Annotated in this window: 52 protein-coding genes, 3 tRNA genes and 2 pseudogenes (2 of these 57 only partly in view); 26 read left to right on the plus strand and 31 right to left on the minus strand. The window is 64.8% G+C overall.

Annotation, left to right across the window (positions count from 1 at the left end):
- Nucleotides 1–689 carry the 5' portion of a LysR substrate-binding domain-containing protein gene (locus ACVWWJ_RS16155; protein ID WP_456968693.1) on the minus strand. Its footprint begins 223 nt before the window's first position, so the window shows 689 of its 912 coding nt (coding positions 1–689); it begins with the start codon at nucleotides 687–689; its stop codon lies beyond the left edge, outside the window.
- Between the two features lie 116 nt (nucleotides 690–805).
- Between ACVWWJ_RS16155 and ACVWWJ_RS16160 the strand changes: the two genes are divergently transcribed.
- The 5 genes from ACVWWJ_RS16160 (at nucleotide 806) to mfd (ending at nucleotide 7,537) form a co-directional block, all read left to right on the plus strand.
- A complete protein-coding gene (locus ACVWWJ_RS16160; RefSeq protein ID WP_456968694.1) occupies nucleotides 806–1,441 on the plus strand; it encodes an NAD(P)-dependent oxidoreductase in 636 nt (211 codons plus the stop codon).
- Nucleotides 1,442–1,638: 197 nt separating this feature from the next.
- Nucleotides 1,639–2,541 carry a 23S rRNA (adenine(2030)-N(6))-methyltransferase RlmJ gene (locus ACVWWJ_RS16165; RefSeq protein WP_159895507.1) on the plus strand — a complete coding sequence of 301 codons (903 nt, stop codon included), beginning with the start codon at nucleotides 1,639–1,641 and terminating at the stop codon, nucleotides 2,539–2,541.
- Between the two features lie 28 nt (nucleotides 2,542–2,569).
- Nucleotides 2,570–3,076 carry a Slp family lipoprotein gene (locus tag ACVWWJ_RS16170; protein ID WP_456968695.1) on the plus strand — a complete coding sequence of 169 codons (507 nt, stop codon included), beginning with the start codon at nucleotides 2,570–2,572 and terminating at the stop codon, nucleotides 3,074–3,076.
- Nucleotides 3,077–3,110: 34 nt separating this feature from the next.
- Complete coding sequence (locus ACVWWJ_RS16175) at nucleotides 3,111–4,019, plus strand: cation diffusion facilitator family transporter (RefSeq protein WP_159895513.1); 909 nt, start codon at nucleotides 3,111–3,113, stop codon at nucleotides 4,017–4,019.
- Nucleotides 4,020–4,087: 68 nt separating this feature from the next.
- Complete coding sequence (gene mfd, locus ACVWWJ_RS16180; protein WP_456968696.1) at nucleotides 4,088–7,537, plus strand: transcription-repair coupling factor; 3,450 nt, start codon at nucleotides 4,088–4,090, stop codon at nucleotides 7,535–7,537.
- 128 nt (nucleotides 7,538–7,665) lie between these two features.
- Here the strand turns inward: mfd and egtD are convergent, their stop codons facing one another.
- Together egtD and egtB are read right to left on the minus strand one after the other, a co-directional pair.
- The gene (egtD, locus tag ACVWWJ_RS16185; protein WP_456968697.1) at nucleotides 7,666–8,649 is read right to left on the minus strand and encodes an L-histidine N(alpha)-methyltransferase; all 984 of its coding nucleotides are present in this window, start codon (nucleotides 8,647–8,649) and stop codon (nucleotides 7,666–7,668) included.
- Complete coding sequence (gene egtB / locus ACVWWJ_RS16190; RefSeq protein WP_456968699.1) at nucleotides 8,646–9,914, minus strand: ergothioneine biosynthesis protein EgtB; 1,269 nt, start codon at nucleotides 9,912–9,914, stop codon at nucleotides 8,646–8,648. Before egtB ends, egtD begins: the two co-directional genes overlap by 4 nt.
- 185 nt (nucleotides 9,915–10,099) lie before the next feature.
- Between egtB and ACVWWJ_RS16195 the strand changes: the two genes are divergently transcribed.
- Nucleotides 10,100–10,552: a DUF6491 family protein gene (locus ACVWWJ_RS16195; protein WP_456968700.1), complete on the plus strand. Its 453-nt coding sequence runs from the start codon at nucleotides 10,100–10,102 to the stop codon at nucleotides 10,550–10,552.
- Between the two features lie 106 nt (nucleotides 10,553–10,658).
- Here ACVWWJ_RS16195 and ACVWWJ_RS16200 read toward each other — a convergent pair whose 3' ends face one another.
- From ACVWWJ_RS16200 to ACVWWJ_RS16220, 5 genes and pseudogenes are all read right to left on the minus strand, one after another.
- On the minus strand, nucleotides 10,659–11,312 hold the full coding sequence (locus tag ACVWWJ_RS16200) for a TetR/AcrR family transcriptional regulator (protein WP_456968701.1): 654 nt from the start codon (nucleotides 11,310–11,312) through the stop codon (nucleotides 10,659–10,661).
- On the minus strand, nucleotides 11,272–12,777 hold the full coding sequence (locus ACVWWJ_RS16205) for an MFS transporter (protein ID WP_456968702.1): 1,506 nt from the start codon (nucleotides 12,775–12,777) through the stop codon (nucleotides 11,272–11,274). The genes ACVWWJ_RS16200 and ACVWWJ_RS16205 overlap by 41 nt, the downstream gene beginning before the upstream one ends.
- Nucleotides 12,778–13,440: 663 nt before the next feature.
- The gene (locus tag ACVWWJ_RS16210; RefSeq protein WP_456968703.1) at nucleotides 13,441–13,851 is read right to left on the minus strand and encodes a hypothetical protein; all 411 of its coding nucleotides are present in this window, start codon (nucleotides 13,849–13,851) and stop codon (nucleotides 13,441–13,443) included.
- A gap of 77 nt (nucleotides 13,852–13,928) precedes the next feature.
- Nucleotides 13,929–16,074 (minus strand): annotated as a pseudogene (gene rlmKL / locus ACVWWJ_RS16215) (bifunctional 23S rRNA (guanine(2069)-N(7))-methyltransferase RlmK/23S rRNA (guanine(2445)-N(2))-methyltransferase RlmL).
- A complete protein-coding gene (locus tag ACVWWJ_RS16220; RefSeq protein ID WP_456968704.1) occupies nucleotides 16,071–16,589 on the minus strand; it encodes an alpha/beta hydrolase in 519 nt (172 codons plus the stop codon). Before ACVWWJ_RS16220 ends, rlmKL begins: the two are co-directional and overlap by 4 nt.
- Nucleotides 16,590–16,634: 45 nt before the next feature.
- On the opposite strand from ACVWWJ_RS16220, the gene ACVWWJ_RS16225 reads away from it, so the two are divergent.
- From ACVWWJ_RS16225 to ACVWWJ_RS16235, 3 genes are read left to right on the plus strand one after another with little or no spacing between them, the layout of a single operon-like run.
- Nucleotides 16,635–17,189: an N-acetylmuramoyl-L-alanine amidase gene (locus ACVWWJ_RS16225; protein WP_159896811.1), complete on the plus strand. Its 555-nt coding sequence runs from the start codon at nucleotides 16,635–16,637 to the stop codon at nucleotides 17,187–17,189.
- Between the two features lie 49 nt (nucleotides 17,190–17,238).
- Nucleotides 17,239–18,105, plus strand: coding sequence for an acyl-CoA thioesterase II (gene tesB / locus ACVWWJ_RS16230; protein ID WP_159896813.1), 867 nt, complete (start codon nucleotides 17,239–17,241; stop codon nucleotides 18,103–18,105).
- A gap of 4 nt (nucleotides 18,106–18,109) precedes the next feature.
- Nucleotides 18,110–19,000, plus strand: coding sequence for a LysR substrate-binding domain-containing protein (locus ACVWWJ_RS16235; RefSeq protein ID WP_456968705.1), 891 nt, complete (start codon nucleotides 18,110–18,112; stop codon nucleotides 18,998–19,000).
- Here the strand turns inward: ACVWWJ_RS16235 and ACVWWJ_RS16240 are convergent.
- The 8 genes from ACVWWJ_RS16240 to abc-f form a co-directional block, all read right to left on the minus strand.
- Nucleotides 18,975–20,234 (minus strand): MFS transporter, encoded by a 1,260-nt coding sequence (locus ACVWWJ_RS16240; protein WP_456968706.1) that lies wholly within the window; start codon nucleotides 20,232–20,234, stop codon nucleotides 18,975–18,977. The two genes, ACVWWJ_RS16235 and ACVWWJ_RS16240, sit on opposite strands and share 26 nt — an antisense overlap.
- A 171-nt stretch (nucleotides 20,235–20,405) precedes the next feature.
- The gene (locus ACVWWJ_RS16245; RefSeq protein ID WP_456968707.1) at nucleotides 20,406–20,861 is read right to left on the minus strand and encodes a hypothetical protein; all 456 of its coding nucleotides are present in this window, start codon (nucleotides 20,859–20,861) and stop codon (nucleotides 20,406–20,408) included.
- A gap of 54 nt (nucleotides 20,862–20,915) precedes the next feature.
- The gene (locus ACVWWJ_RS16250) at nucleotides 20,916–21,893 is read right to left on the minus strand and encodes a multidrug resistance efflux transporter family protein (RefSeq protein WP_456968708.1); all 978 of its coding nucleotides are present in this window, start codon (nucleotides 21,891–21,893) and stop codon (nucleotides 20,916–20,918) included.
- A gap of 52 nt (nucleotides 21,894–21,945) precedes the next feature.
- Nucleotides 21,946–22,287 (minus strand): hypothetical protein, encoded by a 342-nt coding sequence (locus ACVWWJ_RS16255; RefSeq protein ID WP_159895875.1) that lies wholly within the window; start codon nucleotides 22,285–22,287, stop codon nucleotides 21,946–21,948.
- A gap of 93 nt (nucleotides 22,288–22,380) precedes the next feature.
- On the minus strand, nucleotides 22,381–22,728 hold the full coding sequence (locus ACVWWJ_RS16260) for a hypothetical protein (protein WP_159895876.1): 348 nt from the start codon (nucleotides 22,726–22,728) through the stop codon (nucleotides 22,381–22,383).
- A gap of 92 nt (nucleotides 22,729–22,820) precedes the next feature.
- Entirely contained in the window at nucleotides 22,821–24,533 is a 1,713-nt protein-coding gene (recJ, locus tag ACVWWJ_RS16265) for a single-stranded-DNA-specific exonuclease RecJ (RefSeq protein ID WP_456968709.1), read from the minus strand.
- Nucleotides 24,530–25,537 (minus strand): phosphoglycerate mutase, encoded by a 1,008-nt coding sequence (locus tag ACVWWJ_RS16270; protein ID WP_456968710.1) that lies wholly within the window; start codon nucleotides 25,535–25,537, stop codon nucleotides 24,530–24,532. Before ACVWWJ_RS16270 ends, recJ begins: the two co-directional genes overlap by 4 nt.
- A 3-nt stretch (nucleotides 25,538–25,540) precedes the next feature.
- A complete protein-coding gene (gene abc-f, locus ACVWWJ_RS16275; RefSeq protein WP_456968711.1) occupies nucleotides 25,541–27,430 on the minus strand; it encodes a ribosomal protection-like ABC-F family protein in 1,890 nt (629 codons plus the stop codon).
- Nucleotides 27,431–27,604: 174 nt separating this feature from the next.
- On the opposite strand from abc-f, the gene ACVWWJ_RS16280 reads away from it, so the two are divergent.
- The 6 genes from ACVWWJ_RS16280 (at nucleotide 27,605) to ACVWWJ_RS16305 (ending at nucleotide 32,176) form a co-directional block, all read left to right on the plus strand.
- Nucleotides 27,605–27,943: a hypothetical protein gene (locus tag ACVWWJ_RS16280; protein WP_159895888.1), complete on the plus strand. Its 339-nt coding sequence runs from the start codon at nucleotides 27,605–27,607 to the stop codon at nucleotides 27,941–27,943.
- 236 nt (nucleotides 27,944–28,179) lie between these two features.
- Complete coding sequence (locus tag ACVWWJ_RS16285; protein ID WP_159895890.1) at nucleotides 28,180–29,217, plus strand: agmatine deiminase family protein; 1,038 nt, start codon at nucleotides 28,180–28,182, stop codon at nucleotides 29,215–29,217.
- Between the two features lie 18 nt (nucleotides 29,218–29,235).
- Complete coding sequence (locus ACVWWJ_RS16290) at nucleotides 29,236–30,126, plus strand: carbon-nitrogen hydrolase (protein ID WP_456968712.1); 891 nt, start codon at nucleotides 29,236–29,238, stop codon at nucleotides 30,124–30,126.
- Nucleotides 30,127–30,152: 26 nt separating this feature from the next.
- A complete protein-coding gene (locus ACVWWJ_RS16295; protein WP_456968713.1) occupies nucleotides 30,153–31,388 on the plus strand; it encodes a TraB/GumN family protein in 1,236 nt (411 codons plus the stop codon).
- 96 nt (nucleotides 31,389–31,484) lie between these two features.
- Entirely contained in the window at nucleotides 31,485–31,805 is a 321-nt protein-coding gene (locus ACVWWJ_RS16300) for a c-type cytochrome (protein ID WP_159895896.1), read from the plus strand.
- Between the two features lie 14 nt (nucleotides 31,806–31,819).
- The gene (locus ACVWWJ_RS16305; RefSeq protein WP_200851929.1) at nucleotides 31,820–32,176 is read left to right on the plus strand and encodes a c-type cytochrome; all 357 of its coding nucleotides are present in this window, start codon (nucleotides 31,820–31,822) and stop codon (nucleotides 32,174–32,176) included.
- Nucleotides 32,177–32,472: 296 nt separating this feature from the next.
- Here ACVWWJ_RS16305 and ACVWWJ_RS16310 read toward each other — a convergent pair whose 3' ends face one another.
- Nucleotides 32,473–33,066, minus strand: a complete 594-nt coding sequence (locus tag ACVWWJ_RS16310; RefSeq protein WP_159895898.1) for an NfuA family Fe-S biogenesis protein — start codon at nucleotides 33,064–33,066, stop codon at nucleotides 32,473–32,475.
- Nucleotides 33,067–33,205: 139 nt separating this feature from the next.
- Between ACVWWJ_RS16310 and ACVWWJ_RS16315 the strand changes: the two genes are divergently transcribed.
- Both ACVWWJ_RS16315 and ACVWWJ_RS16320 read left to right on the plus strand, forming a co-directional pair.
- Entirely contained in the window at nucleotides 33,206–33,547 is a 342-nt protein-coding gene (locus tag ACVWWJ_RS16315) for a 4a-hydroxytetrahydrobiopterin dehydratase (RefSeq protein ID WP_159895908.1), read from the plus strand.
- A gap of 1 nt (nucleotide 33,548) precedes the next feature.
- Nucleotides 33,549–34,976: a CPBP family glutamic-type intramembrane protease gene (locus ACVWWJ_RS16320; RefSeq protein ID WP_456968714.1), complete on the plus strand. Its 1,428-nt coding sequence runs from the start codon at nucleotides 33,549–33,551 to the stop codon at nucleotides 34,974–34,976.
- A 23-nt stretch (nucleotides 34,977–34,999) separates the two neighbouring features.
- On the opposite strand, the gene ACVWWJ_RS16325 is transcribed toward ACVWWJ_RS16320, so the two are convergent.
- Nucleotides 35,000–35,947: an RluA family pseudouridine synthase gene (locus tag ACVWWJ_RS16325; RefSeq protein ID WP_159895902.1), complete on the minus strand. Its 948-nt coding sequence runs from the start codon at nucleotides 35,945–35,947 to the stop codon at nucleotides 35,000–35,002.
- Nucleotides 35,948–36,296: 349 nt separating this feature from the next.
- Here ACVWWJ_RS16325 and ACVWWJ_RS16330 point away from each other — a divergent pair, with 349 nt between their 5' ends.
- Nucleotides 36,297–39,785: an Rne/Rng family ribonuclease gene (locus ACVWWJ_RS16330; protein ID WP_456968715.1), complete on the plus strand. Its 3,489-nt coding sequence runs from the start codon at nucleotides 36,297–36,299 to the stop codon at nucleotides 39,783–39,785.
- 95 nt (nucleotides 39,786–39,880) lie between these two features.
- Here the strand turns inward: ACVWWJ_RS16330 and ACVWWJ_RS16335 are convergent, their stop codons facing one another.
- On the minus strand, nucleotides 39,881–40,534 hold the full coding sequence (locus ACVWWJ_RS16335; protein WP_159896939.1) for a response regulator: 654 nt from the start codon (nucleotides 40,532–40,534) through the stop codon (nucleotides 39,881–39,883).
- Between the two features lie 237 nt (nucleotides 40,535–40,771).
- Between ACVWWJ_RS16335 and ACVWWJ_RS16340 the strand changes: the two genes are divergently transcribed.
- Nucleotides 40,772–41,065 carry a hypothetical protein gene (locus ACVWWJ_RS16340; RefSeq protein ID WP_159896920.1) on the plus strand — a complete coding sequence of 98 codons (294 nt, stop codon included), beginning with the start codon at nucleotides 40,772–40,774 and terminating at the stop codon, nucleotides 41,063–41,065.
- 92 nt (nucleotides 41,066–41,157) lie between these two features.
- The gene (locus ACVWWJ_RS16345; protein WP_159896922.1) at nucleotides 41,158–41,304 is read left to right on the plus strand and encodes a hypothetical protein; all 147 of its coding nucleotides are present in this window, start codon (nucleotides 41,158–41,160) and stop codon (nucleotides 41,302–41,304) included.
- Nucleotides 41,305–41,347: 43 nt separating this feature from the next.
- Here the strand turns inward: ACVWWJ_RS16345 and ACVWWJ_RS16350 are convergent, their stop codons facing one another.
- Entirely contained in the window at nucleotides 41,348–41,539 is a 192-nt protein-coding gene (locus ACVWWJ_RS16350) for a hypothetical protein (protein WP_159896924.1), read from the minus strand.
- A 159-nt stretch (nucleotides 41,540–41,698) separates the two neighbouring features.
- Here ACVWWJ_RS16350 and ACVWWJ_RS16355 point away from each other — a divergent pair, with 159 nt between their 5' ends.
- The 4 genes from ACVWWJ_RS16355 (at nucleotide 41,699) to ACVWWJ_RS16370 (ending at nucleotide 44,303) form a co-directional block, all read left to right on the plus strand.
- Entirely contained in the window at nucleotides 41,699–41,926 is a 228-nt protein-coding gene (locus ACVWWJ_RS16355) for a hypothetical protein (RefSeq protein ID WP_456968716.1), read from the plus strand.
- 47 nt (nucleotides 41,927–41,973) lie between these two features.
- Nucleotides 41,974–43,335: a cation:proton antiporter gene (locus tag ACVWWJ_RS16360; RefSeq protein WP_456968717.1), complete on the plus strand. Its 1,362-nt coding sequence runs from the start codon at nucleotides 41,974–41,976 to the stop codon at nucleotides 43,333–43,335.
- 89 nt (nucleotides 43,336–43,424) lie between these two features.
- Entirely contained in the window at nucleotides 43,425–43,763 is a 339-nt protein-coding gene (locus ACVWWJ_RS16365; RefSeq protein ID WP_456968718.1) for a hypothetical protein, read from the plus strand.
- A 129-nt stretch (nucleotides 43,764–43,892) separates the two neighbouring features.
- Nucleotides 43,893–44,303, plus strand: coding sequence for a low affinity iron permease family protein (locus ACVWWJ_RS16370; RefSeq protein WP_456968719.1), 411 nt, complete (start codon nucleotides 43,893–43,895; stop codon nucleotides 44,301–44,303).
- Nucleotides 44,304–44,523: 220 nt separating this feature from the next.
- On the opposite strand, the gene ACVWWJ_RS16375 is transcribed toward ACVWWJ_RS16370, so the two are convergent.
- Nucleotides 44,524–45,168, minus strand: coding sequence for an outer membrane beta-barrel protein (locus tag ACVWWJ_RS16375; RefSeq protein WP_456968720.1), 645 nt, complete (start codon nucleotides 45,166–45,168; stop codon nucleotides 44,524–44,526).
- Between the two features lie 187 nt (nucleotides 45,169–45,355).
- On the opposite strand from ACVWWJ_RS16375, the gene ACVWWJ_RS16380 reads away from it, so the two are divergent.
- Together ACVWWJ_RS16380 and ACVWWJ_RS16385 are read left to right on the plus strand one after the other, a co-directional pair.
- Nucleotides 45,356–45,985, plus strand: a complete 630-nt coding sequence (locus ACVWWJ_RS16380; protein WP_456968721.1) for a class I SAM-dependent methyltransferase — start codon at nucleotides 45,356–45,358, stop codon at nucleotides 45,983–45,985.
- 7 nt (nucleotides 45,986–45,992) lie between these two features.
- A complete protein-coding gene (locus tag ACVWWJ_RS16385; protein WP_456968722.1) occupies nucleotides 45,993–46,916 on the plus strand; it encodes a flavin reductase in 924 nt (307 codons plus the stop codon).
- A 106-nt stretch (nucleotides 46,917–47,022) separates the two neighbouring features.
- On the opposite strand, the gene ACVWWJ_RS16390 is transcribed toward ACVWWJ_RS16385, so the two are convergent.
- From ACVWWJ_RS16390 to pheA, 10 genes and pseudogenes are all read right to left on the minus strand, one after another.
- Nucleotides 47,023–47,940 (minus strand): hypothetical protein, encoded by a 918-nt coding sequence (locus tag ACVWWJ_RS16390; RefSeq protein WP_456968723.1) that lies wholly within the window; start codon nucleotides 47,938–47,940, stop codon nucleotides 47,023–47,025.
- Between the two features lie 410 nt (nucleotides 47,941–48,350).
- A tRNA-Leu gene (locus ACVWWJ_RS16395) sits at nucleotides 48,351–48,437 on the minus strand.
- A gap of 51 nt (nucleotides 48,438–48,488) precedes the next feature.
- Nucleotides 48,489–48,562, minus strand: a tRNA-Cys gene (locus ACVWWJ_RS16400).
- 79 nt (nucleotides 48,563–48,641) lie between these two features.
- Nucleotides 48,642–48,717: transfer RNA gene (locus tag ACVWWJ_RS16405), tRNA-Gly, on the minus strand.
- A 47-nt stretch (nucleotides 48,718–48,764) separates the two neighbouring features.
- Nucleotides 48,765–49,371, minus strand: a pseudogene (gene pgsA / locus ACVWWJ_RS16410) (CDP-diacylglycerol--glycerol-3-phosphate 3-phosphatidyltransferase).
- A gap of 17 nt (nucleotides 49,372–49,388) precedes the next feature.
- Complete coding sequence (uvrC, locus tag ACVWWJ_RS16415; RefSeq protein ID WP_159893978.1) at nucleotides 49,389–51,212, minus strand: excinuclease ABC subunit UvrC; 1,824 nt, start codon at nucleotides 51,210–51,212, stop codon at nucleotides 49,389–49,391.
- A 221-nt stretch (nucleotides 51,213–51,433) separates the two neighbouring features.
- Nucleotides 51,434–52,216, minus strand: a complete 783-nt coding sequence (gene kdsB, locus ACVWWJ_RS16420; RefSeq protein WP_456968724.1) for a 3-deoxy-manno-octulosonate cytidylyltransferase — start codon at nucleotides 52,214–52,216, stop codon at nucleotides 51,434–51,436.
- A gap of 58 nt (nucleotides 52,217–52,274) precedes the next feature.
- On the minus strand, nucleotides 52,275–53,585 hold the full coding sequence (aroA, locus tag ACVWWJ_RS16425) for a 3-phosphoshikimate 1-carboxyvinyltransferase (RefSeq protein ID WP_456968725.1): 1,311 nt from the start codon (nucleotides 53,583–53,585) through the stop codon (nucleotides 52,275–52,277).
- A complete protein-coding gene (gene hisC, locus ACVWWJ_RS16430) occupies nucleotides 53,582–54,694 on the minus strand; it encodes a histidinol-phosphate transaminase (protein WP_456968726.1) in 1,113 nt (370 codons plus the stop codon). The genes aroA and hisC overlap by 4 nt, the downstream gene beginning before the upstream one ends.
- Nucleotides 54,691–54,957: the 3' portion of a prephenate dehydratase gene (pheA, locus tag ACVWWJ_RS16435; protein ID WP_456968727.1), read on the minus strand. Its footprint extends 861 nt past the window's final position; only the last 267 of its 1,128 coding nucleotides appear in the window; its start codon lies off the right edge, out of view — the gene reads right to left on this strand; the stop codon is at nucleotides 54,691–54,693. The genes hisC and pheA overlap by 4 nt, the downstream gene beginning before the upstream one ends.

Consider the following 54,957-nt stretch of genomic DNA (forward strand, 5'->3'; position numbering starts at 1 on the left):
GCGGCCAGGGTGGTGTTCGCCGTGGCCGCGCTTCGCGTCTGCACGGCGTGCTCGTTGCCTCTGACGTCCGTGAACGTCCAGCGCGTGGGTGCGGAGAGAATGGTCAGGGTGATCCAACGGTGCGCGGCCAGGTCGGCCGGCGTTGCCGGCGTGCCGTGTTTCGCAACGTAAGCCGGCGAAGCCACAAGGCACTGCCGGAAGCTCGCCAGCTTCGCGGCACGCAGGCTCGAATCGCGGAGCCATCCCAGGCGGATCGAGAGGTCGAACCTTTCGGCGATGAGGTCGACGATACCGTCGCCGACCACGAGTTCGACGCTCACCTGCGGATAGCGCTCGGCGAAGGCGGCCAGTGCCGGCGCGACGATGGTCGGGCCGTGGTCGCCCGCAGCCGCCACGCGCAGCACGCCCATCGGCGTGTCACGACATTCGCCGAGCCGGGCGATAGCGGATTCGGCGTCGGCCATGACGCGGGCGCAATCTTCATGAAAGCGCTCCCCGGCGTCGGTGAGCGACATCTTCCGCGTGCTGCGCACGAGCAGGGTCACGCCGAGTTCCTCCTCAAGTTTTGCCAGGTGCTGGCTGACCATGGCCTTGGTGGTGCCCACCTGCTGGGCCGCCGCGGTGAACGAGCCCGCGCGGACCAGAGCAACGAAGACGCTGAGGCGGTTGAGGTTGACGTCGGAGGCCATGGGCTGGGCTCGATAGTAAAGTTTTACTTTACGATGAATTGCTCCGGAAGGCGTATTTCAGGAACGACCCGGGGCGCATCCTAGCCCCCATCCTTTCCAGCAACGGGCTAGTCACCATGAAGATCGTCCTGTTCGGCGCCACCGGCAACATCGGCAACGTGATCCTTGAAGAGGCGCTCAACCGTGGCCACACGGTCACAGCCATCGTTCGCGACCCGGCGAAGCTCACCACGAAGCACGCTGGCCTGACGGTCGTTCAGGGCGATGTGGCCCAGCCGTCGTCCTACGCGGCTGCCCTCCCGGGTGCCGAGGCCGCTATCGCCAGCCTCAACGACCATGCGGACCCGTCCAACGTGCCGCGCCAGGCCACCTCCCTGCTCGACGCCCTGTCCGCTGCAGGCGTGCACCGATTCGCCTGGGTCGGCGGCGCCGGCAGCCTGGAAACCGCCCCTGGCGTGCGCGTTATCGACGATCCGGGCTTTCCGGAGGCCTGGAAAGCGTCGGCGAACTCACAGATCGCCGCGCTCGAGGTATTCCGCGCCAGCAAGGCGCCAATCGACTGGACCTACATCAGCCCTGCCGCGGAAATCGCCCCGGGCGAGCGCAAGGGCAGCTTCCGTGTTGGCGGGGAGCAGCTGCTGGTGAACGCCGAGGGCCACAGCCGGATTTCCACCGCCGATTTCGCCATCGGCGTGCTGGACCGGATCGAAAAGGGCGACGCCGCCAAAAAGCGCGTCACCTTCGCCTACTAAGCGCTTCTCCTGTGGGAGCCGCTTCAGCGGCGATCTGTGGGAGCCGCTTCAGCGGCGATCTGTGGGAGCCGCTTCAGCGGCGATGGGTGCTCGCGGCAGAGCATCGCCGATGAATCGGCTCCCACAAGAGCCACCACAACAGCCCCACGGAGCTCCCACAGGACCTGCCGGCCGCCCCGCCCCGCTATACTCCCGCGATGAATTATCGCCACGCGTACCATGCCGGCAACTTTGCCGATGTCCTCAAGCACATGGTGCTCGTGGCCCTGCTCGACTCGCTGAAGCAGAAGGCCTCGCCCTTCTGCTATATCGACACCCATGCCGGCAGCGGCCGTTACGACCTGCGCGGCAACGAAGCCCGCAAGACCGGCGAAGCCGACGAAGGCTTCAACGTCCTCAAGACGGCTACGGGCCTGCCACCGCTGCTGTGGAAGTGGCTGGAAATCGTCCGCGCCTGCAATCCGGGTGACGACACGCTGCGCTACTACCCGGGCTCGCCGTGGTTCGCCGCGCACCTCATGCGCGAGAACGACAGCGCGCAGATGGTCGATACGCGCAACGACGAATCCAGTGCCCTGCGCCAGCTGTTCCATCACGACAAGCGCATCCACGTGCACGAACGCGATGGTTACGAAGCACTCAAGGCCTTCGTTCCGCCGAAGGAAAAGCGCGGCCTCGTCCTGATCGACCCGCCCTTCGAAGCCCAGGAAGCCGAGTTCCGCATCATTGAGAAAACCCTCAAGGCTGCGCTCGAGAAGTGGCCGACCGGAATGTACGCCGTCTGGTATCCGATCAAGGTCCGCAGCCATGTCCAGCCGTTCCATCGCTGGCTGACCAAATGCGGTGCCAAGCGCGTGCTCGTCGCCGAGCTGCTGCTGCGCCCGGACAACTCGCCGCTCACGCTTAACGGCACCGGCATCGCGATCGTGAATGCCCCGTGGAAGCTCGATGAAACGATCCGCGACTCGCTGCGCCTGCTGCCAAAGCTGCTCGGCAAGCCGGGCGAATCCGAATACCGGCTGACCTGGCTGGTCGAAGACTCCAAGGATGAAGAAGCTCCCCACGGTCCGCACTCACCCCGTTCAGTCCGCCGGCGCTAAAGTTCAGCTACCTGCCAGGAGCTGACCCATGCGCCCGACCGTCGTTCGTCTAGCCGTCCCTGCCGCCCTGCTCACGCTGGCTCTTGCCGCCTGTGCACCTGCGCCGATCTACAAGCCCACGGCGAACAACGTCGCCGTGCCACCCGCCCAGGTGGCACGCGAACCGGAACGCTACGGCACGTCCGATGTGATCTGGGGCGGACGCATCGTGAAGGTGAATAACTTCGCCGACCACAGCGAAATCGAGATCCTGGCCTATCCGCTCGACGGCTCGCAGCGTCCGCAATCCAACGACACCGGTAACGGTCGTTTCATCGCAGCCATGCCGGGTTATGTCGAAAGCCTCGACTACCCGGCCGGTGGCCTTGTGACCGTGGCGGGCCGTATCAATGGAACGCGGGCGAGCAATGTGGGCCAGGCCAACTACACCTTCCCGCTGGTCACGGTGAACCAGTCGCACGTATGGACGGCCAAGGAAATGTCCGGTGGCCATCCGAACGTGAGCTTTGGCGTGGGTGTCGGCGTCATACGGTAAGATCTTTCGATCGATCACCGGGACAGGGAATCACATGTCGGGACACGCCGATTCGAAGCGCGCCATTTTCCTCGCGCTCGGAGCCAACTTCGCCATTTTCGTCGCCAAGCTGGTGGCCGCGCTGTTCACCGGCTCGGGCGCCATGCTTGCCGAAGCCGTCCACTCGGCGGCCGACTGCGGCAACCAGGGCTTGCTCCTGCTCGGCATGAAGCAGGCCAAGCGTCCGCCCTCACCGGATTACCCGCTAGGCTGGGGACGCGCGCTGTACTTCTGGTCGTTCCTCGTCGCCATCCTGCTTTTCAGCGTCGGCGGCATGTTCTCGCTTTACGAGGGCGTGCATAAGCTGACCAACCCGGAGCCGCTGAAGTGGCCCTGGCTCGCCGTTGGCGTCCTCGCCTTCTCCATCGTCACCGAGGGCATTTCCATGCATGGCTGCATGCAGGAAGTGAACAAGGCGCGCGACGGCCGCAGCCTCTGGCAGTGGTTCCGCGAGACCCGCGCCAGTGAGTTGCTGGTGATCTTCGGTGAAGACCTCGCTGCCCTGATCGGCCTGTGCCTGGCCATGCTCGCCGTGGTCGCCACCATCCTCACAGGCAACCTGGTGTACGACGCGATTGGCACCATTGCCATCGGCGTGCTGCTCATCGTGGTGGCCATCGCCGTGGCCCGCGAGGTCAAGGCGCTGCTGATCGGCCAGGGCGTGGAGCCCAGGCGCCGCGCCGAGATGGTCGCCTTCCTCAACGCACGCCCCGAAATCGACTCGGTCTACAACCTGCTGACCCTGCAGATGGGCACGGACGTCATGGTGGCGACCAAGGCCAAAATGGCGCCCGCGCCGACCGCAAGGGCCATGATCGAGGCGATCAACATCGTCGAGGCCGACTTCAAGGCGGAATTCAAGGACGTGCGCTGGAGCTTCTTCGAGCCGGACATCACCGACTAGGCCCACACAACCCCTTCGCCCCCGGGTAGTACAATCATCGGCTTGCCCGCAGCTGACAAGCCGACTTCATGCCTGTAGCGCTTCCCCGCCCGCCGCTCCCCGCCAACGCCAAGACCCGCCGCTACTGGGCCGTGCCCCATGGTTCCTCGTGGGCGCTGGAGGTGGCCGAGGCGGCCCGGGCCCACGACGGCCTGCTGGTGGTCGTCGCCCGCGACACGCGCAGTGCGGACAACCTCGAGAGCGAACTGGCCGTGTTCGCCGGCGAATTGCCGGTGCTGCACTTCCCCGACTGGGAAACCCTGCCCTACGACGTCTTCAGCCCCCACCCGGAGGTTGTCTCCCAGCGCATCGCTACGCTCTACCGCCTGCCGAGCATCAAGCGCGGTGTACTGGTGGTGCCGGTGGCGACGCTCATGCAGCGCATCGCGCCGCGTACCCACATCACCGGGTCGGGCCTGGTGTTGCGCAAGGGTCAGAAGCTCGATATCGGCGCCGAGCAACGCCGCCTGGAAGCCGCGGGTTACCGCAACGTGCCCCAGGTGGGCGAGCCCGGTGATTTCGCCGTGCGCGGCGCGCTGATCGACATCTTCGCCATGGGTGCGAACGAGCCCTACCGCGTCGAGCTGTTCGACGACGAAGTCGAATCGATCCGCACCTTCGACACCGAAACGCAGCGCTCGCAACAGCAGGTCGATAGCGTCGACCTGCTCCCGGCACGCGAATTCCCGGTGACCGAAGAGGCCGCGAAGAATTTTCGCGCGAACCTGCGCGAGCGCTTCCCGATCGACATCCGCCGGTGCAACCTCTACCAGGACATGAAGGAAGGCGTGACGCCCGGTGGCATCGAGTACTACCTGCCGCTGTTCTTCCCGGTTACCGAGACCCTGTTCGACTACATCGCCGGCGATGCCCTCTTCGTCCTCGGTGACGGTGTACTCGACGCCGCCGAGCAGTTCTGGACCCAGACCTCGGAGCGATACGACCAGCGCGCGCACGACATCGAGCGTCCCGTGCTGCCGCCGGCCGAAATCTACCTGCCGCCGGAACACCTTCGCGAGCGCCTCAACAAGCAGGTTCGCATCGATGTCGTGCCGAAGGGCCAGGAACATGCGGTCGATCTGGGCACGATGCCTGCCCCCGAAGTGCCGCTCAACCGCAAGGGCGAGGAGCCGGGCACGTCGTTGCGCCACTTCCTTGCCAGCTACAAGGGCAGCGTGCTGATCGCCGCCGACTCGGCCGGCCGCCGCGAAGCGCTGATCGAGCAGCTCGCCGGCGGTGGCATGAAGCCGGTCAACGTCGACGACTGGAAAGATTTCCTCGCAAAGGACGAGCGCTTCGCGATTACGGTCGCCTCGCTCGAGCAGGGTTTTGCGCTGACCAAGCCGGCGCTCACGGTCCTGACCGAGCGCGAACTGTTCGGCGAGCGCGTGCGCACCGATCGCAAGAAGCGCGTCGGCGCCGCTCGCGACCCCGAAAGCATCATCAAGGACCTCACCGAGCTTTCCATCGGCTCGCCCATCGTGCATATCGACCACGGTGTCGGCCGCTACCAGGGCCTGGTGTCGCTGGACGTCGGCGACATGCCCGGCGAGTTCCTCACTATCGAATACACCAAGGGCGACAAGCTCTATGTACCGGTGGCGCAGCTCGGCCTGGTCAGCCGCTACACCGGCACGGCGCCTGAGCTGGCACCGCTGCATTCACTGGGCGGAGACGCCTGGGAACGTGCGCGCAAGAAGGCGGCCGAGAAGGTCCGCGATGTCGCCGCCGAGCTGCTCGCGATCTACGCACAGCGCGAAGCCCGCCAGGGCGAAGCGCTGTCGATCGACCGGCAGATGCTCGAAGAATTCGGTGCCACCTTTCCGTTCGAAGAGACCGCCGACCAGCAGGCGGCGATCGACGCCGTCATCACCGATCTCGCCGCGCCGCGTGCGATGGATCGCGTGGTGTGCGGCGACGTGGGCTTCGGCAAGACGGAAGTCGCCCTGCGCGCCGCCTTCGCAGCAGCGACCGCCGGCAAGCAGGTCGCCGTGCTCGTCCCGACCACCCTCCTCGCCCAGCAGCACTACCGCAACTTCGCGGACCGTTTCGCGGACTGGCCGGTGCGCGTCGATGTCGTTTCTCGCTTCAAATCGAAGAAGGAAACGGATGCGGCGCTGGAACGCCTTGCCGACGGTCAGATCGACGTCATGGTCGGTACGCACAAACTTTTGCAGGCCGACATTCGCTTCAAGAACCTCGGCCTGGTCATCGTCGACGAAGAACAGCGTTTCGGTGTGCGCCAGAAGGAACAGCTGAAAAAGCTGCGTGCCGAAGTCGACCTCCTCACGCTGACGGCAACGCCCATCCCGCGCACGCTGAACATGGCGATGAGCGGCCTGCGCGATCTGTCCATCATCGCCACGCCGCCCGCGCACCGTACCGCCGTACGTACGCTGATCTCGACCTACCAGCCCGCCCTTATCCGCGAAGCGATCCAACGCGAGTTGGCACGTGGTGGCCAGGTCTACTTCCTGCACAACGAAGTGGAGTCGATCGAGCGCATCGCGCGTGAACTCGGCGAGTTGGTGCCCGAAGCGCGCATCCGCGTCGCCCACGGCCAGATGCCCGAGCGCGAGCTGGAACAGGTCATGGCGGACTTCCACCGCCAGCGTTTCAACGTGCTCGTTTCGACGACGATCATCGAATCGGGCATCGACATCCCGACGGCGAATACCATCGTGGTCAACCGTGCGGATCGCTTCGGCCTGGCGCAGCTGCATCAGTTGCGCGGCCGAGTGGGTCGTTCGCATCACCGCGCCTATGCCTACCTGATCGTGCCGGACCGCAAGGCGATGACGGCGGATGCCGAGAAGCGCCTCGAGGCGCTGGCGTCGCTGGAAGAGCTTGGTGCCGGCTTCACCCTCGCCACGCACGATCTGGAGATCCGCGGTGCCGGCGAAATGCTCGGCGACGAGCAGTCCGGGCAGATCCAGGAGATCGGTTTCGGGCTATATACCGAGTTGCTCGATCGGGCGGTGCGTGCGCTGAAGTCCGGCAAGGTGCCCGACTTCGATCTCACCTCCGAGCACGAGACCGAGGTGGAGCTGCACCTGCCCGCCCTGATCCCGAACGACTACCTGCCGGACGTGCATGCGCGTCTTACGCTGTACAAGCGCATCGCGAGCGCACGCAACGACGACGGCCTGCGCGAACTGCAGGTGGAAATGATCGATCGTTTCGGCCTGCTGCCCGACCAGACCAAGTGCCTGTTCGCCGTGGCCCAGCTGAAACTCATGGCCACGCCTCTGGGCATTCGCAAAGTGGACTTCGGCGCCAGTGGCGGCCGGATCACCTTCCGCGACAAGCCGGACATCGACCCGGTCGCACTGATCCGCCTGATCCAGACCCAGCCGCGCATCTTCAAGATGGACGGCCAGGACAAACTGCGCGTGATCATGGAGCTACCCGGCGCCAGCGAACGCATCCGCACAGCACAGGACACCCTGGTTTCCCTAGGCGCCCGCCGCCCGAGCTGATCAAGCGGGGCGGGTCGCATCGTGTGGCAGCCCGTGTGGTGCTCTGTGTGGGAGCCGCTTCAGCGGCGATGCTCTTGGCAGAAAAGCAAAAGCATCGCCGCTGAAGCGGCTCCCACACAGAGCGCCAGTCAGGCCGTCGGCGTGGACCGGACCAGGTACTGAACGCTGAAGCGCTGCTCGGGATCCATCCAGACCTTGGCGACGCTCAGCCCGGCCTTTGCCGCCAGCTGCGCGAAATCGTCCAGCGAATACTTGCAGCTGTATTCGACCTGCATCGCCTCGTCTTCGCGGAAGCCGAAGGTATCGTGGCCGACATGCACATCCTGCCGCTTCGTACTCACCAGTGCGGTTTCGATCCGCCCGGCCAGCGCGTTATAGCGCGCCCGATGCCGGAACGCATCCACATCGAAATCGGTGCCGATCTCGCGATTGAGGCGAACCAGCATGTTGAGCGTAAAGTCGCGCGTCACACCTGCTGCATCGTTGTATGCCGCCTCGATCTCAGCCGGATCCTTCTTCAGGTCCACGCCAATGATGATGCCGCCCCCATCGCTCATCTCCGTGCGCATGAGGCGAAGAATGCGAACCGCCTCTTTCGCCTCGAAGTTACCGATGGTCGAACCCGGAAAGTAGATCGCCGTGCGACGCGGCGAACGCGACGCCACGGGAAGCCGCAGCGGCTGCGTAAAGTCGGCGCACACCGGCTGCATCGGCACGTCCGGGAATCGGGTGGCGAGTTCAGCAACGCTTTCCATCAAGGCCGATCGTGAGATTTCGACGGGCACATAAGCAACAGGCGTCACCAGGTGCTCGAGCAGCATGCGCGTCTTGATGCCGCTGCCACTGCCGTACTCGACCAGGCGCACATCCGGACCCAACGTGTCGGCTATGTCGCTTGCGTGATCGCGCATGATCGCGATCTCGGTACGCGTGAGGTAGTACTCGGGCTGCTCGCAGATCGCTTCGAAAAGCGCCGAGCCGCGCTCGTCGTAAAACAGTCGCGAAGGCAGTTTCTTCGTCTTCGCGCCTAAGCCACGGCGAACGGTATGCAGCGTGTCCTCGACATCCGGATGGCGGTCGTCTACGCGGATGTCTTTCGGTTGAGCGCTCATCGATCGTTTCCCAGTCGTATCCCCGAAAACTGCCAACGGGCATGGGGAGGAAAGAAGTTTCGGTAAGTCGCACGAACATGATCCGCAGGCGTCGCGCAGGATCCTCCGCGGAGGATCCACTGCCCGTTCATGAACTTTCCGTTGTATTCGCCAAGGGCTCCGTCCAAAGTCCGGAAGCCCGGGTAACTGACATATGGGCTCATTGTCCATTCCCAAACGTCGCCGTACATTTGCCCCAACGAGGTTTCGAACGACGACGCACGGGGTTGGAACGCCCCGGTGTCCTGAAGGTTCCCCCGCACGGGCAGCGCTGCTGCCATCGTCTCCCACTCCACCTCGGTGGGAAGTCGCGCGCCAGCCCAACGCGCGAACGCCTCGGCTTCGAAGTAGCTGATGTGACACACGGGCGCGTGCGGGTCGATGGCGCGCCGCCCTTGCAAGGTAAATTCGGTCTCCAGCGCCTCGTCCCAATACAAGGGGCGCTGCCACTGCTCGGCCTGCACGACGGCCCAGCCATCGGACAGCCAGAGCGTCGGCTGGCGATAACCGCCGTCGCGCACGAAGGCCATGAACTCCGCATTCGTCGCGGGACGATTCGCCAGCGAGCCGGCCTGCCGATACGTGCGGTGCCGCGGCCCCTCGTTGTCGAACGAGAAACCGTCCCCGTCATACCCTACCTCGACAATCCCTTCATCGAACGGCACGAAGGCAAGGGCCGGCGCTGCAACCGACAGCGAACGTGGCGCATCGGGCGCGAACGCAGGCTCGAGCGGATTCTGGGCGAAGGCATGCTTGATATCCGTAAGCAGGAGTTCCTGGTGCTGCTGCTCGTGCTGCACACCAAGCTCGATGAGTGCCGGCAGCGTCGCGTCATCGCCGCGCGCGATCAGCGCGGCGATCGCGTCGTCCACGCGACATCGGTAGTCCCTGACCTCGTCCAGCGCCGGCCGGGTCAGCAGGCCGCGCTTCGGACGCGCATGCATTGGCCCGACCGACTGGTAGTACGAGTTGAACAGGAAGTGCCACTCTGGATTCGGCGAGACGTAGGCAGGGTCGCGGGCCAGGATGAACTGCTCGAAGAACCACGTCGTATGCGCAAGGTGCCACTTGGTCGGGCTGGCGTCCGGCATGGACTGCACCACGGTGTCCTCGGGCCTCAGGCGCGCCGCCAGCTCCGCCGTACGGTGGCGAATGGTGAGGAAGCGTTGAGCGAGGTCCGCGCTGGCTGGCGGGCGGGGGTCTATGCCAAGCGGACGGACGGTCATAAGGGGTTTCCTGCACTGCCGACGGACTCGTCAGTCATTACCGAAACCTTGCCAGCGCAAACGTTCAACGAACGTGAGCGGACCCGACCGCCGCCTTAACGGCAGGTGCACCGACACGGCCTTATCTCTCGTTCGGAGGCACAAACGAGCTTAACGTGCATATTCCTACGAAGGAGAGTCCGGTCATGAAAGTCCGTCACCTGTTTGTCGCTTCCCTGCTCCTTACCGTGGCCGCCCACGCCGCCGAGCAGGCGCCGGCCACCGGCCCCGCACCGGACGCCAAGCCTCTCGAATTCAACGACTGCATGCGTACCGACCGCATCACCGACTGGAAAGTAGTCGACGACCGTACCCTGCTCGTCGCGACTGGCCCGGATCGCTTCGTCGTAAAGACCAACGTCGACTGTCCCCGCATGGGCCTGGGTGGCGGCGTCCGGTTCAAGACCGCCGAGAGCAACAAGGCCGTCGGCGCCTTCCGCATCTGCGGCACGCCTACGGAGAAGGTGGAGCGCATCCACGACGACCCGCCGTGCAACATCGCCTCGGTAAGCAAGATCGACAAGGCCACCTACACCACCATGTCGAAGAAGGCGAAGCTCAGCGGCTCGGGCGCTGGTATTAATGGGTCGAAGCCCTAACCCGCAGCGCCCTCCTCCATCCTTAGCCTATCCCTGCGCTGCCCGTGCCGCCGTAGGAGCCGATTCATCGGCGATAAGCAGATCGCCTGATCATTTGGGCTCCGACTCAAGACCCGTCGCTTTTCTTCCCATCCCGGGTCGAAAAGCGAGCGTCTGCGACACCCGACGGCGGATCAAGCATCGCGGCAAGCTGCTCGGCGACCTTTTGACGAACCTTAGGTGACAAACGCTTGCTCGAAAGTGATTCGTAAACCCAAAGGCCATCGGCAGCCAGGCGCGCGACAAACCGGGCAATTGCCAACGGGTCGTCAGCCCCCGCAGGGGCGGGAGGCGCCCAGCGTTCGAGGACCCCGTCCCATGGGGCGGTGAACTCGGGGCTGACCGAGGACTCGATCAAGAAAAGCAATTCGGCTCGGGTAGCGCTCCTTGCCGAGATTCGCGCGTAGGCTCCAGCACGTTCGTCGGGCGTCGTTTCATGAATCGGCTTGCCCGCAAGGGATTCGAGGCCTGACTCCCACTGGTCTGCCAGATGCTGATGAATCGCCTGTAGAAGGGCGTCACGCGACGGGAAGTGGTACATCATCCCGCCGCGGGTCACGCCGGCTTCGGACGAGACGGAATCGAAGGTGACGCCGGTCGCACCTTCGCGATCGATCACCCGTACGGCGGCCTCGAGGATCTTGCTGCGATTGCTTGTACGCATGATGCGCCTTCTGCCTTTACCTTGACTCCAGATTGTATGTGACGGAACTCGGGCCATGACGCCTCAGAAGAAACGATGTGACGGTGGCGCCGAAGAGCAGGACACCCGCGATGACACGCATGACGATAACGTAGCTCCAATCAAACGCCGCCGAGGCGGCCACGATGAGTGATGCTCCCCCTGCTCGTTCCCGCTTAGCTATTGCCAATGCTTCCGACATGCCTTCACGCGCGGTGGCCGGGATGCCTTGCGGAAGCTCGATGCCTAAAGAAAACAGCATGGATAAGAGGCTTCCTACAACGGCGACAGCAAGCAGACTTCCGAATTCGAACGACACCCCTTCCACAGACGAAGCCATCCCGAGCATTTGCGGCTCCACGCTGCCGATGATGGCGCTCGACGCGACCGCCATGACGGCTCCGAGACCGATTCCGGTCACGATGAGACACGTGACAAGCCATGGCAAATGTGACACTTCCGCAGACGCCGTTAACACCCCGACTGCGGATATCAGCAGGCCACCGCCGATCAGGGGAAGGAGCCCGGTTCTGTGCAAGAACCCTCCGCAGATGACAGCGCTAGGCAAACAGCCAAGCGCCACGGCAGAGACGAGGCAACCGGCTTGCAGAGGGCTAAATCCAGCAACGAGTTGAAAGCGCTGCGTCGTTATCAGCTGCACACCTGCCAGCGCGAAGATGGCGAACGCTGCTCCGAGCACTCCGGACATGAAGGCGGGATTGCGAAAGATCTTGAAGTCCAGCAGCGGATAAGGCAGACGCGTCTGCCTGCGCACGAATTGCGCGCCGACGATCAAGGCGACGCTGACGGCCGCGACTATCGTCGGTACGGACGGCGCTGGATGGGATAACGCCTGAATGGCTGTCACCAAGGCAAAAAGAAAGATCATGACCTGGACCGACGAATGCTTGTCCCACGGCCTCGACCGGTCCGTCGGCGTGAAAGGCGTGACCAGTACTCCACCAATGAAAGCCGCGATGACGACCGGCACGTTGATAAGGAATACGGAACCCCACCAGAAGTCCTCGAGCAACAACCCTGCAACGATGGGACCTAACGCGTTGCCGACAACGGATAAGCATCCCCACAGCGCAATCGCAAGGTTGCGTTCGCGTTCGTCTTCGAAAGTGATACGGATGAGCGCGAGCGTCGCTGGCATCATCGTGGCTGCTCCGATTGCCAGGACGGCGCGAGCCGCAATCAAGGCCTCTGGTGTTCGCGCAAACGCGGCGGCGAGGGACGCAACGCCGAACAGCGCGAGGCCGCCCAGAAACATCTGTCGGTGGCCGACCCTGTCCCCCATTGTCCCCGTGCTGAGGAGCAATCCGGTCATTACCAATGGGTAAGCATTGATTATCCAGAGCGATTGAGAACTGGTGGCTCCTAGCTCGCGGACGAGCGTAGGGAGCGCCGTGTACAGCACCGCATTGTCGAGCGTGATCAGGAGCAGTGACGCACCTACCGTCAGGAGCACGAGCCAGCGCCGATCATTCAACGTTGTCATTCGACAGTCCAAAGGAAAAGATGTCGTAACTATACATTCTAGATTGTATAGTTCCGACATCTTTTTCCACCTCGACGGTGGTCGAGACCTGCCCCTGCGGCACCCCAACGAAAAAAAGGTTCTTCGCGGAATTCCGGGGACGCGCGGCGCAGAGCCTTCGGTGCCCACCCTCGCTGCTCAGACACCCCTTCGCGTTTCGTACCGGAAAGGCCGCTGCGCGGCCCATATATCCATCTGGCCTACGGCCGCTCCACTTGGCGGGAACTCGCCTCGAGGGTGGGCACCGAAGACTCTTCCCAGCCCCGAGGTTCGTGAGGTCGAGCTGACGAAGCAACGCCACTTCGGCTGCTGGCTCTCCCTCCAGCTGACCGTATCGTCGTGCGAGACCTTGGTGTCCACCCTCGATGCGAGTTCCGGACAAGTGGAGCGGCCGTAGGCCAAATAAGTACATGAGCCGCGGTAGCGGCCTTCCGGTACGAAACGCGGAGGACTGTCTGAGCAGCGAGGGTGGACACCAAGGTCTCCTTGCGAAACGCCCAAGTGTAGAAAGCGATGGCGAAGCCGAGCCCGCGAGGCCGACGGCGAGCCGCCCGGGTAATCCGCGAAGAACCAAAAAAAAGCCCGGCTATAAGCCGGGCTCCTCGTTTACCTGCTCAACGCAGATCAATAACCGTCGTCACGCACATAACGCGTGGTGCTGTAGCCATCGTCCACGTAAGTGGTCGTGGTTACGCGACGGGTCACGACCGGGGCGTCCTGATAGACGACCGTGGACGGGCGGCTGTAGTAGCCCGGGCCGTTGTCGTAGACGACCGTGCGCGGCTGGCTGGCATTGGCGACGAGGCCGACGACGGCACCGGCAACGATGGCACCAGCGATCCAGCGACCAGCGTTGTCGTAGTGACCGCGGCCGTAGTAACCGCCGTGGCCGCCGTAGTAACCACCGCCGTGGTAGCCGTAACCGCCATGGTAGCCACCGCCGTAGCCATACCCACGAGCGAACGCGCCAGGTGCGAACGCGATCAGGCTCGCAGCGGCGAGCAGGAGGGCGGACTTTGCGAACTTAGCTTTCATGACAATTACCTCCGGGTGTTGAGCGCAGATTCGCGCTCGGCCACTGAATCCGGACTGAAGTTTTTTCCACCGCCCGTTCACGTTTTCCACGGGTTCACGTACGGCTTCCGAAGCAACCAGCAGCCATGGATGTTATGGCGCCGGGAGAAGTCGAACGGGATGCTCGGTGCACTCCAGTCTTCAATCTGAAAATGGGGTTCCAGGGCCGCCCTATCAAGCTGGAAACGACGAAAATTGTTGGAAAAAACAATCACGCCATTCCGGCAGCAGGCGCTCGTTGCAGGCCAGCAGCAGCTTCACGTGGTCGCGCTGGACGTCGAAGTCGTCCGCCTTCTTGGAGTTGGAGAACGTCGGCGGATCCACATAGATCAGGCCGTACATCATGGAGCGCTTTTCGAGGAACGTCAGCGCGTCTTCCTGGACCAGGCGATGGCGCGCGCCGTTATAGCCGTTCAGGTCCAGATTGCGCGACGCCCAGTCGAGGTAGGTACCCGAGAGGTCGACCGTGGTGGTGTCGCGGGCGTCGCCGGCTGCCGCGTACACGCTGGCCGTACCCGTGTAGGCGAACAGGTTCAGGAAATGCTTGCCGGCGGCAAGTTCCCGGATCTTGGCCCGCACCAGGCGGTGATCGATGAAAAGTCCCGTATCCAGGTAGTCGGTTGGGTTGATCAGGAACTTCAGCCCACCTTCGTGGACCTCGATGAACTCGCCCTTCTGGTCGAACTGGCCGTACTTGGAGCCGCCCTTGCCACGCTCACGTGTCTTAACGGCGATGCGGTCGCGAGGGATCTCGAGCACCTCGCTCGCCACGCGGACGATCTCACGCATGCGGATGCGCGCGACATCCACCGGTACGTCGAGCGGAGCCTTGTATTCCTGAATGTGCAGCCAGTTTTCGTAGACGTCGATGGCTGCCGCGTACTCCGGCAGGTCCTGGTCATAGGCGCGCCAGCAGGTGATGCCCTCGCGACTGAGGCGCTTGCGAAGGTGGCGGACATTCTTGTCCAGCCGGTTCTTCAGCATCTGCGCGCCGTCGGACAGCGGCTTGGCCTCGCGGGGGGCTTCGTCGCGGGCACGCAGGGCGAAGGTGAGCAGCGGCGTTTCCAGCGCGCCGTTGAACAGCGCGTAGCGCTTGTCCGGGCTGAGGCGGAGCGCACGGCCGAGTTCGTCGTCACCGGCGAGCACGGCGGCACGCCAGCCCGGGAAGCGGTCCTTCAGGGCCTGGCCGAGGTCGCGATAGAGCGCCGGAAGTTCGGCACGGTCGCCGAGACGCTCGCCGTAAGGCGGGTTGGTTATGACCAGACCGAGCGGGATCTCCGCCGGCGGCTCGACATGGACGGCATCGCGGCGGTCCAGGTGGAAGAAGCCGGCCACGCCCGCATTCTGCGCGTTGCGCTTGGTGGTCTGGACCATGTGCGGATCGGAATCGCTGCCGAAGAACACCGGGCGCAGGTTTCGCAGGCCCTCGTCGGCGCGTGCCTTGGCTTCATCGTAGATCGAGCGCCACATCGCGTAGTCGTGCTTGGCCCAGCCGAGGAAGCCGTAGTAGTCGCGGCGCAGGCCGGGAGCCACGTCGGCGGCCATGAGCGCGCCCTCGATCAGCAGCGTGCCCGAACCGCACATGGGATCGACCAGCGCGCCGCCCTCGGCGTAGATCCGCGGCCACTGGGCGCGCACCAGCATGGCGGCAGCCAGGTTTTCCTTGAGCGGGGCCTCGCCCTGCTCCGCACGCCAGTTGCGGCGGTGCAGCGGCAGGCCTGATAGATCGATCGACAGCGTGGCGCGGTCGCGGCGTACACGCACGTTGACGCGGAGATCCGGCTCTTCCGGATCCACGTCCGGACGCGAACCCGTCGCGGCCCGGTACTGATCGACGATCGCGTCCTTGGTCTTCAGCGCGATGAACTGGCTGTGGGTTAGCTTGCTCATCGCCGTGTTGGCGTCCACGGCCAGCGTGCCGTGCGGGGCGAGATGCTCGGACCAGTCGATGTCCTGGATACCCGCGTACAGCTGGTCCGGATCGGCGGCGTCGAACTCCGCCAGTGGCAGCAGGACCCGGCTGGCCATGCGCGACCACAGGCAGGCGCGGTAGGCCGTTTCGATCGTGCCGGTGAAGGCGACGCCCGCGAGGGCCTCGCGCACGTCGCCGGCGCCGATGGCGATCAGCTCGTCCTTCAGCAGGTATTCGAGGCCTTTCGGGCAGGTAGCAAAGAACTTGGTCATGCGAGGTTCCCCAGGAAGCGAAGGAACTCGGCTTCGATGTCGGGCAAGGTGGCGCCTAGGCGGTGGTCGTCCTGCACGAGCAGGGCGGGAATGGCGTGGTCGCGGGCAAAAGCCAGCGCCTCATCCAGCGGGCAGACATCGTCCGCGTAGCCATGAATGAGGAAAGAAGGGACGTCGGGACGTACGGCGAAGGCCCTCGGATAGCCCGGGATCGCCGTCGGCAGCGCCAGCAGGAACAGGCCGGCCACCGGGGCGTCGAGCGAGGCCAGCCCCGAGACGAAGGCGCCCATGCTCGACCCGACCAGCAACGGCGGCGTCGGCGAGGCCTTGATGGCCTCAGCCAGGCGGGCGAGGCGCGGGTCGATGCTGCCGGCATGGCCGTGCGCGTCGTCCTCACGGTAATCCGGCCGAGCCGTGGTCCAGCCCTGCGATTCGGCCAGGGCCGCCAGGACGCTCACCTTGGTGGCATCGGGGCCCGAATCGGAACCGTGGGAAAGAATGATGTGGCCGCGCATGGCGGTCTCCGGACGCGGAATGACCGGCTATGTTATCAAAGCGCCATGATCGACATTCTCGACACCCCCCTGCCCTATGTCGCCCGCCTGCCTGAACGGGCCGCGGACTCCATCGACCTCGTGGTCATCCACTGCACCGAGCTGCCCGACCTGGCCATGGCCCGGGAGTACGGGGAGAAGGTGTTGTACGACTCGGGGGCCGGCAACAGCGGCCATTACTACGTGGATCGGGATGGCACGGTGCTCTGCTACGTGGACCCGCTGCGTGTCGCCCACCACACCCGCGGCTACAACCCACGCTCCATCGGTATCGAACTGGTCAACACCGGGCGCTACCCGGACTGGTTCCATTCGGCGAAGCAGACGATGACCGAGCCCTACCCGGAAGCGCAGATCACCGCCCTCCGTGCCCTTCTCGATCACCTGACCGGCCGGTTCCCGTCGCTGAAGCACATTGCCGGGCACGAAGACCTCGACACCGCCATGGTCCCGTCCAGCGACGACCCCGAGAACGAAGTGCCGCGCAAACGCGACCCCGGTCCACAGTTCCCCTGGGTGCGTGCTTACGACGCCGGTCGACTGGGCCGGCTCGAAGGCTGACGCCCGCTATACTTCGCGCTCATTCGCTCCACGGTCAGAAGGGAACCCCATGTCGGACGCTCACGTCGGCGAACTCGTCGAACTCCTCGAACTCGAACGCCTGGAGGACAACCTCTTCCGCGGCCAGAGTCGGGACATCGGCACACGCTTCGTCTTCGGCGGCCAGGTGCTCGGCCAGGCCCTCTCGGCGGCGCAGCGCACCGTGGATCCCAAGCGTGAAGCGCACTCGCTGCATGCTTACTTCCTGCGCGCTGGCGACATCAACGCGCCGATCGTCTACAACGTGGAGCGCACGCGCGACGGCGGCGCGTTCTCGTCGCGTCGCGTGGTCGCCATCCAGCACGGCCAGCCCATCCTCAACGGTTCCATCTCGTTCCAGCAGCCGGAGACCGGCTACGAGCACCAGATGACGATGCCCGAAGTGCCGGCGCCCGAAGACATCGAGCCGATGCACGCGATGAACGCGGACCAGGTCGCCAGGCTGCCGGAGAAGACCCAGCGCTGGCTCGGTATCAATGGCCCTTTCGAGTTCCGCCATGTGTGGCCGCGCGACGAGCTGAAACCGGCGAAGCGTCCGCCGTACCAGCACATCTGGTTCCGTCTGACCGCACCGATCGAAGACACGCAGGCCCTGCACCAAGCGCTGCTTGCCTATGCCTCGGACTTCCACCTGATCGGCACGGCCACCCTGCCCCACGGCATTTCCTACCTCACCCGTAACATGCAGATGGCGAGCCTGGATCACGCGTTGTGGTTCCACCGTCCGTTCCGCATTGACGAGTGGCTGCTGTATTCGTTCGACAGCCCGACGTCCCAGGGTGCGCGTGGTCTCGCACGCGGCATGATCTACACCCGTGACGGGCGACTGGTCGCTTCCACGGCGCAGGAAGGCCTGATCCGCGTCCGCCCCGACTGACACCATGAGCATCGAGCTACGGCACCTGCGTTACTTCATCGCCGTAGCCGATGAGCTGCACTTCAGTCGCGCCGCCGAGCGGCTGGGCATTTCCCAGCCGCCGCTTAGCCAGCAGATTCGCGATCTCGAAAGCATGCTCGGACTGCGTCTGCTACGCCGGACCAACCGGCGCGTGGAGCTGACCGATGCGGGGCGCGTCTACCTTGAGGCGGCCAAAGACATCATCGCCCGCGTGGAGATCGCCGGCGATACCGCGCGGCGCGCCGAGCGCGGCGAAACCGGCGAACTGCATGTCGGCTTTACGCAGAGCACCCCGCTCATCGCGCGGTTTCCGCGGGCGGTGCGCGCCTTTCGCGAAGCGTTTCCCGCCGTGCATCTCGTATTGAAAGAAAACAACACGCTGCAGCAGATCGAGCGACTGCTCGAGGGCAGTCAGCAGGTCGGCCTGATTCGCGGCACCGACCTGCCACCGGCGCTCACGGCACGCAAGCTGGTCGACGATCCGCTGGTAGCCGTGCTGCGCACCGATCATCCGCTAGCGAAGGGTCGTCGGCCGCGCGTACGCATCGAGCAACTGGCTACGGAACCCTTCGTGGTCTTCAGCCGGAATGCGGGCACCGGCGTCGCCGCCCAGGTGCAGGCCATGTGTCGACGGGCGGGCTTCGCGCCGCGTGTCGCACAGGAAGCAAGTGAGTCGGCGACGATGGTCGGACTCGTCGCCGCGGGACTCGGCGTCGCGGTGTTGCCGGAATCGATGCGCCAGGTGCATATCGAAGGCGTCGCTTACATACCTATCGATTCGCCAGATGCCGCCAGCGCGCTCTACCTCGTGCACCGCGTTAGCGATACATCGCCGCTGGTGAAGGCTTTCATGCAACTGATGCTAAAGGCCTGAGCCTGCGCAGCTTCAGCGCGATAGCGAAGCCTGCAAGCACCAATGCCGCGACATAGGTCGCCACGCCATTCCATCCTGCATACGTCCAGGCGAGTCCACCGACCGAGCCGGCAATGCTCGAGCCCATGTAGTACGAAAATAGATAGAACGACGAGGCATGCGCGCGTGCGAATGTCGCGCGCTTGCCCACCCAACCACTGGCGATCGAGTGCCCGCCGAAGAAGCCGAAGGTGATCAGCGCGATGCCCGCCACGATCGCCCAGAGCGACGCGCTTGCAGTCAGCGCAACGCCAGCCAGCATCATGACGAACGTGGTCCATAACACGCGGGGACGGCCTAGCTTGTCGGCCACCTTACCCATCCACGCCGAACTCGCCACACCGACCACGTACACCATGAAGACGGCCCCGACGTGCGATTGCGAGAGCGAGAACGGTGCCGCCAGCAGGCGATAGGCCACGTAGTTGTAGATGGTGACGAAGGCGCCCATCAGCAGGAAGCCTTCGGCGAATAGCCACGGCAATCCCTTGTCACGCCAGAGCGACCCGAACGAAGCAAGCAGTGCGCGTGGATGCGAGCGACGCTTTTCAAAGTGGACGGACGCGGGCAAACCGCGTGCAACAAGCACCGAAGCCACCAGGCCGAGGGCGCCAATGATCGCTACCGCAACCCGCCACGACGCATGGTCGGCGGCGAAGCCGGAGATCAATCGGCCGCCCATGCCGCCAATGGCGTTACCGCCGATGTATAGCCCCATAGCGAAGCCCAACGAGTCGCCGTGGATTTCTTCGCTCACGTAGGTCATCGCGACAGCGGGCAACCCCGCCAGCGTGATGCCCAGCAAAGCACGCAACACGAGGAAGCTGCCCCAGGTCGGCGCCATCGCGCTGAGCAAGACGAGCAGCGAGGACCCGAGCAAGGACGCGAGCATGATCGGCTTGCGCCCGAAGACGTCCGAGATCGCCCCGGCGAAAAGCATCGATACGGCGAGCACGCCCGTCGTTAGTGAAAGCGACAGGCTGCTCGATGCAGCATCGAGTGAGAACGCGCGCGAAAACGCAGGCAGTAGGGGCTGCACGCAATACAGCAGACCGAACGTGGCGAAGCCGGACGAGAACAGTGCCAGGTTGGTACGTCGGAAAGCCGGCGTACCGTGACGAATGCGCCGGTCTGCAACAGCCGCCGGCGAGACGGACGATGAACCGTCCACGGGAACCTCCAGGGAATAAGCCATGTGCATAGGCTAGTACCTGAATTGAGTCGAATCGAGATAGCGGGGGGACCGGTTCTATATGCGAGACGTATCAATCGAACGGGTCGCGCTTCGCGCGAATCGCCGATGAATCGGCTCCCACACAGAGCGCGCTCTTGTGGGAGCCGATTCATCGGCGAATGGGTGCTCGCCTTACCGCACAGCAGTACCCGAAGCACTCCCATCCCATTGAACCGCCGAACCCAACTCCTCGTCCGTCAGCGCAAGCGCCCCCGAATCCGTCTCCGCCTTCAGCGACACCACATGCCCATCATGCCGCGACAACTCACGCGCACCTGAACTCGCCATCGCATGCGCCCGCTCATCGTCCGACGACAGCAACACCAGCAAGGTCTTCGACCCCGCAACAAAGCGCACCCCACTGGTCGCGCCCGACTTCGCCAGCGCCGCCGAATCCAGCGGCACGGCCTTCACCTTGCCCGCCCACCGGGGCGGCGCCACGAATGTGTAGCCTGCCGCCTCATCACGCCAGGCGAACCGCTTCATCGGCTCCGGGGTGGGTGCAGCGTGACCCTGTGCGCCCGGCGGCGTCTGTGCCGATGCCATCAGCGGGAGGCCGAGCAGCAAGGCAAGCGTGAGCGATTTCATGGCGATATCTCCGGAAGTCACCTCGCAGCCTACGCTTTGCGCGTAGCGGTGACGTCAAGCGCCCCGATCGGCCGCGACATCTTCTGCGTCAGGCGCGCCTTCCCTACCACTGACCCAGGCAAACAAGGCAATGCCAACGATGATCGCCACGGCGCCGATGGCTGCCGTGGTGCCGGGAACGACTTCGTGCAGGAAGATCACGCCAATAACCGTCGCGAATAGCAGCTCGGCCGCCTGCATCGCCTCCACGCCGGCCAGGGCCGTTGGCTGACGCCCGACCATTTCAGTTGCGTGGAAGAACAGCACGGTGGCAATCACGCCCGACGACAACGCCACCCCACCGGCGAGAACTGCTTCCCGCCATGATGGCGGGCCAACGGTAAGCCACGTAACGCCCGCGAGGATAAGCCACGCCGGCCAACTCGCCAGCGTCATACCGAACACGCGCTGCACCGCACTCAACTTCGTGCCCGTGCGCTCCAGATGCAGCAGGACCATTCGGTTACCCAGCGGATAAGCGAACGCCGCGAAGACCACCGCACCGACTGCCAGCCATGCCGAAGCATCCAGCGCCCCTTGCGAATGTCCGAACTGCAGCAACATCACGCCAAGAACGATCAGTACACCGATCGACAAGGCAGCCACATGCCAGCGTGCTCGCTCGTCGCGGTAGATGAAGGGCGCAAGCAAGGGCCCGGCCAGCACCGTCGTCTGGAAGCTGCCGGCAACCAGCCAGGAAGGCCCGCTGCTCGCTGCCCAGGTTAGCGGCACGCCGAACAACACGAAGCCCACGCTGCTCCACGTCAGCCACTGGCGCGCGTGCGTACGTAACTCGCTCGGCAGCGCACCGAGGCCGCCCTGAAAAGGCAACACCACCGCCAGCAGCGGCAGGGTGATCAGGTAACGAAGAATCACCGCCCACTGCCAATGGCCACCGCCACTGACGACGGCACGATTCAGCACATAGGTCAGCGTGAAGAACAGCGCCGATAACAGCGCGATCGCGACCGCCTTGAGGGCATGGGAACGCATGGGCAGCCTTGCATGGAGCGAAGGCCGAGTGTGCCAGTGTCGCGCCGGGGCGTCAGCCGGTTTCGTTCAACTCCAGGAACAGTTCCTGCAGTTCGCCGCCGATAACCTGGCCGCCAACCGAAAGCGTCACGTCGCCGTCGACGCCTGACACAGGACAGCAACCGTCGACGATGCCGAGGATGTTGGCCGTCGTGTCGACCATGACATTGGCGATCACTTCGATGAGGGTGTCCTTGCCCTCGTCGTCGAGCGAATTGAACATGGTCAGCGCGCGAATCCACAGGGGATCCACCGCCCGATCCACCGGGGTGGTTCGGAACATCTCGTTGTAGACCGCAAGGTTGTCGCGGACCACGGCGTGCTGGATGGCCTGGACAAAACCGTCGGGAGACATGGGGCGCCACCTCGTAAGGAGACAGGTTAGGGACTGCACCCTATGTGTGGGAGGAAAGCGCCGAGGTCAATGGGGCATGTCGGCAGCCCGTCCTCAGTAGTTCTCCCGCCCCGCCCGTCGCGGGCACCGGGCCGCTGGCACGTAGCCCGGCCAGATGGCGTCGTAGAAGTAGCGTTCAAGCTCCGAGGGAGGCTCGTAGCTCCGGCTAGGCGCCGGGATCAACGTCCGTAGCCGGGCCTCGTTGTGCTCCGCCCAGCGCATCACCATGCGCTGCATCAGGGAGACGCCCTTCAGGGTGGCGCCCTGCCCCCGCCGGGGCCCGTAGCGCCAGCGCACCACCCACTGGCCGTCCTGCGGGCTGACCCGGGCGAACGCCCGCGAGGTCCCTTCCAGGATCGCGTACTGCCGTTCCCCCATCTGGACCCAGTGAACCATTGCCATGGGGCGAGGTTAGGCCGGGGGCGTCTCACGGATGTGGACGGGGCGGCAGCTTTACCCGAGGTTTGTCGGGCAAGTGGTTGAGCCGGCGGATATCAGCCCACCGCCTCCATATGCGTCAACAACAACCGCAAGCTCTCCCTACCCTGCCAGTCATTGACCGACAGCTCATACGCCACGCGCATGCGATCCGGCGGTGGTGTGCCGTCATAACAGTTGAACATCACTGCATCGAGCAGCGCACCGCCCTGCGTGTGGCGGAGTTGCAGACGCAGGTGACGACTGCCCATCGGTTTCCACGAAGCACACTCGAAGCGCGCTTCGAAGATCGGCGGGGGAAAGCCCTGACCCCAAGGACCGGCGTAGCGAATCTGCCTGGCAAGGTCGAGCGTGTGATCGCGATAGTCGAGTTCGCCGTCCGTGTGCACGAGGGCCTGGAGACGGTCATCGTCGAGATGGCGGCGCGCGGTTGCATCGAAAGCCGCCGCGAAGCGATCAAAGTTACTGGCCTGCATGCTGAGGCCAGCGGCCATGGCGTGCCCACCGAAGCGAAGGATCAACCCGGGATGCTTCGCATCGATTTCCGCCAGTGCGTCGCGAATATGGAAGCCGGGAATGGAACGCGCCGAACCGCGCAATTCGTCGCTGTCGTCGCCAGCCGGCGCAAAAGCCATCACGGGACGATGCAGCTTCTCCTTGAGCTTGGAAGCGATCAGTCCAACGATGCCCGGATGCCAGCCTTCATCGAATAGCGCGACGCCTACCGACTCGACATGTGCAGCCCGCACAACCATCGTTTCAGCTTCTTCAACCATACCGGCCTGCATCTCGCGACGCTCCTGGTTGATCGCCGAGAGTTGTTCTGCATATCGGCGCGCGATCGCGTTGTCATCGGTGAGCAGGCACGCCACGCCGAGCGACATGTCCTCAAGTCGACCTGCAGCGTTGAGCCGAGGACCGATTGCGAAAGCGAGATCGGTTGCACCGACCGTTGCGAGCGAGCGTCCGCTTGCTTCGATCAGGGCCGTGATACCCGCGCAGGCCTTGCCGGCGCGCATGCGTTTGAGCCCCGCTTCGACCAGCACGCGGTTGTTGAAGTCCAGTACGACCAGGTCCGCGACCGTGCCGAGTGCCACGAGGTCAAGCAGCGCGCTCAGATCGGGCTCGCCGCCGGCGAAGTGCCCCGCATCACGCATCGCAGCACGAAGCGCGAGCAACAGGTAAAACATGACGCCAACACCGGCGAGCGCCTTACTCGGGAATCCGTCACCGGCGAGGTTCGGGTTCACCATGGCGTTGGCGTCGGGCAAGGTGTCGCCCGGCAGGTGATGGTCGGTGATCAACACGGCGATACCGCGTGCACGAGCAGCGGCTACGCCCGCCACGCTGGCCACGCCGTTGTCGACGGTCACGATCAGATCGGGCGTCGGATCCAGGGATGCGACGAGGGCTTCACTCAGGCCGTAGCCGTGGACGAAACGATTCGGCACCACATGGCGCACGTGGCGCGCGCCGAGCATGCGCAGACCACGTTCGGCGACCGCTGTACCGGTGGCGCCATCGCAGTCGTAGTCGCCCGCGATGACGATGTGCTTGTCGCTCGCGATGGCCTCCATCAGCAGCGCGACGGCCGCATCCATGCCACCGAGCAGCATCGGCGACAGCATGCGCGCAAGGCGGTGCTCCGCACCATCCGGCGTGGGCACGCCGCGTGCGGCGTAAAGGCGTTGAACGACCGGGTGGATATGCGGCGGCCAGCCGCTAGGCGCTGTAGCCACCTGGCGCTGGCGCCAGACCCGCGCGGTCATGCCTTGCGCCAGAAGCGCAGGCGGTGGCTCCTGCGCAGGACCATGCGGACGCCATCGGCGAAGGCGAGGCGAATCTCGGTGCCGGCGTCGAGGCGCGCTTCGATGGCGGGCCACCAGACTTGGTCGAACTCGGCGGGCTGGGTGTCCTGCAGGTCCAGCAGACTGTAGGGCGCCTCGTTACTAGCTTTTGTGGGAGCCGATTTATCGGCGATAGCCCGGTTACCGCGAGCCCCCTTCGCCGCTGAAGCGGCTCCCACATAAGCGGCCCCTGCAAAAGCGGCTCCCACAAAAGCGCTTCGCGGTTGCACGTCGACGTTGGCACGGTGCCCCAGCGCCCAGGCCAGCAAATCGTCGCTGTAGATGCGTCCGAGGCCGCAGTCGACCGAGTCGGGTAGCGCGCCGGCGCCCCACAGCCAGACGCTGTTGACCGGTGGGAGGCCACGCGCGACACGCGCCGCGTTGACCGGGTGGTTATGCAACACCACCTGTGCCTCGTTGATCAGCGCACGCCAGCGGCGCCCTTCGTCGCCCTTGGGCAGCTGCTCGAACAAATCCGCTCCCAGCGCCTCTTCAGGCTCAGGGAACGAAGGCACCTCGACATACTTCGGCAAGCGCACCTGCCAATGCTGGGCGTCGCCCACCATGAGCTGCATGCCTTCCGCTTCGAAGGTCTCGGCAAGCGCATGGACCAGCGCCATCGATTCTTCGAGCCGGAGGCCGAGGTTGCCGCAGGCAAGCAGCCGCGCCCCGTTGAGTTCCGGTTGTACCCAGGCCGGATCCGCGGAAAGCCACAAGGCGTCGCCTGCATCACCCGCCACGGACTGACGAATCAGCGCGGCAGCCGGCAACGGTCCATTCGGCCAGCGGAACTGCTCGGACAGCGCCACGAGGTAGCCAGGCAAGGCCGCCGGCAATGTCGTACCGCGCGCCAGCCATGCCGCAAAAGCAGGCACATGGCGAAGCTTGTCGCGACTTGGCAGCAGGACGTTGACGACAGCACTCATTGCTCAGACCTCGATCTGTTCCAGTATCCCGAGCCATTCCAGCTCGAGCGCTTCTTTCTCGCCGCGAAGTTCCGACTGGCGCTGACCAAGCTTCACGACGTCCGACGCGCTGCCACCGTAGACGCCCGGGTCAGCGAGTTTGCTTTCGATGCTGGTGAGTTCGCTGTCCATCGTCGCGATCAGCGTTTCAATCTTCTTCACGCGCGCACGCAGCGGCTTTTCCTTCTCGCGTTCGTCGGCGGTGAGCTTGCGCTTTTCCTTCGCCGCCTCCTGCACCGGTGCGTTCTGCGGCGCAGACGCAACGGCCGCTGTCTTGCGCGTGGTCCCGCGTGTGCGCAGCCACTTGGCGTAATCGTCCAGATCGCCGTCGAACGGTTCGGCCTTGCCGTCGGCCACGCGCCAGAACTCATCGCAGACCATGCCGAGCAGATGGCGATCATGCGAGACCAGCACGAGTGCGCCGTCGAAGTCGGCCAGTGCATCAGCCAGCGCTTCGCGCATGTCGAGGTCGAGATGGTTGGTCGGCTCGTCGAGCAGCAACAGGTTCGGCTTATCCCAGGCGATCAACGCCAGGGCAAGACGTGCGCGCTCGCCACCGGAGAATTTGTCGACCGGCTCGAAGACGCGATCGGCCGGGAAATTCCATGTGCCGAGGTAGTCGCGCAGCACCTGTGCACCGGCGTTAGGCGCTTTCTCCTGCAGGTGGTCGAATGCGCTCCAGCCTTCGTGCAGACTTTCGACCGTGTGCTGGGCGAAGTAGCCGATCTTCATGTCCTTGTGGAACGTGCGCTCGCCCACCATCGGTTCGAGCTCGCCGACCAGGGACTTCACCATCGTCGACTTACCGGCGCCGTTCGGGCCGAGCAGGCCGATGCGGTCGCCCGCCTCCAGGCCGAAGGCAACGTCGTGCAGGATGACCTGGTCGCCGTAGCCCGCGTCGATGTGATCGAGCTGCAGCATCGAGGTCGGCAGCCGGTCCGGTGTCGGGAACGAGAAGCTGAAGGAACGTTCTGCACGCACCGCTTCGGTACCAGCCATCTTTTCCAGGCGCTTCATGCGCGACTGCGCCTGCTTGGCCTTGGATGCCTTCGCCTTGAAGCGCTCGATGAAGGACTGCAGGTGGGCGCGCTCGGCCTGTTCGCGTACGTGGGCAATCTGCTGCTGGCGCAGGTGTTCCGCGCGCTGGCGTTCGAAGGCGGTGTAATCGCCGGTGTAAAGCTTGGCCTTGCCTTCGTGCAGGTGCATCGTGTGCGAAATCACGCCGTCGAGGAATTCGCGATCGTGCGAGATGATCAGCAGCGTGCCCGGGTAGCGACGCAGCCATTCTTCGAGCCAGAGCACGGCGTCGAGATCGAGATGGTTGGTCGGCTCATCGAGCAGGAGCAGGTCCGATGGCGCCATGAGCGCGCGGGCCAGGTTCAGGCGCACGCGCCAGCCGCCCGAGAACGAGGCGACGGGGCGCTCATGGGTTTCCGGCGCGAAGCCGAGGCCGTGCATGAGCCGGCCGGCACGCGCACGGGCGTCGTAGCCGTTGACCTCTTCGATGCGCATGTTCGCCACGGCGACGGCTTCGTAGTCTTCCGCGTCGTAGGCTGCCGCTTCCGCCTTGAGCGCGGCGGCTACTTCCACGTCGCCGCCGAGCACGTACTCGATCGCCGGATCGGGCAAGGCCGGGGTTTCCTGGTCCACCGAGGCCAGGCGGATCTTGGTCGGCATGTCGAGGTCGCCGACTTCCGGCTCGAGCTCGCCCTTCAGGGCGGCGAACAGGGTCGACTTGCCACAGCCGTTCCGGCCGATGACGCCGAGCGCCCAGCCGCTCTGGATAGTGAGGTCCATCTGCGAGAGCAGCGTACGGCTGCCCCGGCGCAGGGCGAGGTTGCGAAAAGAGATCATTTATAGGGTTACTGCGATGAGCGACTGCCCATGATAGCCGCCCTGCCCACCCACGGGGCCGAAACGCGACGCAGCACACAGCCGTGAAGCCCGACGCGCGCCGCCCATGGCGCGGGATGTGGCGGCATGTTAAAACGGCGTCTTGCGCCGCATGGGGAGCGCGACGGAGCCATCATGAATACCTTCAAGCCTGTTTTCACCGCGATCGCCCTGGCGATCGTGTCCGCCTCCGTGGCGCCTTCGGTCCACGCCGACAGCCTGCTTATGCAGCGTGTCCAGCAGGAAAAGGGCATGAGCCTGCCCAAGAAGGGCATGAGCATGGCCGAGGTGGAACGCCAGTTCGGCGCGCCTACCTCCAAGCTCGACTCCCGCGGCGGCGGCAGCGCCAAGCAGCCGGTCATCAACCGCTGGATGTACCCGGGCTACATCGTCTATTTCGAGCGCAGCCACGTGGTCCACACGGTGCTGAACACGCCCGCCGGCAACAACACCAACCCGCAAGCGCCGAAATAACCGGCTAGCGCCCATCGCCGCTGAAGCGGCTCCCACAGAAAGCCCGGCAACCTCCAAGGTAGCGGCGGCTCCCTGTGGGAGCCGATTCATCGGCGATCCCGCGTCAGCGGGCCGGGTTGCCGCGAGCACCCCTTTCGCCGATGAATCGGCTCCCACAGCAAGCGGTTGCCCGTTAAAGCAGCGGTAACCGGGAAGCCCTACAATAGGCGGCTTCCCTCAGCTGCCTCCCCGCCGCCATGACCGACCGCACTTCTTATCGACTTCCCGCCGAATGGGAGCCGCAGGCCGGCGTGCTGATTGCCTGGCCGCATGCGGACACCGACTGGGCCGACCGCCTTGCCGAGGTCGAGACGACCTACGTGGCCCTGGCTGCCGCGGTGACCCGCTTCGAACCGCTGCACATCATCGTGGCCGACGCCGCGCTGCGCGAACGCGCGCGCCTGGCGATCACCGAAGCCGGCGCGGACCTTTCTCGCGTGCATTTCATCGAACTGCCCTACGACGACACCTGGCTGCGCGACTCCGGCCCGATCACGCTGACCAGCCCGGACGGCGTGCTGCTCAACGATTACCGCTTCACCGGCTGGGGCGGCAAGTTCGGCGCCGAGCAGGACGACGCGCTGATTTCCGGCCTGCTCGAGCGCGGCGTACTCTCGGGTCTGCCGCACAAGCGCATCGACTGGGCGCTGGAAGGCGGCGGCATCGAGAGCGACGGCCGCGGCACCATCCTCACCACGTGGAAGTGCCTCAACCAGCGCCACCCGGAACTCTCCCGCGAGACGATGACGGAGACGCTGGCCACCACCCTGCACGCCGACCGCGTGCTGTGGCTGGACCACGGTTACCTTGAAGGCGACGACACCGACGCCCATATCGACACGCTGGCGCGCTTCTCCGAGGACGGCGGCATCGTGTACCAGGCTTGCGACGACCAGAACGATCCGCACTTCGCCGAACTGGGCCAGATGGGCTCGGAACTCGCCGCGCTGCGCTCACCGGAAGGCAAGCCGTACCCGCTGCATCCGCTGCCCTGGGCCGAGCCGATCCTCGACGACGGTCGTCGCCTGGCGGCGTCCTACGCGAACTACCTGATCGTCAACGGCGCAGTGCTCGTACCAGCCTATGGCGATGAGAAGGACGCGGAAGCGGCGCGGATCATCGGCACGGCTCATCCGGGCCGCGAAGTCGTCCAGGTACCGTGCCGCCCGTTGATCTGGCAGAACGGCAGCCTGCATTGCATCACCATGCAGCTGCCCGCCGCGATCGCCCAGTAACCCTGAGGAACACTCGAAATGACCCGCAAGACCCTCAAGGTCGCCCTGCTCCAGGAAACCGACCGCGGCAGCCGCGACGCCAACCTGGATGCCATCGAAGCTGGCCTGCGCGAAGCCGCGAAGGCCGGCGCCGAACTGGTGCTGCTGCAGGAACTGCATAACGGCCCGTACTTCTGCCAACGCGAAAGCGTGGACGTGTTCGACCTTGCCGAGACCATTCCCGGCCCGGGCACCGAGCGCATCGGCAAGCTCGCCGAAGAGCTGAAGCTCGTCGTCATCGCCTCGATCTTCGAGAAGCGCGCCACCGGCCTGTATCACAACACGGCCGTCGTCTTCGATCGCTCGCGTGAGATCGCAGGCAAGTACCGCAAGATGCACATTCCCGACGATCCGGCCTTCTACGAGAAGTTCTACTTCACGCCGGGCGATCTTGGTTTCGATCCGATCCAGACCTCGGTCGGCAAGCTCGGCGTGCTGGTGTGCTGGGACCAGTGGTATCCGGAAGCCGCGCGCCTGATGGCGCTCGCTGGCGCCGATATCCTGTTCTACCCCACCGCCATCGGCTGGGATCCGAACGACGACGACGCCGAGAAGGCGCGCCAGCGCGAGGCATGGATCACCGTGCAGCGTGGTCACGCCGTAGCCAACGGCCTGCCCCTGCTCTCGTGCAACCGCACGGGCTACGAAGCGGACCCGTCCAACGTCGGCAGCGGCATCCAGTTCTGGGGCTCCAGCTTCGTCGCCGGGCCGCAGGGCGAGTTCATTGCCCAGGCGGCCGCTGAAGGGCGTGAACTGCTTATCTGCGATGTCGACATGGAACGCAGTGAGCACGTGCGTCGCATCTGGCCGTTCCTGCGCGATCGCCGCATCGACGCCTACGGCGACCTGACCAAGCGCTTCCGCGACTGATCCCCCCTCTTAAGGACTCCGAGCGCATGATCCCTGCCGAGCACGACGAAACGCTCCCCGCCGCCCTGGAAGGCCAACCGATCGAGCGCATGAGGCGCGACGGCGTGGACTACGTCATCCTCGGCACGGCTCACGTCTCCCGTGCGAGCGTGCATGCGGTCGAAGCCCTGCTCGAGACCGAGCATTTCGATGCCGTGGCCGTGGAGCTCTGCGCCAGCCGTGCGCATGGCATCCGTGATCCGGAAGCGTTCAAGCAGCTCGACCTCTTCCAGGTGATCCGCCAGGGCAAGGCCGGCATGGTCGCGGCAAGCCTGGTGCTTGGCTCGTTCCAGAAGCGCCTCGCCGCGCAGTACGGCATCGAGCCCGGCGCCGAGATGAAGGCCGCGATGGATGGCGCCGACGCGCGCAACGTTCCCGTGTGGCTGGTGGATCGTGAAGTTGGCACGACGCTCAAGCGCGCCTGGCGCAGCGTCGGCTTTTTCCAGCGTTTCGGCCTGATGGCCGGCATGCTCGGCAGCGTGTTCGAACGCGAGGAGATCGCCGAGGCGGACATCGAGAAGCTCAAGGAATCCGACCTGCTCGAAAGCGCCTTCAGCGAATTCGCGACCAACTCGGCACCGCTCTACAACGCACTGATCGCCGAGCGCGACACGTATATGGCCGCGCGCCTGCGCGAGAACGGCTTGCGCATGGATACCGACGCAGCGACGCGCAAGGTGCTCGTCGTGATCGGCGCCGGCCACCTCAAGGGCATGAGCGAGAAGCTGGCCCACCAGCACGGCGATGCCCAGGGTATTGCGGATGACCTCGCCGTCACACCGCCCGCCGCGAAGTGGCCGAAGTTCGTTGCCGTCGGCTTGGTGCTGGCGATCTTCGTCGCCATCGGCTTCGCTTTCCACCGCAGCCCCAGCCTGGGCGCCGACGCGGTGAAGAACTGGATCCTGATGACCGGTGGCCTGTCGGCCCTGGGCGCCCTCATCGCCGGCGGTCATCCGCTGTCGATCGTGGCCGCCTTCATTGCCGGACCCCTGAAGCCGTTTCGTCCGGGCATTCCCTCCGGCGCCATCAGCGCCATGGCCGAGGCCTGGATCCGCAAGCCGCGCGTGGTCGACTTCGAGCACCTGCGCGACGACATCACCCATTGGACGGGCTGGTGGAAGAACCGCGTGGCGCGCACCCTGCTCAACTTCTTCCTGGTTTGCGCCGGCACGATCGCGGGCGAATACATCGCCGGCTTCCATATCATCCGCAGCCTTATCTGACCTTCATTTCCCCCTGAGTTGTCCGCCGTCGCGACAGGCCTCTATACTTCGACGGCTTTTCAACCCCGGCCCCGCCCGGCACCCAGGGAACTCTTAATGAAGCGTCTGCAACTGGTTGGTCTGATCGCTGTAGCACTGTGCGCCGCATCCGCTGCGCACGCCGAAGGGGACAAGGCCAAGGGAAAGACACTGGTCTATACCTGCGCCGGCTGCCACGGCGTGCCGGGCTATGCCAACGCTTATCCCGAGTACCACGTGCCGCACATCGCGGGTCAGAACGAGCTGTACATCGTCAACGCCCTCAAGGCTTACAAGAGCGGCGAGCGCACCCATCCGACGATGGGTATCCAGGCGCAAAGCATGTCCGACGCTGAAATCGCGGACATTGCCGCCTACCTCTCCAGTCTCGCCAAGTAAGCCGCCGAGGACGAATGATGATCCGTGGTTTTTCCCTGCTCGCCATGGGCGCGCTGCTCGCGCTGACCGCCACCCAGACCTTTGCCGCCGGTGATCCCGCGCGCGGCAAGACCAAGATCGCCACCTGCGTGGCCTGCCACGGCCAGGACGGCAACGCCGTCGACCCGCAGTACCCCCGGCTGGCCGGCCAGTACGCCGACTACCTCGCGATGGCCCTGCATGAATACAAGGACGGCCGCCGCGGCAACCTGGTCATGAAAGGCTTCGCCGCCACGCTTTCCGATGAGGACATCGAGGATGTCTCGGCGTATTTCGCCACCATGCCGACGAAGCTCGACGGGCTGGAGCACCACATCCAGGGCAGCGACTGAGCTTTTGCTGCAGGCCTGACCACGAAAAAGCCCGCTCGCGCGGGCTTTTTCTTTGCCTGATGCACCTGTGGGAGCCACTTCACCTGTGAGAGCCACCTCACCTGTGGGAGCCGCTTCACCTGTGGGAGCCACATCACCTGTGGGAGCAGCCTCACCTGTGGGAGCCGCTTCAGCGGCGATTGGGTGCTTGCCACAACCTGGCTATCGCCGATGAAGCGGCTCCCACACAGAACTGCCAGCGCACAGAGCGGCCAGCACAGATCCGCCAGGCTCTGTAGGGCAAGGCGTGCCTTGCTTCAGCCAGCCGCCTTGGCGAAATACGGCTGTTCACCGGTTTCATGGTCGGTGACGTCGCGGACTTCGGTAATTTCGGGGATACGCTCACGCAGGGTCTTCTCCACGCCGTTCTTCAGGGTCACATCGACCATGCCGCAGCCGTGGCAGCCGCCGCCGAAGCGCAGCACCACGATATTGCCGGCCGCGACTTCCACCAGGGAAATGCGACCGCCGTGCGAGGCGATCTGCGGGGCGATCTCCGACTCCAGCACGAACTGCACGCGCTCGATCAGGCCGGCGCCTTCACCCGGCGCCTCACCCTTGATGCGCGGCGCACGGATATTCAGCTGGCTGCCGGTGTCCGTGGTTTCGTAGTCGATATTGGCCGGGTCAAGCCAGCGGGCGCTTTCACCGTCCACATAAAGGTTGAAGCCCGTGCATTCGATGGTCCACTCGTCGCCGGTGAGCTCGGCGGTGGAACAGAACTCGAGCTCGCACTGCGCCGACGGCGTGCCGGCATTGACCACGCGCACGCGAATGCCGAGGTCATCGTCGCCCTGCTGCGAGAGCAGGCGCTGGAAATGCGCCTGGGCGCGCTCCGAAATGTCGATCATGGATGGCTCCGGACTGGGTTCCGGCGTGGGGGGCGCCGGATATAGCACCATTCTAGTACTGTTTCGAAATGGACGCCGCCTTTTGACAATTCAACCGCGACCGCCGACGCTTCGCGCTTTAAGCGAACGGACCTTTCCCATGACCCTTTCTCCCCTCGCCAGCCAGCACTGCACGCCCCGCAAGGGCGCCGAGCATGCTCTCGATCGCGCCACGGTCGACGGCCACCTGGCGACCCTGCCGGGCTGGAAGGTCACCGCGGACGGCAAGGCGATCGTCAAGGACTTCCCGTTCAAGGACTTCCACCACACCCTGGGCTTCATCAACGCGGTCGGCTTCATGGCCAACCAGGAAGACCACCATCCGGACCTCGAAGCCGGCTACGGCCACTGCCAGGTGCTCTGGTCCACGCATGATGTCGGCGGGCTGTCCCTGAACGACGTGATCTGCGCTGCACGCGTCGAGGCCCTCCTCGATCGCTGAGATGCCCTGGCTGCCACGGCGCGGAACCGCCATCGCGGCGGTGCTGCTCGCGCTCGCCTTGGTATTCGCCCTGCCCTGGCTCGCGGCCAGCATCGTTCGCGGCGCGATCGAGCATGACAGCGCGAAAGATCGCGCCGCGTATGGCTCCGGATCGTCGCCCTGGCGCTGGCACCTGCGTGACAGCGGCGATGTCGTCGCCGGGCGCGCCTTCGGCGGTGGCCGACTGGAGTCAGGAAAGGAAGGGCTACAGGTCCGTGCGACCGACGGCTCGCCGCTGGAGATCGGCCTTCCATTGCGCCGACCTTCTGACCTGCACGCATTGCCGATCCTGCGCCTGGATGCCTCGGCCTCGGCAGGGGGCCACTACGGCTTGGCCGTGCGGCAGACCCTGGAGGCCCCCGTCGTCCATGCCGAGCTCGGCGATCTGGCCCCCGATGCGCTGCCGCGCGCGGTGCGCCTCGACCACCTTAGATGGCTTGACGCGTCCGGACACGCCGTCAACGTGCCGACCCGCGCCGCCATGCTCCGACTCGTGGCCCGCCTGCCCGCCGGCCAGACCCTGACGCTTCGCGAGGCCTCCCTGGCCCCGCTTCCCACGTGGCTACCGCCGACGCCCACCGCCTTGCCCGACGGCGCGACGGCCGAGGGGCTGCTCGATTGGCGCGACGCCCGCCTCGCCACCTCGCCGACGGCAAGCTTCGGCCACACCGTTGCGCGGCCTCCGGCCCCCGCATGGCAACCCTGGGCGGCCCCGCTGCTCTATCTCCTGCTGCTCGTCATCGCGCCGGCGATCCGCGCGGCCATGAAGCCCGACCCCTCGGGTGCGAGCCCGCAGGCTCGCCCGGGTCCGGTCGAAGCACTGCTCGTCATTGCCGGGCCACTCTGGTTCATCGCCGGCCTCGGCCTGTCGGCACGACCCGCGGCGCCAGGCGTCGCCATGTTCCTGATCGGCGTGGCTTACGCGGTCTCGCTGGCGGTCAGGCGCCGACTGCCGCGCTGGCACTGGCTCGGCGCATGGCGCGTCGCAGGCTGGCCGCTGCTGGCCGTGCCGGTGACCATCGCTATCGTCGCGGTGGCCGGCCATGCGCCCGTGTGGCCGACGGCCGGCCGTGCACTCCTCTATATAGGCTGGGCATTCGTCCAGCAGTGGCTGATCCTCGCCGTAGTCGCCGCACTCCTGGCCCGGGCGGTACCGCGGCCGGCCGCTGTGCTCCTCGCCGCCCTGGCGTTCGCCCTCCTGCACACGCCGAACGGCCTGCTGATGCAGCTGTGCTTCGTGGCTGAGCTGGGCTGGGCCTGGTGGTACCTGCACCACCGCGCCCTGCTCCCGGTCGCGCTGGCCCATGCCTTCAGTGCGTTGTTGCTCCAGGCCTGCCTGGCCGGCGGGATCCTGCGCTCACTGGAAGTGAGCGCCCGGTTCCTCAGCTGAAAGGCTCTGCCGGCTGAGGCGGCTCACCCGGCCAGTTTGTCGAGGAACGCCTTGAGTTCGTCCGGCAACGGCGAGGAAAAGTCGTAGTTCTTGCCGTCCAGGTCGAAGCTCATCCGGGCGGCATGCAGGAACATCCGCTTCAGCCCCATGGCACGAAACCGCTTGTTCGCCGCTTCGTCGCCGTATTTCGGGTCGCCCGCCAGCGGATGCCCGGCGTACTGGGCATGCACACGAATCTGGTGGGTGCGACCGGTACCCAGGGTCGCCTGCATGAGGCGGGCGTTCGGATACTGCTCCAGTTCCTTGAAGTAGGTAAGCGAGGGCTTGCCCGCGTCATCGACCCGGACCAGGCGCTCGCCCCCGTGCATAACGGACTTCAGCAACGGCGCATTGACGTCGAATTTGGCTTTGCGCGGCGTACCGGTCATCAGGCAGAGGTACTGCTTGGTGACCGTATTCTCCCGGATCAGCGCCTGCAGGCCTGTCAGGCCCGAGCGGGACTTCGCCAGGACGAGCACGCCGCTGGTATCGCGGTCGAGGCGATGCACCAGCTCGAGGTGCTCATTGGGCCGGGCGGCCCGCAGCAGTTCGATCGCCCCGTGGCTGACGCCGCTGCCGCCATGGGCGGCAATGCCTACCGGCTTGTCGATCACCAGGAAGTGCTTGTCTTCGAAGATCACGGCGTCCGCGACCGACCGCACCATGCCCGAGGGAGCCTCGTTCTCCTCACGTTCGGCTACGCGAACCGGCGGGATGCGCAACATATCGCCGAGGGCGAGGCGCGTGTCCGGCTTGGCCCGTTTGCCGTTGATACGGACCTGGCCCGTTCTCAGGATGCGGTAGACAAGGCTGCGCGGCACTCCCTTGAGCATGGTCATCAGGGCGTTGTCCACGCGCTGGCCATCCCGTTCGGGACCGATTTCGACGATGCGCACACCTTGGCCGCCGTCGAGGGAAGTTACCGTCTGCATTGATAAAACTCGAATTTGATAGGATACTCGGCGAGCGCCAGGCTCCGCTGAAGACTTATCTCTCGCGGGGTGCCTGTACCGTCACGTAAGGCGAGTGTCATGCCATTCCGTCCGAGGGGTCGGAAGGTGAGCACACCCCACATCGTAGCGGTTCGGGTTGCGGTTGTCCGGCTAATCCGTAAGGACGCGGACCGGTTGCAAGGCGCTTATCACGAATCACGCCGGGTCCAGGTATCGGTCCCGGATCCCATGCCGCTTGAAGCCTCACCGCTGCGGCGCGATCCCCGGCAGGCCGCCCCAAAGGGCGCCACCGCGGCCCGCGGCCGCGCGGCAAGGCCGAGGAATTACAATGAAGCGTATGTTGATCAACGCGACTCAGCGCGAAGAGTTGCGCGTTGCCATCGTCGATGGCCAGAATCTTTACGATCTCGACATCGAAATCCCGTCCCGGGAACAGAAAAAAGCCAACATCTACAAGGGTCGAATCACCCGCGTAGAGCCCTCCCTCGAAGCCTGCTTCGTCGACTACGGCGCGGAGCGCCACGGCTTCCTTCCGCTCAAGGAAGTAGCCCGCGAGTACTTCAACCCGAACGCGGAAGGTAAATCCAACATCCGCGAGCTGTTGAAGGAAGGCCAGGAAATCATCGTCCAGGTCGAGAAGGAAGAGCGCGGCAACAAGGGTGCCGCCCTCACCACCTTCATCAGCCTTGCCGGTCGCTACATGGTGCTGATGCCGAACAACCCCCGTGCCGGCGGCGTCTCCCGTCGCATCGAGGGCGAAGACCGTCAGGCCCTGAAGGAAGCGATGGAGCACCTTTCGGTGCCCGACGACATGGGTCTGATCGTGCGCACGGCCGGTATGGGCCGCGACGCCGAAGAGCTCCAGTGGGACCTCGACTACCTCCTCCAGCTGTGGAAGTCGGTCTCCGGCGCCGCGAACTCGCAAAAGGCCCCGTTCCTGATCTACCAGGAATCGAAGCTGTTCATCCGCGCCCTGCGCGATTACCTGCGTAACGACATCGGCGAGATCCTCATCGACGAGGAGCAGCTGTTCAGCGACGCCCGCGACTTCGTCCAGCAGGTCATGCCGAACAACCTGCGCAAGCTCAAGCTCTACCAGGATCCGACCCCGCTGTTCTCGCGGTACCAGATCGAAACCCAGATCGAGAGCATCTTCGAGCGCAACGTCCGCCTTCCCTCAGGCGGCTCGATCGTTATCGACCAGACCGAAGCCCTGACCGCCATCGACATCAACTCGTCGAAGGCCACCAAGGGCAGCGACATCGAAGAGACGGCGTTCAACACCAATCTCGAAGCCGCCAGTGAGATCGCCCGCCAGCTGCGCATCCGCGATGCCGGCGGCCTGATCGTCATCGACTTCATCGACATGGACAGCCCGCGCCACCAGCGCGAAGTGGAAGAGCGCCTCAAGGACGCCCTCAAGGCGGACCGCGCCCGCGTCCAGATCGGTCGCATCTCGCGCTTCGGCCTGCTCGAAATGTCGCGTCAGCGCCTGCGCCCGAGCCTGGGTGAAGCCACTCAGATCGTCTGCCCGCGTTGCGAAGGCCACGGCCACATCCGCAGCGTCGAATCGCTGGCCCTGTCCACCCTGCGTCTCATCGAAGAGCACGCGATGAAGGAAAACACCGGGCAGGTCCTGGTGCAGGCGCCGCCCGCGGTCGCCAACTTCATGCTCAACGAAAAGCGCGCCAGCGTCGTCGAGATCGAACTGCGCCACAACGTCCACGTGGTTGTCGTCGCCGACGACAAGCTCGAGACCCCGCATCTTGAAATCACCCGTATCCGCGAAGCGGACATGGGCGAGCACAGCAAGCCGAGCTACGAGCGCACCACCCCGGTAGTCGCCGTCGCCCTGCCGAAGATGGGCCAGGCCCTGGGCAGCGGTGAGCAGCCGCTGGTGACGGGCGTGGTCCCGTCCACCCCGGCCCCCATCCGCGACGACGAAGACGAAACGCCGGCCGCGCCCGTCGCTGCCGCCAAGGCACGCCCGGTCGCCGCCGCACCCGCCGCCAAGGGTGGCTTCTTCTCGCGCCTCCTCGGTGGTCTCTTCGGCTCTTCCGCTCCGGCGGCACCGGCTCCCGAGCCCACCCCGGCCCGTCGCGACGAGTCGCGCCAGGGTAGCGGCCGCAACGAGCGCAACCCGCGCCGTGACGACCGTCGTGGCAACGAAGGCCGCAACAAGAACAACGAACAGCGTCAGCGCGGCGAGCGCAGTGAACGCGGCGAGCGTGCCGAGCGCCCTGAGCGCCCTGAGCGCGGCGAGCGCAAGGACAACGCCCAGCAGCAGCCGAAGGGCCAGCAGCAGGCCAAGGGCGGCAACAAACAGCAGGGCCAGGGTCGCGGTGAGCCGCGTCAGGGCGAAGAGAAGCAGCCGCGCCAGCCGAAGGACCCCCAGCAGCAGGGTGGTCGCCAGGGCGGCCGCCAGGAGCAGCAGGCCCAGGGCGAAGGCCAGGGCCGTCGTCAGCCGCGCGGCGAGCGTCAGCCGCAGGGTGAGAAGATCGAGAAGATCGAGAAGGCCACCACCCTCGCAGCCGGCGCTGCGCAGGCGACGGCACCCGGTGCCGTGCGCCTCCCGGCCGAAAAGCCGAATGCACCGCTGAACGACGAAGAGGGTATCTCGCCGGTCATCACCGACGAGGCGCTGACCCAGGTCGAGGGCTCGCTCGCCGCCGATGGCAGCGCACCTTCCACCGAAACCAAGGACACTGAGGGCGGCCAGCGCCGTCGTCGCGGTCGTCGTGGTGGTCGTCGCCGTCGTCGCCAGGAAGATGGCACGCAGGCCGGTTCGATCGAGGGCGGCAACAATGACGACCTCGATGACGACGAGAACGATAACGATAACGACAGCGACGATATCGTCGACAACGCACCGGCCCGTACCACGCGTGACAGCGCCAGCGTCCCGCCGATGCTCGACACCGCTGCCGCCGCCGAGAACGCGTTCGCCGTCGAAGCACCGCGCAATGAAGCGACCCGTCCCGCCCCGGCTCCGGCTGCGGTCACGGCGCCGTCCGCTCATGCGCATGGCGATGACGAGTCGGTGCCGTCGGCACTCACGCTGACCTCGCTGCCGAAGCTGCCGCCTATCCCGGGCACCGCCGCACCAGCCACGTCGCACGCGCATCCTGTCGATCCGGCCACGCCGGCCGACTCGGCGCAGACGCGCACGACCGAACGTCGCCAGACGGAATCGGACGCACCACTGACGACGGCGGAAACGACGCCGATCGCCTTGGCGACGCCGGCAAAGCAGTCGTCCGTGCTCGACACGCCGGCTCGCGGCATGCTGCCGGAAACGGAAGCGACCCCGGCAACGCCCGCCGCCCCGGCACCGGCCGCCCCGACGCGCGTCGAGGCTGTCGTGGCTGCGCCAGCGCCGAAGCCGGTGGCTGACGAAACCGTGGCTCCGCCGGTCCAGCAGGTGCAGGCGACGCCCGCACCGGTGACCGCTGCCGAGCCGACGCCGGTGGCCGCTCCGGCCCCTGCTCCGGAAGCCGCGGCAACCGCCCCGGCGCCGGTTACGGCACCGGTAGAGGCACCTGCTCCGGCCCCGGTCGCCACTCCGGTCGCTGCCCCGGCTCCGACTCCGGTCGCGGCACCTGCGCCGGCACCCGTTGCTGCTCCGGTAGCAGCACCTGCCCCGGCCCCGGTCGTCGCAGCGCCGATCCCGGTCACCGAGCCTGCTGCTGCACCTGCGCCTGCCCCGACGGTTGTTTCGACCACGGTCGAAGCGACGACGCCGCCGGCGCAGGGCGATCTCCTGACGCGCCCGCGCCAGGAGTCGTCGCACGGTGAAACCCCGCGCGACGAGCACTAAGCAGAAAGCGGGGAGGCCTCGGCCTCCCCGTTGCTAAGCGACAAAAAAACGCCGGGCATTGCCCGGCGTTTTTGCGTCGGAGCTTGCGAACTATCTCAATTGCCAACCTGGTGGTTGTGCGTGTCGAGCAGTCCATGCACCGTCATCAGGTGAGCCAGTCCGACCACGTGGTCGACGTGCAGTTTTTCCATCAAGCGCTGCTTGTACGTGGAGACCGTTTTCGGACTCAGGTTGAGGCGCTCACCGATCGACGTCAGCGGCATGCCGCGAACCAGCATCATCGAGACTTCCATCTCACGCGTGGACAACGTGTCGAACGGCGACTCCGAGCCATCCAGCGTGGCCAGCGCAAGCTGCTGCGCGACCGACGGCGCGAGATAACGCCGGCCGGAAGCGACCTGGCGCACGGCGCTCAGCAACTCGTCCGATGAACAACCTTTGGTGAGGTAGCCAAGCGCGCCCGCATCCAGAAGCCGCTTCGGAAAGCGTGCATCGTCCACGATCGTGAGAATGACGATATTCGTGCGCAGCTTGGCGCGTACCACGCGCTCGGTGAGTTCCACACCACTCATTCCCGGCATGTGTACATCCACTAGTGCGATATCAGGAGCCAGCGTACGGATGAGCCGCAGGCCCTCTTCCGCCGTGCCCGCCTCTCCCCTGACCCGGAGATCTGCTTGCTGCTGCAGGATCATCCGGAAACCGGTCCTGACCAACTCGTGGTCGTCGACCAATACAACGTTAATCATTAAGTGCCCTCCCTGGGCCGACTGTGCTTCGTTGCGCGCCAAACGATCGCGCGCGGCCTGCGGATGCATACAATGCCAGATGTGCAGGCGAGACAACCAGCGTGCACATATCATCGACCTCGGTCACGACGGCCTGTAGCGGTAGAGGCCGTGCTACGTGAGGTGACATGACCTGATGTTCGTGTCATCGTCGCCCACGCCTGTTTGTAGGCGTACACGAAGGACGTGCTTTTTCTCATGGAAGACAGACCCTACCTCCTCGGCAAGCTTGCCGCGCTGGAATCGGCGCTCGAAGCCGCCATGGCTACACATCCCGATCCGCCGGCGCTGATTGCCGCCATGGCCGAAGCCATGTGCAGGTATACACCGGCATGCCAGCCCCAAGACGAGAGCTCCTTCGCAGAAGGATGGATGGCGGTTGTGACGCCTTTATTGACGGACCAGGCATGCCACACGGCAATCTCCGTGTTCGCAACGCTGAGCACCCCGGACAGCAGCGTGTGCAACAGCCGTAAACGCAAGGCGCACTAGGCGTTCGCCACATCGCCGTCACATAGCGGGCACGACATCGTCAACACCGACCACGCAAGGTTGAGCGTCCTTACATTGACGGAGCGCAACCCGTGGCTAATGAGAAAAATCGCCCACCGCAGCATCCAGGGCAGAACGATCCGCCGGGCGACAAGGGCCCGACCCGCGAGCCGGAAACCGACGCATCAGGCGACCCGCTCGATGACACGGGCGAAGACAATCACCAGACGAAGAAGTAAGGACGTGGCCTGGCGTCGGCGCGTCGAAGGCGACGCGTCGGCGCTACTTTCCCGCACTACTTTCCAAGGCAGGACGGTGGCCGTCGCGACGCAAGGCCCTCGCGGCTACGCGCCGGCGTAGCAGGATAATGCCGGCCAGAATGAGAATAGTAGGCACCCAGCGACCGCCGGTCGCCATGGCAAGCAGCTTGCCCGCCGCCATCGCCCCCAGGGCATTCGTATGTTCGGTGGACATGGTGCGCTCCCCACGATCTTGCGATGAACGCAGCTTCGGCGCCGCGGCATGCGAAGATCGTGAAGCCCGGGGGTTAAGCTTCCTCACACGTGTCGACGTCGACAACGTCCATCGCGACGGCCACTATACGAGCCGTCATCCACCTGATTCCGCTATCCGATGCGCCGAACCCTCGCCGACTTTGCGCCCTGGATCGCCATCGCCCTGGCTATCGCCGTTGCCGCTGCGTACTTCGCCCTGAACGCCCCTTCCGGCCGCGAAAGCTACGACGACTGCCTTGCCCGCCTGGCGACCTCCGACGACACCGACGCCACCCGTGCACTGAATCGCGCATCCTGCGCGAACAAGCCAGGGGCCGATGGCGAGGGCAGCGGCACGAATCCCTAGGATTCGTCCTTCGCACCCGTTTCATGGCGCAGCGCCGAGCATGGCGCATGAGTTATTTCGCGTGGGTCCTTTTTATCGGCGTCCTGCTGGTGGCCACTTCAATGGCCGCCGGCCTGATTCGCCGCGGACCGATCACATCGTTCGCCGTTTACCTTGCCGCTGGTATCGCGGTCGGTCCGGCCATGTTGAATCTCGCGCATGTCTCGTTCGACCACGACAACGCCGGCTGGCTGCGCGCGGTGACGGAGACGGGCCTGGTGGTGTCGCTCTTCATCACGGGTCTGAAGTTACGGGTGTCTTTTCGGCATGGCGGATGGATGACAGCGGCGCGTCTTGCCGTCCCCGGCATGCTGCTTACCATCGCCGGTATGACCCTTCTGGCGCACGCGGTGCTCGGCTGGTCCTGGCCGGTGTCCCTCGCCCTCGCTGCGATCCTCTCGCCCACCGATCCGGTCCTGGCCAACTTGGTGTCCGTAGATGACGCTCGCGACGACGATGCGCTCCGCGTAGCGCTGTCAGGAGAAGCGGGCCTCAACGACGGCACAGCCCTGCCCTTTCTTCTGCTGGCGCTGTCACTGATCGGCGCGCGCGAGGTAGGGACCGATCTGTGGATTCACTGGCTGACGGTCGATCTCGCCTGGGAGTGGCTCGCCGGCATCGGCCTGGGCTTTGCCATCGGATGGGGCATCGGTTGGGCAGGGACGCATCTGCGGCACGTCACGCAGGATGTCGCGCCGAGCGACTTCCTGGCGCTGGGCATCATGGCCCTCGCTTACGGTGGCGCCGAGCTGTTGCATGCCTCCGGGTTCCTGGCCGCCTTCGCCGCCGGCGTCGGTCTGCGCCGGGTCGAACTGCGCGTCGCCACCCGACATTCGGCAGAAAGTGACGACGAGGCGCCGCCGGACGGCTCGACAGCGCCCGCGGAACTGCTCGTCAGACCCAACGAACGCAGCACCGCCGGCAACGATCACCCCGTACAGACCGTGGGCTGGGTGGTGTCGGATGCACTCTCCTTCGGCGACACGATCGAGCGGCTGATTGGTGCGTCGCTGGTCTTCGTCGTGGGCGTGGCCGTCTTGCCCGCGTTTAGCTGGGATGGCGCCCTGATAGCCCTGATCCTCTTCGTGGGCATCCGGCCAGTGTCGGTCTGGCTGTCGACCGCCGGAGACCGCCTGCCATGGCAGCGGCGGCTTCTGTTGGGGTGGTTTGGCATCCGGGGCCTCGGCAGCCTCAACTACCTGGCCTATGCCCTCACGCACGGGCTGGCGGGTCGTGACGGCGACGATCTCGCCACCATCGTGCTGACCGTGGTCGCCCTGAGCATCTTCATTCATGGCGGAACGACCACTCCGCTGATGAGCTGGCGCGCAAACGCCCTGACCCGCGCGGCGACAAAAAACCGCCAATAGGTAGAACTACGGTAGCAAGCGCCGGAAGATTCACGCGTACTCGCGGATGTGGGCGTCACAGACAGACGCCCCTTCCGGAGCATCCGTCCATGGGCAACTTCAACACCGCGTCCACCCGGCTGGCGCCACACCGGCGTCGAGCGACCTACATCTCGCGGCGCGACCAGCACCTGACCTCTCCCGACGATGGCGTCCAGCTCATCCGGCGGGCGAATCTTCGGGGCGCACTCATCGAGCTGGACTGGTTGGGCGTGTGCTCGTACGAAAACCAGGCCGCCTTCCTCGGCCTCGGGAAAAGACAGATCCTGACCGAGTTCCTGCGCGGAGCGGACATCTCCGGTTCCATCGCGCGCGACGTCGAATGGGCGATGCAGAAGCGTCGTGGATGGATGGACGAAGATCATCGCGGCGAGCCGCTCGACGATTGATTCGACGGATATAAAGCATCTGCGTTCGCAAGATATTTCGGTTGCGGGACGCGCTCGGCGCCACAGGAAAATCACGGTGATTCAGCGAGCATCAGGGCCTCTGATGCTCACTTCACCGGACGCGCCCCGATGCCCGACTCAAAGTCACTTTTCGACCGCCTCGCCAGTTGGGCCGCCACCGCATCGGGAACACCAACGGCGTCGATCACCGCCGCCGCGCTGGTCGTTGTGTGGGCGGCTTGCGGCCCCTTCTTCCATTACAGCGAAACCTGGCAGCTGGTAATCAACACCGGCACCACCATCGTGACCTTCCTGATGGTGTTTCTTATCCAGAGTTCGCAGAACCGCGACTCATGCGCCGTGCATCTGAAACTGGATGAGCTGATCAGCGCGATGAAAGGTGCGAAGGACGAGTTAATGGATCTGGAAAGCCTCGATCAGGCATCCCTCGACAAGATTCGCGACGAGTACGTGCGGCGCGCAGAGCTGGCGCGTAGCGGGCACTCGGTCAAAGGTGAGGACGATACGGCGAGAGCCTAGTTCCAAGACACTTTACGTCAGCTCGCAGGCAGCATCTGGCTGACGCTGCCTGCCGTGGTGCGACGAGGCGAGCGACATCGTCTGGTCCTGCTCGTACGCGTCGAACTACAGATGAGCATTCGATTCCTTGATGCCGTGCGGCCCCCGTTCACCACCGAAAATCAGGCCGCCATTTTCCGTGCCCCTGTCGACGGGTCGATGAGGGGCGCCAGCACGGTTCTTAGAACCGGAATTCCACTGCCGCGGAGTACGCGTCGAACTTGACCTTGTCCTTGATACCGAACGCTTCGTACTGAGGCGCGTAGTGGTCGTAGTTGAAGCTCAGGCTGACCTGCGGATTGAAGTCATAGCCGAACCCGACGCCTGCGTAATAGCTCGTATCGTAGTAACGGAAGTGGTCGTGCGAGCCATCGGTGGGCTGACCGTCCAGCGTGCCCGTCGAATGTATCTGCACGTCATTCCGGTAGCGGGCGACGCCTGCATGCGCGGTAATAAAGTATTGGGCTGGCAGCTCCCACTTTCCGTTGACGCCGAGAAGCAACGCTTCGTTCTTCGACTTGATTCGGCTCTCGCCTGTCAACGTATGCGCACCTGTCGCGTCGACAAAGTCCACGCCGGTTCGTGCTGTAAAGGTCTGCCGACTGAGGTTCATATAACCCCCTTCCACGCCGAGGTAGAAAGGCGCATCCACCGCCCAGCGATAGCCACCCAGCGCGCCATAGCCGGAGCTGTCCTTCGCATTGGCGTTGGCGTTCGTCCGGCCAATGTTTGCCTGGACGAAGGCACCCTGGCTGTCCGCGTATGCGGCCCACGACATCGAGAGGGCCGCAGCGACTGCAGCCGAAATAAGAAGAACGTTCTTCATGAAATTCCCTGTTCCAGTTCGACTCCCGACCAGATAGCCGGTGAGGCCCTTGGGGCAGCGCATTCTAGCTGGAGCAACAGGCGCTCGGCACCCCGCCCCCTCCCCCGGCCGGGATCAAACGGCCGGCCTCATTGACAACCCTTCGTCCCTGCCAGGGCACCTAATAGTTTCGCGTGAGACATCTCGCATGCACACCGGCCAGCAGTACCACGACGTCATTCAGCGATCGGGAGGCGACCGACGGGCGCGCGCGCAGTTCCAACGAATGGCCCTCACGCGGCTCCCGGCCGGGGCAGACATCCTGGATTTCGGGGCAGGAACCGGGCTCGATGCGAAGGTATTCGCCACGCACGGGCATCGCACCTTCGTCTACGAGCCGGACCCCGCGATGCGGACGTACCTTGCCCAATATTGCGCGGACGAAATCGAAGGTCGGACGGTCGTTCCCGTCTCCGCGCCGCATGATCAGCCGGTACACGCGGTGACGGCGAACTTCGCCGTCCTGAATCACTTCGCCGATCACACCCAGCTCTTCGCGGACTTCGCCGCCGCCATTCCGTCCGGCGGATTCGTTTTAGCAAACTTCCTGAACCCTTATTACCTCGGTGACATCCGGTACCGTTGGTGGAGGGAAAACCTGCACACGCTGCTTCGAACCGGGCGATACGCGATCGACAGCGAGAGCGGCATCCACCGCTTTTCTCCGGGAACGATCGTGCGCGCAGCGGCGCCACACTTCCGCCTGGAGCGCCTGACACCACGGGGCCTCGGCTGGGCGGGGCAGTACTACATGTTTCTCCTCTTACGGAGGCAATGAGATGCCCATGAAGGCGTATCTAGGGCGCCTGCGCGCGCTGGTACGGCCGATTCCGCAGTGGGCGGCGGTTGCCATGGATCGCAGGTCACAGCCGACGACGGCGACGTTGCGGGGACGCGGCATCGAAGAAGATGTAAGTCACGATCACACCGTAGCCTCCCTCAACCCCCTCGTGATTGCGACGAGTGTAGACGCGGGTGATCGCGCGGTACTCACTTATGCAGACAAGGCCACCGCGACGGTCCTGGGCCGGCTACGACTGATTCGAATGGAGGATATCTCTGACTCGCCACCGATAACGTTCTATCGGGTTGTGTCGGGCCACCACTACTGTCTTGGCTGGTTTCAGCGGCGATGGGAGGGTTGGCGGCAGCGGCGAACGCTGGAACGCAATCGCAAGTCGGCGCGGATGAACCTGGACGCAAAAGCAGCCCAGTACCTGATGATTGTTTATCTGTCTCCGCGGCCCGTTGCGCTGGTGTCGGTACAAGAGACTGATCATCGGAACATGTTCCCCATGGACCTCATCGGGAAGTTGTCACGCTCAGGGCTGTTTTCTTTGGCTCTGCGAAGCACGAATGTGTCCGAGCCCCATATGCAGGAAGGCTCGCGCCTCGCCTTGTCGTATGTGCCTGGCAGCATGCGTGCGCAGGTCTATGAAGTCAGCGAGCATCACAAGGAGGCGCTGACGGACTGGACCGCCCTTCCCTTCGCTGTGCGCCCCTCGCCGGACGCCGGAATGCCGGTCGTCGCCGACGCGCTTGCCATTCGTGAGCTCACGATTGTCCACCGACGGACCATCGGTCTGCACACGTTTTTCCTTTGCCGGGAGGAGGCCGAAGAGAGCCATCCTGGGGCGCAGCTTTATCATACGGCGGGTTTTTATGAGGTACATCGGCGGCGGAAGGGGCTGCCTTTGCGCGTTACGTGAGGTGCGGGCGCGCTGCTTTAAAGAGAAAGTACATCAGCGGCCTGCCCCTTTATTGCGTCCCTAGGGCCATATTGAGGCCGCTAACGGAAGCGCTTGCCGGCGCGAACTATTCGACGGGAGTCGGCAGAGCGAGGGGCGGTGCCTCGCTGTCGCCTTCGTCGTCGATAAAAGATATCCACGGTAGCTCGATCTGCCGTGCTGCATGGAGGTGGTCATTTACGCGAACCACCTCGTATTCCGTTCGCGGACCATTCGCCGTCTGCCACTGTCTTACTCGCACTGTGCATACCAAGGAGTCACCTTTCGCGAACGACTCGACGTTGGTATTGACCCCATGAAGAAATTGCTCGTCGGAGATGGTGGCACTGATGGTGGACGACCCATCGGAAAGCCGCCACTTATTATCTTCCTTGAATGCAAGGGAGACTATCGAGAACGCCATGGTTCGCAGATCGTCGATCAGTAGACGCTCCTCCGCGTTTGCTGGTGCGACAAAGTACATGCGCTCGTTTTCGTGGACTGTGACATTGATCGCTGTGCCTTGGCCTAACGCGAACGTATCGATTCCAGGCTTGTCGAGAGGCGCGAGTGTCTTGTCCAGGGCCTTCCGCACGCCAACGTCACGCAGAAGATCCAGTGCTCCCTTCTCTACGTCGTAGTACTCGTCGCCGACAAAGATGCGGACACGCGGTTTTCCGTCAGGGCCCGGTTCGATCAGCTCGGTTCGGTCAGGCGTACGGTTTCTCAGCCACTTCAGGAGGGAAATCATCCCCTTACCGACGACGCCGAGTGCCGACAATATAGCGACCGCATTCGCGACAAAATCAATGTTGAAGCTGCCGGTCTTGAATGACCCCTTTACGCTCACCTTTACCTTTGCATCGTTGCCGTATAGCACCCTCGCAGATGCTTCGAGCAGGTCAGCCATGGCCAGCAGCGCGGGAGCCAGTTCGCGAGGGTCCATCTCGTGGCTTGCGAGTGCAGGACCATCGTAGGTGAGTCGAAATTCGGTCATGTCGTTCATCGTAACCTCCGTGTATTCCAGATGCTGCAGTCGTCTTCCCGGCTTGATATCCACAGCGCGTCCGTGGGTGGCGGATTGTCGCCACAATCAACCCTTCCTTCTCTCGTCCGCGAAGACCGGAGTGTGTCAGCGAGTAACATAGCCGTCGACGCGACTAGCTGGCTGTCAGAACAGATCTTCGAGCGAGGTAGGCGCCAAGCCGCGCAAAAAGAAGGAGCCGATGCCGAAGGATGAGCGGGTACCCGCTGGGGAGCTTAGGGACTATCGGCTGCGCGTGCACGCGGGCGAGTCCAATCTCCAGCTTCGATGTTCCCGTCGTTGGCACGTCAGAAAAGACCTGAATTTTACGGTGAGTTTTACGGTTGCCGACGACTGCGGTCATTGCGACTCGCTCTAACCGTTGTGAGACATGGTGCCCGGAGTGGGACTCGAACCCACATACCCTTACGGATGAGGGATTTTAAGTCCCTTGCGTCTACCGGTTTCGCCATCCGGGCGGAAGAAAAAAAAGGCGCAGCCGCTTTAACGGTTGCGCCTTCGAAATGCGATGGAGGCCGAGGTCGGAATCGAACCGGCGTACGCGGATTTGCAGTCCGCTGCATGACCACTCTGCCACCCGGCCATCGCTTGCGCAGCGCGAGATTAACCGCGAAGCGCTTAAAAAACAAAACCTCGGAGGTCCGAGGTTTTGTAGAATTACATGGAGCGGGAAACGAGACTCGAACTCGCGACCCCGACCTTGGCAAGGTCGTGCTCTACCAACTGAGCTATTCCCGCGTCGTTGTCCAGCTATTCTAAATCAGATCGGAAATGTGTCAACCACCTTACGCCGATTTTTTTTCACTTTTTTTCACGTCGTCTGAATCCCCGCGCAGACTGGGCCACGCAGCCCGTAGATAGTCCACACCCGACCAGATGGTCAGGATGCCGGCGAGGACCAGCAACGTTTCGCCCACATTGTATGAGGCGAGGGATTCGGTGTCGTGCTGAACCAGCAGCACCACCAGGGCCACCATCTGGGCCAGCGTCTTCAGCTTGCCGAGGAAGGCCACCTTCACTTTCGAGCGTGCGCCGATCTGCGCCATCCACTCGCGTAGCGCGCTGACACTGATCTCACGGCCGACGATCACCGACGCCGTGACGGCGAGAAGTACCCCCTGCCAGCCGCCCGGGGTGGGACTGCACCAGCAGGAACAGGGTCACCGCCACCATGAGCTTGTCGGCCACGGGATCCAGAAAGGCGCCGAAGGCGGAGGTCAGGTTCATGCGGCGGGCCAGGTAACCGTCTAGCCAGTCGGTGAATCCGGCGACGACGAAGACCGCGGCGGCGCCGAGGTTCGACCAGCGAAATGGCAGATAGAAGACGACGACCATGACCGGGAGCAGGAGCACGCGGAAGAGGGTCAGCCAGGTAGGCAGGTTGATTCGCATAGTCGGTCGCATGCAACTTAGGGGTGAAGCATGGCATAGATGCGTTCGGCGAGGCCGCGATCAATCCCCTTCACGCTCATCAATTCTTCCACGCCGGCCGCTTCGACTCCGGCAAGACCACCAAAAGCCTTCAGCAGCGCCGCGCGACGACGCGCACCCACGCCTGCCACATCTTCCAGCGTGCTCCGTTCACGAGCGGCTTCACGGCGTCGACGATGTCCGCTGATCGCAAAACGGTGCGCTTCGTCACGAACCGCGGCAACCAGATGCAGCGCGGGCGACGAGGTACCCGGATGCAGGGTCTTCCCCGTTTCCGCGAGCACCAGCGTTTCTTCGCCCGCGCGACGTCCGGGACCCTTCGCCACGCCCACCACGCGGATGCCCTCGACACCCAGTTCGCGCAGCACATCCACCGCCTGCCCCACCTGTCCCGCACCACCGTCGATGAGAAGGATGTCCGGCTTCGCACCACCCTCCACGACCTTCTTGAAGCGACGCGTCAGGGCCTGGTGCATGGCGGCGTAGTCGTCACCCGGCGTGATGCCCGCGATATTGAAGCGACGGTAATGCGACTTTTCTGGCCCTTCGGGACCGAACACCACGCACGAAGCGACCGTCAGCTCGCCACGCGTATGACTGATATCGAAGCACTCGATCCGACGCGGCGGCGCCTCGAGCGCCAGCACCTTCTGCAGGTCATCGAAACGCGCCAGCAAGGTGTGTCGGCTGGCGAGACGCGATGTGAGCGCCGCGCTGGCGTTGCGCTGGGCCATTTCGAGGAATCGTGCACGCTCGCCGCGCACACTGGGCTTCAGGGAAACGACATAACCCGCGTGATCGGAAAGCACCTGCGCCAGCACGTCGATATCTTCCACCGGATCGCTCAGCACCAGCTCGCGCGGCACCTGGCGTTCCAGGTAGTACTGTGCAATGAACTGGGCGAGCACATCACCCACGGACGCATCGATGGGCAGGCGCGGGAAGAAGTCACGCGAACCCAGGCTAACGCCATTGCGGAAGAACAGCACGCTCACGCAGGCCATGCCACCTTCCATACAGCACGCAATGACGTCCATATCCGCGCTGGCACCCTGCACGAAGTGCTGAGCCTGCAGCTTGCGCAGCGCCGAGACCTGGTCACGCAGTGTGGCCGCGCGCTCGAAGTTCAGCGCCATGCTGGCCTGATCCATGGCTACCGCGAGCTCGTCGATCACCGCGCTGCTGCGGCCTTCGAGGAACATTTCGGCATGGCGCACATCGTTCTGGTAATCGGGCACATCGATCAGGCGCACGCAGGGTGCGCTGCAGCGACCGATCTGATGCTGAAGACACGGCCGCGAGCGGTTACGGAAGTAACTGTCCTCGCACTGACGCACCTTGAACAGCTTCTGCATCAGGCCAAGGCTTTCGCGCACGGCGAAGGTGCTCGGGTACGGACCGAAATACCGGCCGGGCCCGGTCTTCGCGCCGCGATGAAAGCCGAGGCGTGGATACTCCTCACCCGCTGAAAGATAGATATACGGGTAGCTCTTATCGTCGCGCAGCACGATGTTGTAGCGCGGCTTGAGCGACTTGATCAGCTGCGACTCGAGCAGCAGTGCTTCGCCCGCGGTTCGTGTCAGGGTGACTTCCGCCCGCGCTATCTGCGACACCATCGAGGCGATGCGCGGATCCATCGGCGGCTTGAGGAAGTAATTGCTGACGCGCTTTTTGAGGTTCGCGGCCTTACCCACGTACAACAGCTCGTCCTCCGCATCGAAATAGCGGTAGACGCCTGGCGAAGTGGTGAGGTGTCGGACGAAGGCCTTGCCGTCGAACGGATGCGACTCGGTGTGCTCCATGGCCGACATTTTAGCGTGTCGGCGTTGACCAGACGCGAAAAACGCCGACATGGTGGGGGGACCATGCCGGCGCTAACCTTCCGTGGGGTGTCGCCGTCCTTGGGGGATGACAGTGGCGACAGGGATAGATTAAGGGTTCGCCCTTGCTGGCGCGCCCGGCGCAGGCCAGCTCTGGGTGTCGGGCTCGCCCTCGCCGGGCCGTAGGGGAATCCCCACGAAGCTCAGTGGCCGCCTGAGGCCAGCCAGCGCTCTGCCCGGACGAGATCCTCGGCCGTGTCGATACCCGGCGGGAATGGCTCCGGGGTCAGCTGGACCGAGATGGCGTAGCCGTGCTCCAGAGCTCGCAGCTGCTCCAGCGACTCCGCCCGCTCCAACGGGGTCCGCGGGAGGGCTGCCAGGCGGCGCAGGAAGCCCGCGCGATAGGCATAGATGCCGATGTGGCGCAGAAACGGGACGTCGGCCGGAAGGCGCTCGCGGCTGACGGCGAAGGGATCGCGCGCCCATGGGGCCGGCGAGCGGGTGAAGTAAAGCGCCCGGCCGTTGCTGGCTCGGACGACCTTCACGATGTTCGGGTCGAAGAATTCGTCGGCATGGGTGATCGGCGTGGCCAGGGTGGCCATGGGCGCCTCGTCGCCGGCCAGCGTCGCGACCACGGCACGGATGCCGGCTGCGGGCGCGAAGGGCTCGTCGCCCTGCAGGTTCACCACGATCGTGTCTTCGGGCCAGCCGAAATGACTGACGGTTTCGGCGATGCGGTCGCTGCCGGAAGCGTGGTCCTCGCGGGTCATGCAGACGAGGATGTCGCCGCATCCGCGCAACTCGCGGGCGACGCGGTCGTCGTCGGTCGCTACGACAACCTGGGCAGCACCGGCCTGCCCTGCGCGGGCCGCCACGCGCCGGATCATCGATTCACCGTCGATCTTCAGCAGCGGCTTGCCCGGCAGGCGGGTCGAGCCGAAGCGTGCGGGCACCACGACGACGAACGGAGGGATCTTCTCGGCCATGACGACATCCGTAACAGGAAGGCAAAGCGTAGCGCCTTCCCGTCACGGGAGCCATGTATCAGCTTGCGCTTTCCAGCTGGAATCCCACGCCGTTGGCGAGTTCCATGAAACCGGGAAACGAGGTGGCGACGTTGGCGCAATCGCCGATGGTGATCGGCGCCGACGCCACGAGCCCGGCGATGGCGAAGCTCATGGCGATACGGTGATCGCCATGGCTGTCGATCGCGCCACCGCCTATCGTGCCGCCCTGGATCATCGCGCCATCGGGCAGTTCGTCGATCTTTACGCCGCAGGCCTGTAAGCCTGCGGCCATGCTAGCTATGCGATCCGACTCCTTCACACGCAGCTCGGCAGCGCCACGGATCGTGGTGAGCCCGTCCGCGACAGCAGCCGCGACGAACAAGGCGGGAAACTCGTCGATCATGTCCGGCACGATGTCCAGCGGCAGCGCGACGCCGTGCAGGCGCCGGTAACGAACGACGAGATCGCCGATGTCTTCGCCACCGCTGCTGCGTTCGTTTTCCACGGAGATGTCGGCACCCATCAGTTCCAGTGCGGCGAGCAAGCCGGTGCGACGCGGATTCAGGCCGACGCCTTTCAGGCGCAGCGCCGAGCCGGGGACAATGCAGGCCGCGACGATGAAGAACGCCGCCGAGGAGATATCCGCCGGCACGTCCACGTCGACCGCGCGCAGCGTGTGGCCGCCTTCGACCGTCGCCTTGCCCGGCGAATATTCGATCGGCCAGCCAAACGCTTTCAACATGCTCTCGGTGTAATCGCGCGTCGGGTGCGGTTCGATGACTTCGGTCTTGCCGTCGGCATACAGGCCGGCCAGCAAAAGCGCCGACTTGATCTGCGCGCTGGCTACCGGCGGGTGATACGTGATGCCCTTCAGCTTCGCGCCACCGTGGATGCGCAGGGGCGGCTTGCCGTCGTCGGTGTCGATCGACGCGCCCATGGTCGTGAGTGGGTCGGTGACGCGACGCATCGGCCGGCGCGACAGCGATTCGTCGCCGACCAGCGTCGAATCGAAGGCCTGCCCGGCGAGGAGGCCGGCGAGCAGGCGCATGCCGGTTCCCGCGTTACCGCAGTCGAGTGGCTCGGCCGTGCCACGCAGACCATGCAGGCCCACGCCATGGACAAGACGCTCGCCGACGGCAGGCGTTTCGAAACGCACGCCGAGCTGGCCGAGGATGGCCGCCGTCGCCCGCGTATCCTCGCCTTCGAGGAAGCCGCGGATATGCGAGGTGCCTTCAGCCAGCGCACCGAACATCAGCGCGCGATGGGACACGGATTTATCGCCGGGGACGACGACATCGCCACGCAAGGGGCCGGCGGCGGCGCGGCTGCGCCAATCCAGGCGGTTCATGGCAGATTCTCCAGGAGACGTTGCAGCTCGGCGCGGCTACCGACGCTGATTCGCACGGTGTGCGGCAGGCGATAGCCGCCCATGGGACGCACGATCACGCCGCGTTCGAAAAGATGCGCTTCGAAATCGACGGCGTCGCGACCCAGGTCGACGAGCAGGAAATTGGTTTGCGACGGCAGCACACGCAGGCCTCGCGCGGTGAGCGCCTCGGCCAGCCATGCGCGATCACGGTGATTGGTGTCACGCACGCGTGCCCGATGCTCGTGATCGCCGAGCGACGCTTCAGCAGCAGCCAGGGCCACGCCGTTGACGTTGAACGATTCACGCAGGCGCTCGCACACGGCGGCGACCGAAGGATGGCTGAGCATGTAACCGATGCGCAGCCCCGCCAGGGCGTAGGCCTTGGAGAACGTGCGCGTCACGACGAGGTTCGGAAAGCGACCCAGCAGGTGCATCGCCGTGCTGAGGCCCGCCGCATCGACGTATTCGTGATACGCCTCGTCGACCACAACCAGCGTGTGCGCCGGGACCTTGCCGAGGAAGTCCTCGAGCGCGGCGTCGGTAAACCACGTGCCCGTCGGGTTGTTCGGGTTGGCAAGGTAGACGATGCGCGTCGATAGCGTTACCGCGGCAGCGATCGCTTCCAGGTCGTGACCATACGGCGCTTCCGGGTGATCGGCGGGCAACGCCGGCACCGCGACGGACGGCGCACCCGCCGCGGCCGCGGCGATCGGAAACACGGCGAAGCCGTACTGCGAGTGCACCACCGGGTGCTCGGCATCCGCAAAACACTGCGCCAGCAACATCAGCAGCTCGTGCGAGCCGTTACCCAGCGTGATGCCGGGGACCGGCACGCCAAGCTCATTCGACAACCGGCGCTTCAGCGACGCACCGAGCGGATCGGGATAACGCCAGATGTCTTCAAGCACCCGCGTGGCAGCGCGCATGGCCAACGGGCTCGGGCCAAGCGGGTTTTCGTTGGAACCGAGCTCGGACAGCACCGCGCCGAACTGCAACCTCAGCGCAGGGAGGTCATGACCGGGATCGTACGCACGCAGGGCCGACGTCGCCCGGTTGGCGAGCGTCGCCGCATCGAACGCGGCGGTCATGGCAAAGCAACAGGGTAGGAGCCGAGCACACGCACATCCGCGGCGGCCGGCTTCATTTCGGCGAGCGCAGCCTGCAGCGCTTCGCCCTCCACGTGGCCGGAGACATCGATGAAGAACGCGTACTGCCACTTGCCCGTATGCGCGGGACGCGATTCGATGCGGTTCATGCTGATGTCGTGTTTCGCGAGGGGGCTGAGTACGTCATACAGCGCACCCGGCTTGTCCTTCACCGAGACGAGCAGCGACGTGCGGTCGTTACCCGA

This window comes from Luteibacter sp. HA06, from assembly GCF_054061215.1.

What these genes read in the sequence shown, in the direction of transcription:
- ACVWWJ_RS16340 (WP_159896920.1), top strand. Translation starts at nt 40,772, where the DNA reads ATGGAAGACAGACCCTACCTCCTCGGCAAGCTTGCCGCGCTGGAATCG.
- hisC (WP_456968726.1), bottom strand. Translation starts at nt 54,694, where the DNA reads ATGACCGCCGCGTTCGATGCGGCGACGCTCGCCAACCGGGCGACGTCG.
- ACVWWJ_RS16160 (WP_456968694.1), top strand. Translation starts at nt 806, where the DNA reads ATGAAGATCGTCCTGTTCGGCGCCACCGGCAACATCGGCAACGTGATC.
- ACVWWJ_RS16200 (WP_456968701.1), bottom strand. Translation starts at nt 11,312, where the DNA reads ATGGCCCGAGTTCCGTCACATACAATCTGGAGTCAAGGTAAAGGCAGA.
- ACVWWJ_RS16325 (WP_159895902.1), bottom strand. Translation starts at nt 35,947, where the DNA reads ATGCAGACGGTAACTTCCCTCGACGGCGGCCAAGGTGTGCGCATCGTC.
- ACVWWJ_RS16225 (WP_159896811.1), top strand. Translation starts at nt 16,635, where the DNA reads ATGATCGACATTCTCGACACCCCCCTGCCCTATGTCGCCCGCCTGCCT.
- ACVWWJ_RS16280 (WP_159895888.1), top strand. Translation starts at nt 27,605, where the DNA reads ATGAATACCTTCAAGCCTGTTTTCACCGCGATCGCCCTGGCGATCGTG.
- egtD (WP_456968697.1), bottom strand. Translation starts at nt 8,649, where the DNA reads ATGAGCGCTCAACCGAAAGACATCCGCGTAGACGACCGCCATCCGGAT.
- ACVWWJ_RS16250 (WP_456968708.1), bottom strand. Translation starts at nt 21,893, where the DNA reads ATGCGTTCCCATGCCCTCAAGGCGGTCGCGATCGCGCTGTTATCGGCG.
- ACVWWJ_RS16285 (WP_159895890.1), top strand. Translation starts at nt 28,180, where the DNA reads ATGACCGACCGCACTTCTTATCGACTTCCCGCCGAATGGGAGCCGCAG.
- ACVWWJ_RS16210 (WP_456968703.1), bottom strand. Translation starts at nt 13,851, where the DNA reads ATGAAAGCTAAGTTCGCAAAGTCCGCCCTCCTGCTCGCCGCTGCGAGC.
- ACVWWJ_RS16165 (WP_159895507.1), top strand. Translation starts at nt 1,639, where the DNA reads ATGAATTATCGCCACGCGTACCATGCCGGCAACTTTGCCGATGTCCTC.
- ACVWWJ_RS16195 (WP_456968700.1), top strand. Translation starts at nt 10,100, where the DNA reads ATGAAAGTCCGTCACCTGTTTGTCGCTTCCCTGCTCCTTACCGTGGCC.
- ACVWWJ_RS16290 (WP_456968712.1), top strand. Translation starts at nt 29,236, where the DNA reads ATGACCCGCAAGACCCTCAAGGTCGCCCTGCTCCAGGAAACCGACCGC.
- ACVWWJ_RS16370 (WP_456968719.1), top strand. Translation starts at nt 43,893, where the DNA reads ATGCCCGACTCAAAGTCACTTTTCGACCGCCTCGCCAGTTGGGCCGCC.
- ACVWWJ_RS16360 (WP_456968717.1), top strand. Translation starts at nt 41,974, where the DNA reads ATGAGTTATTTCGCGTGGGTCCTTTTTATCGGCGTCCTGCTGGTGGCC.
- ACVWWJ_RS16255 (WP_159895875.1), bottom strand. Translation starts at nt 22,287, where the DNA reads ATGTCTCCCGACGGTTTTGTCCAGGCCATCCAGCACGCCGTGGTCCGC.
- ACVWWJ_RS16235 (WP_456968705.1), top strand. Translation starts at nt 18,110, where the DNA reads ATGAGCATCGAGCTACGGCACCTGCGTTACTTCATCGCCGTAGCCGAT.
- ACVWWJ_RS16335 (WP_159896939.1), bottom strand. Translation starts at nt 40,534, where the DNA reads ATGATTAACGTTGTATTGGTCGACGACCACGAGTTGGTCAGGACCGGT.
- ACVWWJ_RS16170 (WP_456968695.1), top strand. Translation starts at nt 2,570, where the DNA reads ATGCGCCCGACCGTCGTTCGTCTAGCCGTCCCTGCCGCCCTGCTCACG.
- ACVWWJ_RS16295 (WP_456968713.1), top strand. Translation starts at nt 30,153, where the DNA reads ATGATCCCTGCCGAGCACGACGAAACGCTCCCCGCCGCCCTGGAAGGC.
- kdsB (WP_456968724.1), bottom strand. Translation starts at nt 52,216, where the DNA reads ATGGCCGAGAAGATCCCTCCGTTCGTCGTCGTGGTGCCCGCACGCTTC.
- mfd (WP_456968696.1), top strand. Translation starts at nt 4,088, where the DNA reads ATGCCTGTAGCGCTTCCCCGCCCGCCGCTCCCCGCCAACGCCAAGACC.
- tesB (WP_159896813.1), top strand. Translation starts at nt 17,239, where the DNA reads ATGTCGGACGCTCACGTCGGCGAACTCGTCGAACTCCTCGAACTCGAA.
- ACVWWJ_RS16245 (WP_456968707.1), bottom strand. Translation starts at nt 20,861, where the DNA reads ATGAAATCGCTCACGCTTGCCTTGCTGCTCGGCCTCCCGCTGATGGCA.
- ACVWWJ_RS16240 (WP_456968706.1), bottom strand. Translation starts at nt 20,234, where the DNA reads ATGGCTTATTCCCTGGAGGTTCCCGTGGACGGTTCATCGTCCGTCTCG.
- ACVWWJ_RS16350 (WP_159896924.1), bottom strand. Translation starts at nt 41,539, where the DNA reads ATGTCCACCGAACATACGAATGCCCTGGGGGCGATGGCGGCGGGCAAG.
- uvrC (WP_159893978.1), bottom strand. Translation starts at nt 51,212, where the DNA reads ATGGAGCACACCGAGTCGCATCCGTTCGACGGCAAGGCCTTCGTCCGA.
- ACVWWJ_RS16310 (WP_159895898.1), bottom strand. Translation starts at nt 33,066, where the DNA reads ATGATCGACATTTCGGAGCGCGCCCAGGCGCATTTCCAGCGCCTGCTC.
- ACVWWJ_RS16270 (WP_456968710.1), bottom strand. Translation starts at nt 25,537, where the DNA reads ATGAGTGCTGTCGTCAACGTCCTGCTGCCAAGTCGCGACAAGCTTCGC.
- aroA (WP_456968725.1), bottom strand. Translation starts at nt 53,585, where the DNA reads ATGAACCGCCTGGATTGGCGCAGCCGCGCCGCCGCCGGCCCCTTGCGT.
- ACVWWJ_RS16300 (WP_159895896.1), top strand. Translation starts at nt 31,485, where the DNA reads ATGAAGCGTCTGCAACTGGTTGGTCTGATCGCTGTAGCACTGTGCGCC.
- ACVWWJ_RS16380 (WP_456968721.1), top strand. Translation starts at nt 45,356, where the DNA reads ATGCACACCGGCCAGCAGTACCACGACGTCATTCAGCGATCGGGAGGC.
- ACVWWJ_RS16220 (WP_456968704.1), bottom strand. Translation starts at nt 16,589, where the DNA reads ATGCGCGGCCACATCATTCTTTCCCACGGTTCCGATTCGGGCCCCGAT.
- ACVWWJ_RS16175 (WP_159895513.1), top strand. Translation starts at nt 3,111, where the DNA reads ATGTCGGGACACGCCGATTCGAAGCGCGCCATTTTCCTCGCGCTCGGA.
- ACVWWJ_RS16205 (WP_456968702.1), bottom strand. Translation starts at nt 12,777, where the DNA reads ATGACAACGTTGAATGATCGGCGCTGGCTCGTGCTCCTGACGGTAGGT.
- ACVWWJ_RS16305 (WP_200851929.1), top strand. Translation starts at nt 31,820, where the DNA reads ATGATGATCCGTGGTTTTTCCCTGCTCGCCATGGGCGCGCTGCTCGCG.
- ACVWWJ_RS16385 (WP_456968722.1), top strand. Translation starts at nt 45,993, where the DNA reads ATGAAGGCGTATCTAGGGCGCCTGCGCGCGCTGGTACGGCCGATTCCG.
- ACVWWJ_RS16315 (WP_159895908.1), top strand. Translation starts at nt 33,206, where the DNA reads ATGACCCTTTCTCCCCTCGCCAGCCAGCACTGCACGCCCCGCAAGGGC.
- ACVWWJ_RS16365 (WP_456968718.1), top strand. Translation starts at nt 43,425, where the DNA reads ATGGGCAACTTCAACACCGCGTCCACCCGGCTGGCGCCACACCGGCGT.
- ACVWWJ_RS16330 (WP_456968715.1), top strand. Translation starts at nt 36,297, where the DNA reads ATGAAGCGTATGTTGATCAACGCGACTCAGCGCGAAGAGTTGCGCGTT.
- recJ (WP_456968709.1), bottom strand. Translation starts at nt 24,533, where the DNA reads ATGACCGCGCGGGTCTGGCGCCAGCGCCAGGTGGCTACAGCGCCTAGC.
- ACVWWJ_RS16375 (WP_456968720.1), bottom strand. Translation starts at nt 45,168, where the DNA reads ATGAAGAACGTTCTTCTTATTTCGGCTGCAGTCGCTGCGGCCCTCTCG.
- ACVWWJ_RS16390 (WP_456968723.1), bottom strand. Translation starts at nt 47,940, where the DNA reads ATGAACGACATGACCGAATTTCGACTCACCTACGATGGTCCTGCACTC.
- abc-f (WP_456968711.1), bottom strand. Translation starts at nt 27,430, where the DNA reads ATGATCTCTTTTCGCAACCTCGCCCTGCGCCGGGGCAGCCGTACGCTG.
- ACVWWJ_RS16260 (WP_159895876.1), bottom strand. Translation starts at nt 22,728, where the DNA reads ATGGCAATGGTTCACTGGGTCCAGATGGGGGAACGGCAGTACGCGATC.
- egtB (WP_456968699.1), bottom strand. Translation starts at nt 9,914, where the DNA reads ATGACCGTCCGTCCGCTTGGCATAGACCCCCGCCCGCCAGCCAGCGCG.
- ACVWWJ_RS16320 (WP_456968714.1), top strand. Translation starts at nt 33,549, where the DNA reads ATGCCCTGGCTGCCACGGCGCGGAACCGCCATCGCGGCGGTGCTGCTC.
- ACVWWJ_RS16355 (WP_456968716.1), top strand. Translation starts at nt 41,699, where the DNA reads ATGCGCCGAACCCTCGCCGACTTTGCGCCCTGGATCGCCATCGCCCTG.